This window comes from Ruegeria sp. AF1, assembly GCF_056542125.1.
In genome coordinates, this window is sequence record NZ_JBQFZG010000001.1 from 170,955 (window position 1) to 228,625 (window position 57,671).

Sequence of the window (57,671 nt, forward strand, 5' to 3'; positions counted from 1 at the left end):
CGCAGTGTTTACCGTCGAACTGGAACCCTATGGAAAAGAAGAGGCAGCATGATGCGCAGGGTTCTGTTGGTCGATGATGACGCAGCTGTTCGCGAGGCACTGGCGCAAACCATTGAACTGGCGGACTATGCACCGACAACAGCCGGATCTTTTGTGGCGGCCAAGGATCATATTCGGCGGGATTTCCCCGGTGTGATTATTTCGGACATCCGAATGCCCGGGCGGGATGGTTTCCATCTGCTGACCTATGCTCGGGATATCGACCCCGAGCTTCCGGTGATCCTTTTGACCGGAGAAGGCGATATCCCAATGGCCGTGGAAGCCATGGGAAAAGGCGCGTTCGATTTTCTGGAGAAACCATGCGCTGCGTCTGACCTGATGGACGTTCTTGAACGCGCATTCGCGGCCCGCACTCAGGTTTTGGAACAGCGCGCCCTGAAATCTGAACTTGAAAGGGGGGATCCGGCCGCACGTTTGCTGTTTGGTCTGTCGCCGCAAGCCGAGGCACTGCGGGATCGTGTGCGAACTGTTGCACCGACTGGGGCCGAAGTTCTTGTTACCGGCCCGCCGGGCAGCGGCATATCCAAAGTTGCCGAAGTGGTTCACCTGATGTCGCCCGCTGGTCAGGGGCCTTTTGTCAAACGTCCGGCTTCAAGCCTAAGCCCCGATGATCTTGCCCAAAGCTGCGGCGATGCAGTGGGTGGATCCCTGTTTCTGGACGAAGTGTCCGCCATGCCCCAAGCCACGCAGTTTGCGGCGTTGGAGATCATCGAGCGCGGTCCAGGGGGGCGTATTATTGCAGGGACAACCGCTGATCTGTCCGCTTTATGTTCGGAAGGGCGGTTTAACGCAGATCTGTTCTATCGTTTGGATGTGATGCGGGTGCGTGTTCCATCATTGGCGGAACGCCCCGACGACATTCCGGTGATTTTTCGCCACTATGTGGCGCAAGCGGCCGAACAGGCAGGCATCGCAATTCCCGAGATTTCGTCCGAACATCTGGCCGCCTTGATGGCCAGCGACTGGCCGGGCAACGCCCGTTCGCTGATGTCGGCAGCAATGCGGTTTGTTCTTGGAATGCCCGAGGAGGTTACACAAGCAACGGATCTGGGGTTGAGCGAACAGATGGCGCGTGTGGAACGATCTTTGTTGATTGCAGCTTTGGGCCGCCACAATGGAAAAGCGTCAGATGCGGCCAAGGCGCTGAAGCTGCCGCGCAAGACCTTTTACGACAAGCTGGCGCGCTATCAGATTCGTCCCGAGGATTACCGCAGATGAGCGGGAACTGGATTGGCACTTCTGATTCGAATGAAGTGATTCGGAATATGTGCGGAATTCCGCACAAGCCGCACTGAGGATGTGCGAGTTTTCGCACGGCTCGGGACTGTGAAGCGCAGAACCCGAACCAACAAAGCTGTAACACTTTGGTATTAAACATGTAATCAGACACTTTCCGCAATCGCAGTCAAAAGTTGTGTGCTTTACCCTGAGTCGCTTCACTGCACGCCATACGGCGCTTACCCGGCGTCGACTGCAAGTTTCAAGGAACTCTGGGAGGATATCAGATGAAGCTTCTGACAACGGCAGCAACTGCGCTTGCTCTGACTGTAACCGCAACGGCTGGTATGGCTGCATGCGACGAAGGTGAAATCGTCGTTAAGTTCGCGCATGTGACGAACACCGACAAACACCCCAAGGGCATCGCGGCATCGCTGCTGGAGCAGCGGGTCAACGACGAAATGAACGGCACGATGTGTGTCGAGGTCTACCCGAACTCGACGCTCTACAACGACGACAAAGTTCTCGAAGCGATGTTGCAGGGCGACGTGCAACTGGCAGCGCCCTCGCTGTCGAAGTTCGAGAAGTTCACCAAACAGTTCCGCCTGTTTGACCTGCCGTTCATGTTCAAGAACGTCGACGCTGTAGACGCGTTCCAGGCCTCGGCCGAGGGGCAGGCGATGAAAGACAGCATGCAGCGCCGCGGCCTGCAAGGGCTGGCGTTCTGGCACAACGGCATGAAGCAGATGTCGGCCAACAAGGCTTTGGTTGATCCGTCGGATGCAAACGGTTTGAAATTCCGCGTGCAGTCGTCAGATGTGCTGGTGGCTCAGATGGAGGCCATTGGTGGCAGCCCGCAAAAAATGGCGTTCTCGGAAGTGTATGGCGCGCTGCAACAGGGCGTGGTGGACGGGCAGGAGAACACCTGGTCGAACATCTACGGCAAGAAGTTCTTTGAGGTGCAGGACGGTATCACCGAAACCAACCACGGCATCATCGACTATCTGGTCGTGACATCGGTGGATTGGCTGGACAGTCTTGATCCGGCGGTGCGGAATCAGTTCCTGACCATTCTGGCCGAAGTTACCGAGACCCGGAACAAAGAAGCCTTTGCTGTGAACGAAGCGGCCAAAGCGTCGATCATCGATGCGGGCGGCGTCATCCGTGAACTGACCCCTGAACAGCGTCAGGCCTGGGTCGACGCGATGAAACCGGTTTGGGACAAATTCGCCGGTGACGTGGGTCAGGACAAGATCGACGCGGCACAGGCCATCAACGCCGGCTTCTGATCCGGTCAAAGACCGCGCGTCCGGGGACTGGGGAGTATTCGACGCGCAGGCCGGGCGGGCTGAAATGGCCCGCCCCATTCTCAACTCTCTCTTCAATAAAATGCGGGGACTGAAAGATGTCTGGTGCGAACTCCGGCCAGGGCGGGCTGATCGACCATATCGAAGAAACCCTGATCGCGTTGCTTTTGGGCCTTATGACGGTCGTTACATTTGCCAACGTGATCGCGCGGTTTGTCTTTAATTCCAATATCCTATGGGCGCTTGAGTTGACAGTGTTCACGTTTGGCTGGCTGGTGCTGCTGGGCGCGTCTTACGCGGTCAAGAAACATGCTCATCTGGGCGTGGATGCAATCCTAAACATGCTAGCGCCAGCACCGAGGCGTCTAATGGCGTTAGTCTCGGTCGGATGCTGTCTGGTGTTTTCGCTGCTGATGCTCAAGGGGGCATATGATTATTGGGCCGTCTTTGCAGATCTGCCGCCAACATCGGGCCGCTGGTTCCCGACTGGGTTTGATTTCGGCGCACGCAGCCAGAGTTTCTACGAGGTGGACGACATCCCCATGGTTGCGCCGCTGCGCTTTCTGGAAGACCTGATCAACTATGGCGAGGGGTATGAAAAACTGCCCAAGGTCGTACCTTACCTAGTTCTGCCTGTATCCATGCTGCTGCTGGTGATCCGGTTTACGCAGGTCGCCGTTCAAATCTGGCGTGGTGAGACCGATCGCCTTGTCGCCAGCCACGAAGTCGAGGACGAGATTGAGGAAGTCCGCGCACAACAAGGGGTGCATGACTGATGGACGTTATCCTTCTTTTCTCGATGGTCATCGGCCTGCTGCTGATCGGGGTTCCGATTGCGGTTGCACTTGGCCTCAGCTCGACCCTGTTCCTGCTGATCTATTCCGACAGTTCGCTGGCTTCTGTCGCAGGCACGCTGTTCGAGGCGTTCGAGGGGCATTTCACCCTTTTGGCGATCCCGTTCTTTATTCTCGCCTCGTCCTTCATGACGACAGGCGGCGTAGCGCGTCGGATCATCCGATTCTCGATTGCTTGCGTGGGGCATCTGCCCGGCGGTCTGGCGATTGCGGGTGTGTTTGCTTGTATGCTGTTTGCCGCGCTTTCAGGATCGTCCCCGGCCACGGTTGTAGCTATCGGTTCGATCGTCATCGCAGGTATGCGCCAGGTTGGGTATTCCAAAGAGTTTGCCGCCGGTGTGATCTGTAACGCGGGTACGCTGGGCATCCTGATCCCACCGTCCATCGTGATGGTTGTGTATGCCGCCGCCGTCGAAGTTTCAGTTGGGCGCATGTTCCTGGCTGGCGTTATTCCCGGTCTGATGGCTGGCTTCATGCTGATGATCACCATCTATGTCATGGCAAAGGTCAAGAACCTGCCCAAGGGTGAATGGAAGGGGTGGGGTGAGGTCTTTACCTCGGCCCGCGAGGCCGGTTGGGGCCTGTTCCTGATCGTTATCATTCTGGGTGGCATTTATGGGGGTATCTTTACCCCGACCGAGGCTGCCGCGGTTGCTGCCGTCTATGCCTTCTTCATCGCCAGTTTCGTCTACAAGGACATGGGTCCGCTGAGTACGGAAGGGGACGCACAGAACCTGCCACTGCTGAAAAAGCCCTACGCTTTGGTCACGGCGTTCTTTCACCCCGACACCAAGCATACTCTGTTCGAGGCAGGAAAGCTGACGGTGACGCTGTTGTTCGTGATCGCCAACGCGCTGATCCTCAAACATGTTCTAACGGACGAACAGGTGCCGCAGCACATTGCTAGCGCCATGCTTTCAGCGGGTCTTGGACCGGTAACCTTCCTGATCGTGGTCAACGTAATCCTGCTGATCGGTGGTCAGTTTATGGAGCCGTCGGGCCTGCTGGTGATCGTTGCACCGCTGGTGTTCCCGATTGCCATCGAGTTGGGTATCGATCCGATCCATCTGGGCATCATCATGGTGGTGAACATGGAGATCGGGATGATCACGCCCCCGGTCGGTTTGAACCTGTTCGTAACCTCGGGTGTTGCGGGTATGCCGATGATGAGCGTTGTGAGGGCGGCGCTGCCGTTCCTTGCTGTCCTGTTCGTCTTCCTGATTATGGTGACGTATATTCCGTGGATCTCGACCTTCCTGCCCAACACCTTCATGGGGCCGGAAATCATAACCAATTAGGTTGTTTGACGATGTACGTAGCCGGGCGGTTTCGACCGCCCGGCTTTTTCGTATCTTGAAACCGCGCACCGGGTTCATATCTCGGGTCCAGAGGACGACCTCCCCATATCGGGACATTATTCGGGACGACCCGAACGGATACGAGGTTGTCTTATGCCCTGGGTATTCCTTCTATTTGCTGGCCTGTTGGAAATCGTCTGGGCCGTAGCGATGAAGCAATCGGCTGGTTTCACCCGATTGTTGCCTACGGCCTTGATGGGGCTTTCGATGATCGGGTCTTTCGGTCTTCTGGCGCTGGCGATGCGCGACCTGCCGTTGGGCACGGCTTATACCATCTGGACCGGTATCGGGGCTGTGGGGGCGTTCTGTGTAGGTATCCTGTTTCTGGGCGAAGCCCTTAGCCCTGCGCGGATTCTGGCGGCTCTTCTGATCGTGTCAGGTCTCATCCTGATGAAGCTGGCGTGAGCGTTTTATTGACCAAGCCATTTTGCTTGGGCAGGGTTCGGAAAACACGGGAATTGGAGACTGGAATGCTGACCGAGACCGACAAGCGCCTGCTGCGCGTGGCTTATGACGAGGCAAAAGCCGGGTTTGATGAAGGTGGATGCCCTATCGGATCAGTTCTGGCGCGGGGTGGCGAAATTGTTTCACAAGGGCGCAATCAACGTGTACAGGGCGGGGATCCGATCGCACATGGGGAAATGGATGCTTTGCGCAAAGCCGGGCGTCAGAAAACCTATCGCGACACGGTTCTTTACACGTCTTTGTCACCTTGCATGATGTGTTCCGGCACTATCGTTCAGTTTGGTATCCCGCGCGTGGTGGTCGGCGATACCCAGAACTTTGGTGGCAACGAAGACTTCCTGCGCGACCGCGGCGTCGAGGTGGTGATAGCCAACGATCCCGACTGCATCGCACTGATGCAGCGGTTCATCGAAGAAAAGCCAGAGCTTTGGGCGGAAGATATTGCCGAGTAAAGGCGAAACCTAGACGCTCTCCAGCACCTGAATAATGCCCGTGAAATCCCCGGCCTTCAGGCTGGCGCCGCCCACAAGCGCACCATCGACATTTGAAACCGCAAAGATCTCCGCCGCGTTGGAGGGTTTTACCGACCCGCCATAAAGCAAACGGACAGAGCGACCCACACCTTCGCCAAAACGACGCTCTAACCGGGCGCGGATGAAGTCGTGAACCTCTCCGATCTCATCAAGCGTTGGAACCTTGCCAGTGCCGATGGCCCAGATCGGTTCATATGCAATGATCAGGTTCTCGCCGGTTGCCTGATCCGGGATCGACCCCGACATCTGACCGCCGATAATGTCGAGTGTATTGGCCGCCTCTCGTTGCTCCAGACTTTCGCCTACGCAAATGATCGCTTTTAACCCCGCGTCCATCGCTGCACGGGCCTTGGCGCGTATATCCTCGTCATGCTCTTCATGGTCCACGCGCCGTTCGGAATGACCCAGGATGACTGATGTCGCGCCCGCGTCCAGCAGCATCTCAGCGCTGATATCGCCTGTATACGCGCCTGCGCTTGCCGCGTGGCAATCCTGCCCGCCAACAGTAACTGCTGACCCGCGTACGGTGTCAGCCGCGCGGCTGAGCAATGTTGCCGGAGGGCAGATCAGGATATCGACAGAAGCGTCTGGGTGGGACTTGCACAGTGCTTCAAGCTCGCTCAGCGCAGCACCGGTTCCGTTCATTTTCCAGTTTCCTGCCGCAAGCTTGCGCCGCATACCCGTATCTCCCTGATCATTCGATGATTTAAGATGCGGATAGCATTGTCGGCACGATCTTACAATTCCACTGATCGGGTGGGTTCGCGCGCTTTGATCGACGCACGGCGTTCGGTCGGGCCCGAGTCACAGGATTACCCGGCGCAAACTAGGATTTCTGCACGATGCTCTCATCGAATTTGATGGATTCACCGCAACCGCAAGCGTCGACGACATTCGGGTTCCTGAACTTGAAACCTGATTCCAGCAACGACACCTCGTAATCGATTTCAGTCCCGAACAGAAACATCTGCGCCATTGGTGCGATCATGACGCGTGCACCATCCTGTTCAACGACTTCGTCGTGTGGATCGGCCTGATCGACATATTCCATGGTATATTCCATGCCCGCACAGCCGCCTTTCTTTACGCCAATGCGCAAGCCGACGTGGCCACCCGAGTTCATCAGGCGGGTAATTTGCTCTGCGGCTTTGGGCGTCATGGTCACAGCCTGTTTGCCGGGAATGCCGAACATGTAAGTCTCCGTTGTCGCGCGTTGCATTTAATCTAGGGCTCAGGGGGCCAAGGCTCAAGACGGTGTGTTATAAAGAGTTTTATCAGGATGAAACAACCCGGCATACAGTATGGGTTCGCTGAAAACACCCGACCGTTAAACCGTGGAGCTGAATAGGTTTAAGCTGGTTGATCGCCAAAACGGTTCGCATTGTGAAATCATCGGAAAGGATAATATTGTGAAGAGATTAAATGCAATTTTTAATCCAGTCTTGTTGGGAGCGGTACTTACCATTGCAGTTCTTTTGTTTGTTCCGGATGATGCGGTGGCCGCCAATGATGGAGAGAGGCATCCGGTAAACTGCGCGACCGCCGAGGGCGATCTGCGCGCCATCGCGACTGAGAAAAAGCACGCGCAGGACCAACAGTTGGAAAGTGTTGCCGCCATTACTCCTGCCGGGGCACTTTTGGGGCTGGTCACAGGAACGGAACACAAAAGGCTGCAAATGCTATCGGGGGACTACATCAATCAACTGGATGCCAGATCTGCGGAAATCAAAAAGACCTGCAATTTGAACTGATCACCCGTCGTTAGGTGATCTGGATATGAAAAGGACCGTTCTCGGGCAAGAACGGTCCGTGTTTCTGGGCCGGAATTCGGGGGGCGGTCAAATCATGTCTGGCCCGAGGTACGATACCGATTGGTGCCGTCCGCAGGTCTTTTCCCGTATCATTGTGACAGGGACAGCACGAACAGGTAACAAAAACACCAATGTTTTGTGACAAATAGCCGGGAAACTGTGGTCGGTGCCTACATAAATCCCAGTTCCAGACGTGCTTCGTCTGACATCATCTCCATACCCCAGGGTGGCTCCCAGGTCAGTTCCACGTCGACCTCTTTGACGCCTGCAACAGGCTCGATCGCTTCCATGATCCATCCGGGCATGTCGCCGGCAACCGGGCATCCGGGGGCTGTCAGCGTCATGATCACCTTCACCGCGTTGTCCGTGGAAATGTCGATCGTGTAGATCAGGCCGAGGTCATAGATATTCACGGGGATTTCCGGGTCATAGACCGTGCGGCACGCCTCGACCACGGGCTCGTACAGGGGGTGCTCAATGGTTGACGGCGCAATCAGCGGTGTGCCTTCAAACTGTTCGCTCGGGTGGGTCATCTTTGCCTCGGGTCTGTTGCCTGAGTGATTATATAGGGAATAGCCGCAACAGCGTCCAGTAGGGCGGCGGCGCCGATAGGGGCGCCGCGGCAATTTAGTCGTTGATGTCGTGGTTGAAGGTTTTGACCTGACCTTGCGGCAATGCAAACAGATTCCGCAAAACAAGCCACGCAATCAGTGACATCACTGCGAAGATCAACACCAACACGTTCAAAGACAGAGCCATTCCGGATACGGCAAGGATAAGGCCCGTGACTGCGGCTCCGATTGCAAAGCCCAGAAAAATGAACCCTGGCAAGACAATCTCAAGGATACCCAGCGCCAATGCGGCGGCGAGCCAGATCCACCAGGTCAACCAGAAGGGGTCTGCCATCATTTTCCTCCTTTTAGCATTTTGAATGCATCACCAAAGGCTTCCAGTGCGTTGGCAGGCACAACAATAGTTTGCTTGCCAGTACCGTTTCCAAGCGCATTCAGGGCTTCAACCTGCTTCAAGGCAACCTGATACTGGGCCGCTTCAATGCCGTTATCCTGAATGGCCTTGGCGACCACACCTGTGGCATAAGCTTCGGCTTCGGCCTGAATGCGCCGCGCCTTGGCGGTTTGTTCCGCCGCATAAAGCTCGGCGTCGGCATGCAGCTCGACTGCGCGCTTCTTGCCCTCGGCTTCTGTCACCTGCGCACGACGGGCGCGTTCGGCGTTCAGCTGTTGCAGCATGGCGTCACGGGTGGCCTGATCCAGATTTACGTCCAGAATCTCGGCGCGGGTGACTTCGATGCCCCAGTCATCGACAGCGGTTTCAACGCTTTCCTGAATACGCGTGATCAATTGGGACCGGTTCGACTGGACCTCATCCAAATCCATTTTACCAATCTCGGCGCGAACGATCCCGGCGACAGTGGTAGCAATCGCGCCATCAACGTCGCGGATTCGGTAGACCGTCTTTTCAGGTTCGAGAATACGGTAGAAGACCGATGTATCGATCTGCACCAAAACGTTGTCCTTGGTGATTGCGTCCTGCGTCGCGTTTGGCAGTTGGCGTTCCAGGATCGAGATCTTGTGGCGCGCAATGTCCAGCAGCGGAACGATAAAGTTGATGCCGGGGCCAAGCACGGAATGCAGGCGCCCAAACCGTTCAACCACATATTTTTCGGACTGAGGCACAATCTTGATGCCCTTGAAAATGATAACAATTACCAGCACCGCGGCCAGCAGGTAAATGATGTTTGACGAAAGCAATCCGATGATTTGGTCTTCGGTCATACTGTCCTCTTGTTTTTGTGTACTATAGTATACATGTGGCGATTGAGTCGCTCGATTTCAACTCTGGTATGAGGGGAAAGCAGTCCCATGCAAATGCCTCGATAATGAAACGCTGTATCGAAAAATCGTGCTGTGACCGCTTTGCATCCCTAGTTGTTTGCGGTATCGGGCGGGGATGAAACTGATAATCGATACAGATCCTGGCATCGATGATGCCATGGCAATCGCCTATGCCGCTGCAGCACCCGAGATCGAGCTGATCGGCCTGACCACGGTGTTTGGAAACACGCATGTACATCAATCCAGCCGCAATGCCCGGTTCCTGCTTGATAAACTGGGTCTGGATCTGCCTGTCGCGGAAGGGGCTGCCGTTGCATTGGGTGCCGATAAACATTCGCCATCCGAACATGTGCATGGTCCCGAAGGATTCGGTGACCTGACTGACATTCCCGAGATTGGAAGTAACCACGCCCTGTCAGCTGCTGAATTTCTGGTCGACATGGCACGAACCCACAAGAAAGAGCTGGTGGTTTGCGCCGTGGGCCCTCTAACCAACATCGCCAACGCCATTCGTCTGGATCCGGAATTCGCCGACAATCTGGGGCGTTTGGTTATAATGGGCGGGGCGGTGTACTGCCCGGGTAATATTACGGTACATGCTGAGGCCAACATCTATCATGATGCGATTGCCGCTGAAGAGGTCTTTGCCACGCCGCCGGAAACCGTTCTTGTCGGTTTGGATGTCACGCTGAAAACGCTCTACGAGACTGCGGATTTCGAAAGCCTGGCAATGCGATCACCTGATATGGGGTCCTTTCTGCGCGATATCTCTCGCTTTTACCTGAAGTTCTACAAGGACGTCGGTGGTCTGGAAGGCTGCGGCCTGCACGATTCGACGGCTGTGATCGCTTGTTCTCATGGTGCCATGTTTGACATGGTCGAAACGGGTCTGCGGGTTGTCACCGAAGGCGACCAGAAGGGGGCAACGCGACCTGATCCGGAACGTCCCGTAGTTCGGGTCTGCCGCGACGTGGACGGGGCAGGGGTTGTTCAACTGTTTACAGACCGTGTTGCCTCGCTACCCTGACGGGTTGCAAAGACCAAACGGATCGGGCAAAGCCTGCCCGGTTCGGCGACCCGAGGGATGACATGACCCAACAGTTTTCTTTTGATCTGAAGGCAACAGACGGCAAAGCCAGGACCGGAGTGATCAGCACACCGCGCGGCGACGTGAGAACGCCTGCCTTTATGCCGGTTGGCACTGCGGCAACGGTCAAAGCGATGATGCCGGAAAGCGTTCGGGCGACCGGGGCAGACATCCTGCTGGGGAACACTTATCACCTGATGCTGCGCCCGACCGCTGAGCGTATTGATCGACTGGGTGGACTGCATAAGTTCATGAACTGGGATCGGCCCATTCTGACAGATTCCGGCGGATTTCAGGTCATGTCGCTGGCCGGTTTGCGCAAGCTGACTGAAAAGGGCGTGACCTTCAAATCTCATATCGACGGATCAAAGCACGAATTGACGCCGGAACGGTCGATGGAGATCCAGCGCCTGTTGGGCTCGGACATTGTCATGTGTTTCGATGAATGCCCTGCGCTGCCAGCGGATCGTGACCGCATTGCCGAGTCAATGCGCCTGTCGATGCGTTGGGCCGAACGGTCGCGCGATGCATTTGGCGATCGTCCGGGGCATGCGCTTTTTGGCATCATGCAAGGTGGGCTGGAAAAAGACCTGCGCGAAGAAAGCGCCGAGGCGTTGAAATCTATCGGTTTCGAAGGCTACGCAGTTGGTGGCCTGGCGGTCGGCGAAGGGCAGGAGGCCATGTTCTCTTGTCTCGATTATGCCCCCGATTTCCTGCCATCGGACAAGCCGCGCTATCTGATGGGCGTCGGCAAGCCCGACGATATCGTCGGTGCTGTTGCCCGCGGGATCGACATGATGGACTGCGTGTTGCCCTCGCGGTCTGGGCGTACAGGGCAGGTTTTCACCCGCTACGGCGTGGTGAACATCAAGAATGCCCGTCACGCAGACGATCCGCGGCCGCTGGACGAACACTGCACTTGCCCGGCTTGTTCGAATTATTCCCGCGCCTACCTGCACCACGTGTTCCGCGCGAATGAGATGATCTCTGGCATGTTGCTGACATGGCATAACCTGCATTATTTTCAGGAGATCATGGCCGGCATGCGCGACGCGATTGCGGATGGTGCGTTCGAAGCCTGGCAGGCCGATTTCCACGCGCAACGCGCGCAGGGGGATATCGAACCGCTGTGATATTTTGCCCTCTCCAGGAAGAAATCTGCCAGTTCTGCGCAGCCGGGCTGTTTTCTGGCGACTGATCGCGCAAGACCGGGGCGTATCCTACTATTTTGGTGGATATGTTCCCGGCACGCCTTGCAGTCCGCCAAACCTCGGTTCATTCTGATTGGTGATACATGGCGGTAAGGTTGAAAATGGGCGATGAGGCCCCACCTTTATCGTCCAAGACAGGAGACGGACAAATGTTGCCTCGATGAGGGACGGGTTCCGTCTTGCCAACGATAAGGATAGAGCATGCAAGAGCCTCTGAATTCCTCCTACCCCGTCCTGCCGCTGCGCGATATTGTGGTGTTCCCACATATGATCGTGCCGCTTTTCGTAGGCCGTGACAAATCGGTCCGCGCGCTGGAAGAGGTGATGCAGGATGACAAGCAAATTCTGTTGTCCAGCCAGATCGATCCCGGCGTTGACGATCCGGATGAAGAAGGCATCTACCGCACCGGCGTTTTGGCCAATGTGCTGCAACTTCTGAAGCTGCCCGATGGCACGGTGAAAGTGCTGGTCGAGGGGCAGGCGCGCGTTCAGATCACCGAGTTTCTGGAAAACGAAGAGTTTTTCGAAGCCCGCGCGGAATACCTGACCGAAATTCCCGGCGACGTCACCACGACCGAAGCGCTGTTGCGCACTGTCGCGGATGAGTTCGAGCGTTACGCCAAAGTGCGCAAGAACATCCCCGAAGAGGCACTGACCGCAGTAGGCGATACCACCGAGCCTGCGAAGCTGGCCGACCTTGTGTCCGGGCATCTGGGCATAGAAGTCGAACAAAAGCAGGAGCTTCTGGAAACCCTCAGCGTCAGCGAGCGGCTTGAGAAGGTCTATGGCCTGATGCAGGGCGAGATGTCTGTTCTGCAGGTCGAGAAGAAGATCAAGACCCGTGTCAAATCCCAGATGGAGAAGACGCAGCGTGAGTATTATCTGAATGAGCAGATGAAGGCCATTCAGAGGGAACTTGGCGATGGCGAGGACGGCAGCAACGAAGTTGCTGAACTGGAAGCCAAAATCGCCGAAACCAAGCTGTCGAAAGAAGCGCGGGAAAAGGCCGAGGGTGAGCTTAAGAAGCTCAAGAACATGTCACCTATGTCGGCCGAAGCCACAGTTGTGCGCAACTATCTGGATTGGATTCTTGCTCTGCCTTGGGGCACTAAATCCCGTGTCAAAAAGGATCTGGGCCGCGCGCAGGAGATTCTGGACGCGGACCATTATGGGCTTGAGAAGGTCAAGGAACGGATCGTTGAATACCTCGCGGTTCAGCAGCGCTCGAAAAAGCTGAAAGGGCCGATTCTTTGCCTTGTCGGCCCTCCGGGCGTGGGCAAGACCTCGCTGGGTAAGTCGGTTGCCAAAGCTACCGGGCGTGAGTTCATTCGCATCTCACTGGGTGGTGTTCGAGACGAATCCGAGATCCGGGGCCATCGTCGGACCTATATCGGCTCCATGCCCGGCAAAATCATTCAGGCGTTGAAAAAGGCGAAGACCACGAACCCGCTGATTTTGTTGGATGAAATCGACAAGATGGGACAGGATTTCCGGGGCGACCCAGCATCCGCGATGCTTGAGGTGCTGGACCCGGAACAGAACAACACGTTCATGGACCATTATCTTGAGGTTGAATATGACCTGTCCAACGTGATGTTCCTGACCACGTCGAACAGCTACAACATGCCCGGGCCTTTGCTTGACCGGATGGAGATCATCCCGTTGGCCGGTTACACAGAGGACGAAAAGCGTGAGATCGCCAAGCAGCACCTGATCAGCAAACAGGTCAAGAACCATGGTTTGAAAGCCAAGGAATTCGAACTGACCGATGAGGCGCTGCAAAAGATCATCCGCACCTATACCCGCGAGGCGGGTGTACGGAACCTTGAACGTGAAATCGCCAAGGTCGCGCGCAAGTCGCTGACCAAGATCATCAAGAAGGATGCAGAAACCGTTAAGGTTACACCCGAAAACCTGCAAGATTTCCTGGGCGTGCCGAAATTCCGTTACGGTCTGGCCGAGCAGGACGATCAGGTTGGTGTTGTCACCGGTCTTGCCTGGACGTCAGTGGGTGGCGACCTGCTGCATATCGAAGCGTTGAAACTGCCCGGCAAAGGGCGGATGAAGACGACCGGTAAGCTGGGCGATGTGATGAAGGAATCCATCGACGCCGCTTCGTCCTATGTGCGTTCGATTTCACCTCAGATCGGGGTAAAGCCGCCGCAGTTTGACAAGATCGACATTCACGTTCACGTGCCGGATGGCGCGACACCCAAGGATGGCCCATCGGCAGGTCTGGCCATGGTCACGTCGATTGTCTCGGTTCTGACCGGTATTCCGGTTCGGAAAGACATCGCGATGACCGGCGAAGTCTCACTGCGCGGGAATGCGATGCCGATTGGTGGATTGAAAGAAAAGCTACTGGCCGCGCTGCGTGGTGGGATAAAGACCGTTCTGATCCCGGAAGAGAATGAAAAGGATCTCGCGGATATCCCGGACAACGTCAAAGAAGGGCTGAAGATCATCCCGGTCAAACATGTCTCGGAAGTTCTGGAACACGCATTGGTGCGCAAACCTGAACCGATCGAGTGGGATGAAGCCGCGGAAGAGGCCGCAGCAGCGGCGGCGCAAGCTTCTGGAAACACTGAGTCTTTAGCAACTGCGCATTGAACTCCAAGGCGGCGGGGGTACCCCCGCCGTCTTTCGGTCTCAAGGGCCAAAGATCGACACTGATCAAGACGTGATGAACAGGCTCAGGTTTTTATTGAATAAGTACAAGTATTGCGTGAGGCTGGCTTGTTGCATTTCTTTTCGTCGTATTGAGGCTGTTGCTCAAAGCGACACAGGGGATTCGTATTTGGACTGACCAGCGTCAATATATTGGCAACAGCAGCCCTCTGATTGCCGGAGAATTTGCACTTTCAAGCAAGCCCCAGAGACGCACGACGCGCATTTTGAGCGAGAACAAATCAACGCGCTGGTCAGGCAATGAACAGGTTATTTGAAGGAGAGGCTTAGTTCTTGATCCAATAGGCTCCAGTCCAATCAACTTCGATAATTGGCTCGGTAATCCCATGCGCATTGCGATAATCTTCCACGGCCTTCTTGCATGGTGGCCATGAGTTGTAGTCGTCGATAATGACGTGCCCACCCGAGACCACTTTGGGATACAGGTTTTCAAGAATTTGAATGGTCGATTCATATAGATCGCCGTCTGCACGCAGAAGGGCAATCTGTTCAATCTCAGCGCTTGGAAGTGTGTCTTTGAACCATCCAGGCAAGAACTTTACCCGTTCATCCAGCAAGTCAAAGCGTTCAAAATTGGCCTTAACTGTGTCAACGGGAACAGCAAGAATCTCTTCTTCTGACAGATCGTAGCCTGTGTCGTCCGGAAAATCCGTACTATTGGGTTTAGGCAATCCTGCAAAGCTGTCTGCCAACCAGACCTTACGATCTCGGTCACCATGTAGCTCTAGGACGGCTTTCATAACCATCGCGCAACCACCGCGCCAAACACCGCATTCAATCAGGTCGCCGGGAATGCCCTTGTCCAGAATGCTCTCAACGGCCTCCTGAATGTTATCAAGGCGTTTGTGGCCAACCATCGTATAACCAAACATGGGCCAATCACGGCCTTCGATCCGGTCAGAATGAATGTAGTCTTTCTTTTCAACCAGAAGCAGGTTTTGCTTGGCCAGCGTGCGTATCAACGAATTCTTCTGCATGACACTGGGATCTTGACTGTTTCTGACTTGCTCAACCCTGTAGGCAGATTCGGGATAAACCGATGCAGTCATCAATTGTTTAAAAAGCTTCAAAGGGTCCATTTCATGCTCCAAAAATGCGCAGAAGATCAATACTTCATACGTGTTTTTGTGCAATCAAATTTTCTTCTTTGTGTTGAGGCCAATCGAAGAACCTAAGCTGAGGCAGTGGATTGTACACGGTGTAGTTGCGTAATAATGGTGGAAAGCTATGCGGGAAAATGGTGGGTGATAACGGATTTGAACCGCTGACATCTTCGATGTGAACGAAGCGCTCTACCACTGAGCTAATCACCCATGGGACGGGGTGATATCTTTCCCGAAGGTTGGCTGCAAGGGAAATAGAACCCGCGGCATCCGCAAAAAATCGCGCCGTATACAAAAATTTGGAATCTGACAAAAAACTTGAAAACGCCGCTTGACGCTGCCCGAGCGTAGCCATAATACACCCAAACGTTCAGCAATGAACTTGCAGCGGGCGGTTGTAGCTCAGTTGGTTAGAGTACCGGCCTGTCACGCCGGGGGTCGCGGGTTCGAGCCCCGTCAACCGCGCCATCGCTGCCATCCTTGGTCCAGGTTAAAGGCCACGAAAATAGATGCGCGGTTGTAGCTCAGTTGGTTAGAGTACCGGCCTGTCACGCCGGGGGTCGCGGGTTCGAGCCCCGTCAACCGCGCCATTTTCCTCCTCTAACAGATCAAGGGTTGCGCCTTTTTAGGCACCTTTAGTCAATCCTGTGTTCATTGCAGGTTTTGATCGGCGAAAATTCGACTGTTCACTAAATGTTCTAACTTTTCTGTTGGAGTCTTGGTCTGGCTCGCCTATCTCTTAACCACTTGTTTGTTGGGGGCCGCATATGGCTGAGCTGAAGAATATCGAGGTGCGCGGCGCGCGCGAACATAACCTCAAAGGTATAGACGTTGATATCCCTCGGGATCAGTTGGTGGTCATAACTGGATTGTCGGGTTCGGGGAAGTCCTCATTGGCGTTTGACACCATCTATGCAGAAGGCCAGCGCCGGTATGTCGAAAGCCTTTCGGCCTATGCCCGGCAGTTCCTGGATATGATGGAAAAACCGGATGTCGATCATATCAGCGGCCTGTCTCCGGCAATTTCGATTGAACAAAAGACGACGTCCAAGAATCCGCGTTCAACTGTGGGCACGGTGACCGAGATCTATGACTATCTGCGTCTGCTGTTTGCCCGCGCCGGAACGCCCTACAGCCCAGCCACCGGGCAACCGATTGAGGCGCAGCAGGTGCAGGACATGGTCGACCGGATCATGACAATGGAAGACGGTACGCGCGGTTATCTTCTGGCCCCCATCGTGCGCGATCGGAAGGGTGAGTACAAAAAAGAATTCCTGGAGCTGCGCAAACAGGGTTTCCAGCGCGTCAAGGTGGACGGAGAGTTCTACGAACTGGATCAACCGCCTGTATTGGATAAGAAATTCCGTCACGATATCGATGTGGTTGTTGATCGACTGGTTGTGCGGGAAGGTATGGAAACGCGCTTGGCCGACAGCCTGCGCACCGCTCTGGATCTGGCGGACGGGATTGCCATATTGGAAACTGCCCCGCGTGTGGACGATCCGGAACGCATCACATTCAGCGAGAATTTTGCCTGCCCGGTCAGCGGTTTCACCATTCCCGAAATCGAACCACGCCTGTTTTCATTCAACGCGCCGTTCGGTGCCTGCCCGGATTGTGACGGTCTTGGAGTTGAGTTGTTTTTCGATGAACGCCTGGTGGTGCCGGACCAGACGCTGAAACTCTACGATGGTGCTTTGGCCCCATGGCGCAAGGGTAAATCCCCTTATTTCCTACAAACAATCGAGGCCATTGCGCGCCATTACGAGTTTGACAAGAACACGCCCTGGAAAGACCTGCCTTATAATGTGCAGGAGGTCTTTCTGCGTGGGTCCGGGGATGATGAAATTCAGTTCCGGTACGATGAAGGTGGGCGCGTCTATCAGGTGACCCGCAGTTTTGAAGGCGTGATCCCGAATATGGAACGCCGGTATCGCGAAACCGACAGCGCATGGATTCGTGAGGAATTTGAACGATATCAAAACAATCGTCCCTGCGGCGCCTGCGAAGGTTACAGGCTTCGGGCCGAAGCGCTGGCGGTAAAGATCGCCGGGCTGCATGTGGGGCAGGTGGTGCAGATGTCGATCCGTGAGGCTTTGGCGTGGATCGAAGACGCGCCCAACCACCTGAGCGCCCAGAAAAACGAAATTGCCCGCGCCATTCTCAAGGAGATTCGCGAGAGACTCGGTTTCCTGAATAACGTTGGTTTGGAATATCTTACGCTGTCCCGTTCAAGCGGAACACTGTCAGGTGGCGAGAGCCAGCGTATTCGTCTGGCCAGTCAGATCGGCTCGGGGCTGACCGGGGTTCTCTATGTTTTGGATGAGCCTTCGATCGGGCTGCATCAGCGAGACAATGACCGGCTTCTGGGTACGCTCAAGAACCTGAGGGATCAGGGCAATACGGTGATCGTTGTAGAACATGACGAGGAAGCCATCCGTGAAGCTGACTATGTTTTCGATATCGGTCCGGGAGCAGGTGTACATGGCGGGCAGGTGGTCAGTCATGGAACGCCTGCGCAAATCGCGGCGGATGCGGCCTCCATTACCGGGCAGTACCTTGCAGGAACGCGTGAAATCGCAGTTCCGGTACAGCGCCGTAAAGGCAAGAAGCAGAAAGTCACGGTGGTCAAGGCCACAGGCAACAACCTGAAGAATGTCACAGCCGAATTCCCCTTGGGCAAATTCGTTTGTGTCACCGGAGTGTCTGGCGGGGGTAAATCCACCCTCACCATCGAGACATTGTTCAAAACCGCGTCAATGCGGCTGAACGGAGCACGTCAGACACCAGCACCCTGTGAAACCATCAAGGGGCTGGAACACCTCGATAAGGTCATCGACATCGACCAGCGACCCATTGGGCGAACGCCGCGTTCAAACCCGGCGACTTATACTGGCGCCTTCACCCCGATCCGAGATTGGTTTGCCGGTCTGCCCGAGGCTAAGGCACGCGGATACAAACCGGGTCGCTTCAGCTTTAACGTCAAAGGCGGGCGGTGCGAGGCATGTCAGGGTGACGGTGTCATCAAGATCGAGATGCACTTTCTGCCGGATGTCTACGTGACTTGCGAAACCTGCAAAGGCGCGCGGTATAACCGCGAGACGCTTGAGATCAAGTTCAAGGGCAAATCCATCGCGGATGTGCTTGATATGACAGTGGAAGATGCGCAGGAGTTCTTCAAGGCCGTGCCGTCAATCCGGGACAAGATGGACGCCCTTGCTCGTGTGGGTCTTGGCTATATCAAGGTGGGTCAACAAGCCACAACGTTGTCAGGTGGCGAGGCGCAGCGGGTAAAGCTGTCTAAGGAACTGTCGAAGCGTTCAACCGGGCGAACGCTCTATATTCTCGACGAACCGACAACAGGTCTGCATTTCGAAGATGTGCGCAAGCTGTTGGAAGTGCTGCACGAACTTGTCGATCAGGGCAATACTGTGGTGGTGATTGAACATAATCTGGATGTGGTCAAAACTGCGGATCATATCATCGACATTGGACCTGAAGGTGGTGATGGCGGTGGCGAAATCGTCGCCACCGGAACACCAGAAGACATAGCCGATGTTGAACGCAGCCACACCGGGCGATACCTGAAGCCGATGCTGAAAGGGGCGCGCGTCGCGGCAGAATAAGTGCCTAGACGCGGCCTCAGTTCAGGATATCTGCGATCGCGCCGATCAGGTTCAGGACTTTGCGTGTCTCGGGGTCGACCCGGTACACGTAATCACCCGCACGGACATATGAGTAGTTTCGGTTCAACCCATAGCGATAGGGGTCATTGATCCAACGGTAGTCATTGGTAATGAAGTCACCATCGCGATAGATTTTCTTTGCCTGACCAGGCGGCACGCAGGGAACGGATTTCTTGGCCAGACCCGGAGGGCAATGCCCGGCCTTATTCTTTGCAACCGCGGCAACCGGGGAAAGGGCCAAAGCCGCCAGAGTTGCCGTCGTCACCAAAAATCTCGTCATGTCGCCGTCCTTTGCGATTTGGCCAGCCGGGCCTTTTGTTCATGACTGCCTAGATGGTCGCTTGCCCAACATCTGTCAAATCGTTGGGCAAGATGCCGCCAGTTGTCTTATTCACGCCCGCGCTTTTCGAACCGTGGCAGCATGGCACTGAAATCGCGTCCCTTGCCATCTTCATTCTCGACAAATTGCTCATAAAGCGCGGTGGCAACCTGACCCATCGGTGTATCTGCATCTGCACTCTCTGCCGCCTGCTGGCTGAGGCGCAGGTCCTTCAACATCAGCTCGGCCGCGAATCCGGGGGCGTACCCATTGTCCGCCGGGCTTTGCGGACCGACACCGGGGGCAGGGCAATAGGCGTTCATCGTCCAACTGTATCCGGACGACGTACTTACCACGTCAAACATCTTCTGCCGGTCCAGACCAAGCTTGTCGGCTAGGGCGAAGGCTTCACAGGTTGCGATCATGGTGACACCAAGGATCATGTTATTGCAGATTTTGGCGGCCTGGCCGGCACCGGCCTCACCACAGTGAACAGCTTTCTGCCCCATGATGTCGAACAGGGGGGATGCCTTGGCAAACGCGGCCTCTGATCCGCCAGCCATGAAGGTCAGCGTGCCAGCCGCAGCACCACCGATGCCGCCTGAAACCGGCGCGTCTACGGACAACAGTCCGGCGTTGATGGCCTGATCCGCAACTGCCCGCGCGCTTTCCACATCAACCGTCGAGCAATCGATTAACACGCCACCTTGTGCCATTGCGGGAATGATTTGATCGGCAACGGCCCTCAGAATCGCACCGTTTGGCAGCATCGTGATGACAGCATCGGCCGCTGCGACGGCTTCCGAAGCGGTTTCGGCCGGAGTAACTCCGTCAACCGTCACGCCCGCTGTGTCAAAGCCAAGTACCTTATGACCGGCTTTTGCCAGATTGGCCGCCATTGGCGCGCCCATGTTTCCCAGTCCGATGAAACCGATTTGCATCTCTTAATCCTCTTCGAAAGTCAGGGCGTCCGCACCCAGGGGCTGAAGCATTTTCGACACGGCAACCAGAGGGACGTTCATGTCAGGAAACTGCCAGTTCGGATTGCGATCCTTGTCGATGATCTGCGCGCGGATACCTTCCAGAAAATCTCCATGCTCCATCGCGCGGTAGGTGAAACGATACTCCATCTCCAGAGCTCGGCGTATGGTCAGAGAAGGGGTACGCAGGCGGTGAAGAATCTCGATCGTGCAGGCCACGGAAAGCGGCGCGTTCTTCCTCAGTATGCCCAGAGTTTTTTCCGAAAACTCACTGTCGTCGCTGTGCAGACTGTTCAGAACGTCGCCAAGGGTTTCACCGGAAAAATGCTGATCGATCTGGGCCTGCAAGTTCGCCAATTCACCAACAGGCGGTGTATCAGCATGGTCAGCCAATAGTTCAGCGTTTCCAGAGGCTTCGAGCAGCTCGATCAGATCGGACCATTGTGATTGTGGGATGAAAAGATCGGCAAACCCTGCATAGATCGCATCCGCAGGCCCCATCCGATAGCCCGTTGTCCCCAGAAACTCACCCGTGCGTCCGGGTGCAAGGGCCAGCATCAAAGAGCCGCCGACATCCGGCACCAGTCCGATGGAGCATTCTGGCATGGCTATCTTTGCACTTTCACCTACAACGCGATGGCTGCCATGGCATCCGATGCCAACACCGCCGCCCATCGCGAACCCCTGAAGAAAGCTGATGACCGGCTTTGGATATTCGAAGATCAGGGCATTCAGACGGTATTCGTCACGCCAGAATTTCTGACCGTAAGAGAAATCGCCCTTGGTGCCGGTTTCATAAAGTTCAGCAATATCACCGCCCGAGCAGAAGGCTTTTTCCCCTTCGGCGTCCAGGATGATCAGGTCAATCTCATCGTCCTCGCGCCAGTTGCGCAGCGCTGTGTCGATGGCCATGCACATGTCATAGGTCATCGCGTTCAGCGCATGAGGACGGGTCAGGGTGATACGCCCGGCACGGCCTGTGGTGCGGATATCGATATCTGACATGGATGCCTCAGCGATTGGCAAGCAACTGGCGCGATACGATCACACGCATGATCTCATTCGTGCCTTCCAATATCTGGTGCACACGAAGATCACGCACAAGCTTTTCGATGCCGTAATCAGCAAGGTAGCCATAACCACCATGCAATTGCAGGCACTGATCCACCACTTTCGATCCGGTCTCAGTGACGAATTTCTTGGCCATAGCGCAGAACTTCGTGGCATCGGATGCGCCCTGATCCAGCTTCCAGGCTGCCTGCCGAAGGAACGTACGCGCGGCCTGCAATTCGATCTCCATATCCGCCAGACGGAACTGAAGGGCCTGAAACTGGTCGATGGATTGGCCAAAAGCCTTACGTTCAGACATGTATTGCAGCGTCATGTCCAGCCCCGCCTGAGCGGCCCCAAGGGAACAGGCCGAAATGTTAAGCCGCCCGCCATCCAGCCCCATCATCGCATATTTGAACCCGTCTCCTTCCGTGCCCACAAGGTTTCCGGCCGGTATCTTGCAATCGTCGAACTGAACTTGCGCGGTGGGTTGGCTTTTCCAGCCCATCTTCTGCTCGAGCGCGCCGAAGCTGAGTCCGGGCGTGCCGTCTTCAACGTAAACGGTCGATATCCCTTTGGGTCCATCCTGACCGGTACGCACCATGCAGACGTAAGCGTCGGAATATCCGCCGCCTGAAATGAAGGCTTTTGTTCCGTTCAGCGTATAGCCTTCATTGGTTCGTTCGGCACGTGTTTTCAGCGCCGCCGCATCCGATCCAGAGCCGGGCTCGGTCAAGCAATAACTCAGCACAGTTTTCAAGCTCAGAACATCGGGCATAATGCGCGCCTTGAGGTCATCGTCGGCAAAATTGTCGAGCATCTTGGCGCACATGTTATGGATCGACAGGAAGGCTGCGACCGACGGGCAGGCCATCGATAAGGCCTCAAAAACCAGGGTTGCATCCAGACGGGTCAGGTTTGACCCACCGCTAGCCTCTGACACGTAAAGGGCACCGAAGCCAAGCTCTCCGATTTGGGGCCACAAGGTTTTGGGGATCGTTCCATCAGCCTCCCATTGCCGGGCAAAAGGGGCGATATGTTCCTGCCCAAAGGCATGTGCCATATCGAAAATGGCTGTTTGTTCCTCGCTGAGTGCGAAATCCATGGCGCTCCCTCCCATCGGCAATGAATTGAACAGTTGTTTATTTCTGAATTCTTACAGAAATTTTGCAGGTTCAACAATGGCTCTGGGCACGGGGCTGTTGTCGTTAGTGCCTAAAGATCCGCATGGAACTCTTCGATCAGGTGGCGTACGACGGCCTTGCCGGGATCTTCTCCTCGTGCGGCAGCCTCGGCGTGAACGCGGCGCTGGCGTGTGGCCGAGGTGCCGTTTTCGGCAATCTGCCGCAGGCGGGCCAGTTCCGACATTGTGCCCAGTGCCTCGGCATCTTCGGCCAGCAATCCCATCAGATCACCGATCAAATCGGACATGGGTTTGATCGAGCGATCGCCGAAGTCGATCAATCCTTCGCCCACACCATATCGCTGTGCGCGCCAGCGGTTTTCACCTATAAGAAAGCGATCATATTGCCGCCAGCGCAAGTTGCGATCTTTCAAGCGGCACAACATTCTGGTCAACGCCTGAATAAGGGCGGCAAGTGAAAGCGTGTGCTCCAACCTTGGCTGGACATCCATAATCCGCGTTTCAAGCGTTGGAAAGCGATGCGAGGGGCGCAGGTCCCACCAGATCTTAGTGGTATCTTCAATGACCCCCAGTTCAATCAAAATACCTGTCGTGCGTTCATATTCGCCCCAGCTTGCAAAGACCGGCGGCAGACCAGTGCGCGGCAAATTGTCAAAGACAGTCAGGCGGTACGAAGACAGGCCCGTATCCTCGCCATTCCAGAAAGGCGAGGACGTGGACAACGCCAGAAGATGCGGCAGGAAGTAAGACAATTGCGGCATCAGATCAGAACGCAATGCTTGGCTTTCAACCCCGACATGAACATGCATTCCGCAGATCAGCATCCGGCGGGCCACGCCCCCCAGCGCATGTTGCAGCGCATCATAGCGTTCTTTGCGGGTGTGATGCTGATCCTTCCAGTTTGCGAAAGGGTGGCACGACACGGCAATTGGCGACAGATTATAATCCGCTGCCCGTTCTGATACACAGGACCGCAGGCGTTTCAGGTCCTCGCGCGCCGAAGCAACGGTTGCATGCGGGCGGGTGCCGACTTCAATCTGGCATTGCAGGAATTCGGGGCTGACCTGACCTTCGAAATCATTCTGACAGGCTTCCATCAGCGCTTCGGGGGCTTCGGACAATTGGAGGCTGTCGCGGTCTACAAGAAGGTATTCTTCTTCGATCCCGATCGTGAATTCCTGCTGCATGGCGGCCCTCGCGGTAGTTATTTCGATCAGTGAATACGGAAATTTTCTTTTTGCCAAGGGTTTGCCCGGCTTGTCCTTGCAGAGGAACGACTAGCAAAGGTAAGGAACATCGCAGCAAAGACTACGGAGCCAGCGACTTGAAACCCAGAAAATTCCCGCAGATCAACGCCGCCCTGGATGAGCTGGGTGTGAAACTGGTCGACAAGGTCACCGAACAGGATGAGCGCACACGGTTGGAAGCTTTTGAGGCTGCCGGAGGTCTGACGCGCCCCGTCTATGCTTTGTCCCCGGGGATGGATGGGTTTGATATTTCGCAGCTGGCCAGTGAATACGCCATGCACAAGAATGCGCTAGAGGCGCTGAAGGATCCAGAGCGCAATCAGACTGGCTATCGTACCGGAAACGGCTATTACGACAGCCCGGACGCGGATGCCTTGTATCTGATGATCCGCCGCTTTCAGCCCCGGCGGGTGATCGAGGTTGGATGCGGTAACTCGACCCGAGTAACCCGGCAGGCGGTCATCGATGGCGGGTTTAACACCACAATTACGGCAATCGATCCGTATCCCCGCGCTGACATTGCCCATGTTGTTGATCGGTTCGAACAAAAACGGCTGGAGGAGGCCGACCCGGCGCTGTTTTCAGAGCTGGAAGCCGGCGACATCCTGTTTATTGATTCCAGCCACGTCGTGCGGATGAGCAACGACGTAGCTCATCTTTTTTGCCGCATCATTCCAACACTGAAGCCCGGAGTGGTGATCCATGTGCACGATGTTTTTCTGCCCTACGAATACCCCAAGCGGTTCTTCTATGATTGCCCGGGTTGGGGTGAGCAGTACATGCTGCACGCTTTGCTGCAATCTGGCGCGTATTCAATGCTTTGGCCGGGATATTACTTGCAACAGGATCGACCCGATGCCGTCGCCGATTTGCCCTTTTTGGCTGAAGGTCGCGCGCAAAGCATGTGGGTGCAGCTAAAAGAAAAATGATCTCAGACTGATCCGGCGTGACGAAAGCCCCGTATCCCTTTCCATAACAAGCTGGAGAGGAGAAGACAGCCATGTTTCGTCGTACTTTTATGGGTGCCGCCGCCGCATTTGCATTTGCCATGCCGCTCAAAGCGCAGGCTGCAGATATCGTTGATACCGCTGTAGCAGCCGGATCGTTCAACACGTTGGTGGCCGCAGTTCAAGCCGCAGGTTTGGTAGATACCTTGAAAGGAAAAGGTCCATTCACCGTCTTTGCCCCAACAGACGAAGCCTTTGCCGCACTACCCGAAGGCACGGTGGAAACGTTGTTGTTGCCGGAGAACAAGGATCAACTCGTATCGATCCTGACATACCATGTAGTACCAGCCAAAGTGATGTCCGGCGACATTGCTGGCAAGCGCGCCAAGGTTCTGACTGTTCAGGGTGATCGGCTTAGCGTGAATGCCAAAAACGGCGTCAAAGTGAATGACGCCAAGGTCATACAGGCAGATATTGAAGCCAGCAATGGCGTGATCCACGTGGTCGACGCTGTTATCCTGCCGGAATGACGCTCTGTTCCTAAAGAGATCAAAGCCCCGGCGTATGACCGCCAGCCCCTGCCATAAATGTTGATAATCCGAAACCCCGTCAGTATGCTGGCGGGGTTTCGTTCAATGTTGCAGGGCTTCTATGCCAAATCCCACGACTCCTGACAGTAAAGTGTCCCCGAAGAAATCGTCGAGAGTTGTGCGGAGAAGGCTTCCCTCCACCCCCGGTGGATTCTCAATTAACTTCTGCCGAAACAGTACATGCGAGAGATTTGGCATCTTTCCAGACCCATTAGATGGACGAGGAAGACCCGGTCTAGGGCAAGCAAGGGGGAAAATCTCAGGCGCCGGCGAAGACCGAACGTACATCTGCCCTGCCTGCAACAGATCCAGCATTGTAAAGTCGAACCAAGCAGTGATGGAAGAGTACGCACGTCTGCGACAGCTAATCAGGCGAACAAATCAAGTACATTGCTCCAATCCACGTTGCGATAATTTCGCAGCCTCCATGAGCTTGATGCCAAACCGGTATCAGAAATTTGGAAAAACTGCCAAGGGGGATCCACGCTATCGTTGCAAGAGCTGCAAGAAAACTGTGTCTGTTGGATCCCCCACCAGACGCCACAAACAGACGAGCGATACAGCCTCAATCCTACGATGTCTTGTAAACAAAGTACCACTGAGCCGGATTTGCGAGATGCACGACGTAAGCTTAAAGCAAGTCCACGGCAAAATTGACTTCTTGTATCGCCAAGTTACTGCTTTCGCGAGAGATCGGGAGAACTACCTGCATCTCTGTTTTGAGGACCAAGATCCCTATTTCGCAACAGACATCCAAACAATCCTCGTCAACTGGCCGGTCAAGAAGCGCCGAGGCACTATCCCCTTGCTGCACATGGCGACGGTTCACAAGTACTCCCAATTCGTTGTGGCGTCGACAGTTGACTACGACCCAGCCGTCGACCCAAGGGATTTGCAAGAAGCGATGGAGCAATGCGGAGACTTTGAAATCAACCGCTCCATGCGAAGACACGCAAGGCTCTGGTCGTACAGGGAATATTCACAGTCACTAGCGAGGCAAATGCCTCCAAGCCACTCCATTGATGACCTCGCAGTTGGTGGAGAGTTGAAGCTACCGGGTCACGGAACCAGAGTGCGTGGCGATGCCTTTCAGTACGCACATATGATGTTAGTGAAAAAGCTGATCGGACAGCAATTCAATGTTGCCAACTACTGCTTGGATGCGGAGTCAGGCCTTGCGGCAGCGATTTGCGCGTTGAATGTAGATCTTGTCAAATCAGAACGCGTAAACGTGTTTGAGATTAGATTCGTGAAGGGCCTGACAAATGACGAACGCCTGAGTTATGTGAACGAGGGGAGGCGCATGTTTCGGTACATGGAAGCAGGTTATCGTAGCTTGATCCCATTAGTGCAGGAAAAGTATCCAGAGCTAACGGATATGCAGGCCGGCATGGCAATTCACCTGAACAATATGTTCGAGTCAAAGACGTCGGAGGAGCGCATTCAAGCCTTTAATCGGGAAGGCGTGATGTGGCCATTCCACACGAAAGCTGAACCTTTAAAGATTGTTAGGTGGGCAACCCTTGCGGACAGAATGAGATGGGTCGACTTGGGCCAAATGCTTTCGTTGGCTTCCCTTCACCCAGTCGACTCCTATTTCAATTTTGCACGCAGGCGCGTCGCTGGTTTTGAGCGCGGGATTCCAACTGCGTCCAACCAACAGAGAATTTGGCACGCATACTCTTACTACAATCCTGAGATGGTTCCCAAGATGGCCGCTATCCTCAGATTTTACTACAATTATATGCTTGCGCCTCCCGAAAACGATAATCAGACACCGGCTATGCGGCTCGGATTGACGAAAGGCAAAATCTACCCGAGAGACCTTTTGTCATACAACTAGATGTTGTGTTCGCTCAATCTTTCCGGTTCACTCAGCGCAGTGTCGGCGATTCAGTAGTAAGTTCTGGCATAAAATCAATAATATGTGGCGGCAGCGGCCAACCAAGGAGCTTCAATAGCTCCTATGTGAAGTGAAACTGCTAGTCGTCAACGAGGGAACGCAATGAGTATTGAAAAGACCGTCTTCGCGTCCGCTAACAAAATGCGCGGGGCAATGGATGCAGGCGAGTACAAACATATCGTTCTGGGGCTTCTGTTTCTGCGCTACGTGTCGGTTTCTTTCGAGCGCTTGCACGAGAAACTTTCAGCAGACGAGTACAGCGACCCGGAAGATCGGGACGAGTATTTGGCCGAAAATATCTTCTGGGTTCCAGAAAAAGCACGTTGGTCTTACCTCTCCAAGAATTCCAAGAACCCTGAGATCGGCATTAGGCTGGATCAGGCAATGCGCGACATTGAGACCGAAAACGAAAGCCTAAAAGGCGCTCTGCCTAAAGTATTCGGGCGCGATACGCTGGACAAACTTATCCTTTCCGGTCTCATTGATCTTTTTACAAACTTAAAGCTCGACGGAACTTCTGCCGACTTCGATTTGATCGGCCGCATCTACGAGTACTGTATTGGTGAATTCGCGTCCTCCGAGGGCAAACGGGGTGGAGAGTTCTACACGCCCAAATCCGTAGTTAACACGCTTATCGAGATGATTGAGCCCACCAAGGGGCGCGTCTATGATCCTTGCTGCGGCACGGGTGGTTTCTTTGTTCAGTCAGAGAAGTTCATTGAAGCCCACCAAGGCCAGAAGTCGGATGTCGCGATCTACGGCCAGGAACGAAATCATACAACTTTTAGCTTGGCGCGGATGAACCTGGCGATCCGCGGCATTTTCGGCGATCTGCGTTGGAATTCGGAGGGCACGCTGCTCAGAGATGAGTTTGCGGATGAGCGATTTGACTACATCTTGGCCAATCCGCCATTTAACATCGCGGACTGGTCCGGTGACTTGCTTAGAGAGGACGGTCGTTGGTCATACGGTGCACCACCCGTGGGCAATGCAAACTTCGCCTGGATTCAGCATATCTATGCCCGCCTGTCGTCCACCGGAATTGGTGGCGTCGTTATGGCGAACGGATCAATGTCATCCATGCAAAGCGGGGAAGGTGAAATCCGTCGTGCTTTGGTCGAGGCTGATGCTGTTGATGCTATGGTGTCTCTGCCAGGGCAGCTCTTTTATGGTACACAGATTCCAGCCTGCCTCTGGATCCTCGCAAAAGACAAATCAAACGGCATTGCTAAGGACGCGACCCTTCGGGATCGGCGTGGCGAAGTGCTGTTCATTGATGCGCGGAAGATGGGTGCACTCGTCGAAGGCAGCCGCAAGCAGAAGGAGCTGTCGGAAGAGGAGATGGCACAAATTGCCTCTGCCTATCACGCGTGGCGCGGTGAGCCGGACGCTGGCGGATACGAGGATGTAGCCGGGTTCTGCAAGTCGGTCGCAATGGATGAGATCGCCAAAAACAACTTCGTCCTAACGCCGGGCCGCTATGTCGGCGCTGGGGCGGCCGAGGAGGACAGCGAGCCTTTCGAGGAGAAGTTCGAACGTCTGATTCAGGAACTGCAAAGCCAATTTGCTGAGGGCCGCCGCTTGGAGGAGGAGATCGAAGCGCGGCTAGGGGCATTGGCATGACTATTCGACTTGGAGATGTCTGCCAGAAGATCGGAAGCGGTGCTACACCCAAAGGTGGGAAATCATCCTATCTGGATGCGGGACCTTTCGCCTTGGTCCGCAGCCAAAATGTCCACAACCACGGGTTTGAAAGTTCCGGTTTGGCCTTTATTTCAAAGGAGCAAGCAGCGAAACTGGACGGTGTCGCAGTTTCGTCGGGAGACATCCTGCTCAATATCACCGGCGATTCCGTAGCTAGAGTGTGCCAGGCTCCAGAGCACCTTGGACCCGCACGTGTAAACCAACATGTAGCGATCATTCGCCCAGATGCCCAACAGCTAGATGCGCGTTTCTTGCGCTACTACTTGGTCAACGTCCCATTCCAAGAGCATATGCTCGCACTCGCTTCCGTTGGCGCGACACGGCCTGCTTTAACAAAAGGAATGATTGAGGGCTTTACAATCGACGCACCTGAAATCGTCGACCAACGCGATATCGCGGCGGTGTTGGGCTCACTAGACGACAAAATCGAACTAAACCACAAAACAGCGGTCACCTTGGAGGAGATGGCGCGGGCGCTCTATCGGTCGTGGTTCGTCGATTTCGACCCCGTTTGGGCCAAGGTTGAAGGGCGCGAGCCTGCCCATATGGACGCCGAAACTGTTGCGCTGTTTCCGGATAGCTTTGGAGAAGATGGGCTACCTGAGGGATGGGATTGGCACAGCTTTGAAGACCTTTACACGGTTCTTGAAACTGGTCGCCGGCCCAAGGGTGGGGTGTCTGAAGTAACCGAAGGAGTGCCCAGCATCGGTGCCGAAAGTATCAAACGAATTGGAGTCTTTGATTTCGGCAAAACGAAGTTTGTGCCACGTGAGTTCTTTGCTTCGATGAAAAAAGGGAAACTCTCGAACGGAGATGTTTTGGTCTACAAAGATGGAGGCAAGCCTGGCGAACTCAGGCCCGCTGTCTCATATACTTCAGAAGGTTTTCCCTTCGCAGAGGCTTGTATCAACGAGCACGTATTTAGGGTGCGCGTCAAAGAAAGTATTGGCCAGCATTTCGCATATCTTGCTTTGTCTAGCGACAACTGCATGTGGCAAATGCGCGAATTAGCGACAGGCGTTGCGCAACCTGGGCTTAACCAATCAGCCATGAAGTCTCTGACGACTATTTTGCCTAGCGACGAGCGGGTTGTGAAAACCTTCGCAAAAATGGTCCAGCCACTTCTCGATGGATGTAACGAGAAAGCGGCTGAATCTCAAACACTTGCGGCTCTACGCGACACCCTCCTTCCGCGCCTGATGTCTGGAGAATTGCGCGTGGGTGAAGCGAAGGAACGGGTGGAGGATGTTGCTTGACCAGCGTCATTCGGGACTATCTCCGTCAGCGTGCAGGCTGGGTTTGGAATGAGCAAGGCCAAGCATTTCGACGCGGCCTCAGTCTGCAAGAAGAAACTCTGACCGAAATGCTCCTTCTGCGGATGGCAAAGGACAAGGCAAGACATGGCTTGCGCGTTCGTATGTTCTCCAAAGCCGAAGAGAAACTTAATGGTGCAGACTGGGAGTGGTTCATACGAACTCCTTCCTGCTCACTTGGCCTTCGCGTCCAGGCCAAACGCTTGTACCTTCGCTCAACCAAAAAGGACTATGGCGGACTCGACCCCAAATCCGGGCAGGTCAACAACCTGATTTCCATGGCGGGTCGCAACCATCCTGTCTACGTGTTTTTCAACCATGAGCACGGCATGAGTTCCGCTTCTTTCACGTCGGGTGGCGAGCCAGGGTATAGAGGACGAAGCTTCTGGGGTTGCACTATTGCGAGCGCTCATAAAGTGAAAGCCGCGAACAGCAACAGCGTGAAGAAGTTAAAGTCGGTCATGAGGCCATGGCATCATTTGGTCCAACCTTCTGGTGCGTGCGGCGCTAGTGCCATTCTGGGTAGCCCTCGCTCTAAAACTAAATTTGCGGCCGATGATCCCGACCCACAATGGCTACAATTGTTTCAACAAACCGACTTTTTACAAGGGTATCTTGAGAAACATGAATTGGCAGGTGTCGCCCATTTAGACTTCTCTGATTTTTCGAGGTGAATGAATGTTTCAGGTGAACCGTTCTGAAAACAGATTGAAAAAGCTGGAGGAAAAACGCTTCTCTGATTTAAATCTTCGTGAGCGAGAACATTTGCAAGAATGGCTTGCAAATCAGCCCGACGCGCTCGGTGAAGAACTGTTGATCATCCAAAAAGAGTTTGATGGCTTTGCCGACACTCGGGAGCGACTTGATCTTCTTGCATTGGACAAAGACGGTCAGCTTGTTGTTGTCGAAAACAAACTCGACGACTCTGGGCGCGACGTTACCTGGCAAGCGTTAAAATACACGGCCTATGTTTCCAGCCTGACCAAGGCGCAGATTGTCGACATCTATCAAAAGTACCTTGATCGCTACTGCGGTGGCGGCAACGCCACTCAGGGGATCTGCGAGTTCTTGGAGGTTGAGGAACTCGACGAGGTAGTGCTGAACCCCGGAAATGATCAGCGCCTTTTCTTTATTGCCGCCAATTTCCGTAAGGAGGTTACTGCAACTGTGCTCTGGCTGCGCGAGCATGGCGTCGATGCTCGCTGCTTCAAAGTTGTCCCGTACGTGTTTGCAGATGAGCTTTTTGTCGACATTCAGCCGGTGATACCAACGCCGGAAGCCGCTGACTTCATGATTGGAATGGCGGAGAAAGAAACGGAAGCCCGCACTGCTCAAGGTACAAGGCGCAAGAGTCACAAGTTGCGCAAAGACTATTGGGCGATTGCGCTCGAAAAGATGCGCGAAGATGGCGTTTCCCTGTATCAAAATATCAGCCCATCCGACGATCATTGGCTCAGCGCAGGATCTGGTTTGGCTTCCTGTCCATACAGGCTGATTTTCTTGAAGAAGGAAATTCGCGTAGAGTTTGCGTTCACCCGGTCGAACAAGGACGAAAACAAATGGCTGTTTGATGAACTCCTGAAGCAAAAGAATGAAGTAGAAACTGCCTTTGGGAATGAGTTGGTGTGGTTGAGACTAGACGACTACAAAGAGTCGCGTCTGTATTTTGCGCTTCCGTGCGAAGGTTATCACAAGGAAGACTGGCCGGACTACGTGAAATGGCACTCCCAACACATCAGGAAACTAGAAAGCGCGCTTAGTAGATCAATTGCGGACCTAAGTTCAGCGTTCAAAAATCGAGGCGATAGTCACTGATGGCGTTCTTGAGCGAAGCAGATCTTGAAGATGTCTTGATGGAAGAGCTCGGTGAACTGGGCTTTGATCTGATGCATGGCGCGCAGCTCAGTCCGGACGTCAAACCTGCCCTGCGCTCTAGCAATCGGGAAACGATACTAGAATCTGTCCTCGTAGAAAGCCTGAGGCGCATCAACCCAGAGCTGCCGTCGCCTGCTATCGAAGAAGCCTCCAAACGTGTTCTGGATGCCGTGTTCACAACCGACCTCATTCAAGAAAACAGGCGGCTGCACAGACTTTTAGTAGACGGGATCAAAATCACCTACTTCGCAGAAGGCGAAGAGCGAAATGCCGTTGTGAAACTGATTGATTGGAGTGATGAACTCAACGATTGGAGAGCCATCAACCAGGTTGATGTGGTTGGTGTATCAGTGCGGCGACCTGACATCGTTGTTTTTCTAAACGGTATGCCGCTTGTGATCCTCGAGCTTAAGGGCACTGAAGGCGCCGATATCGAGGCGGCATTCAACCAAATCCAAACCTACAAGTCCGATATCCCCGACTTGTTCCGCACCTCTCTGCTGAATGTGATAAGCGACGGTTTCAACGCGCGCTATGGTTCCCTGTCGGCTGGCTTAGACCGCTTTATGGCGTGGCGCACCATCGATGGGCAGACGTTGATCCCGCCACACTCCGAGATGGCGATTACGACGCTAGCTCGCGGCCTATTGAACCGCTCTACATTGTTGGACATGCTCCGATGGTATGTCGTCTTCGAAGATGAGGGCAAAGGCCCGATCAAAAAGATTGCTGGCTATCACCAGTTCCATGCCGTCAAAAAGGCCATGGACACAGTCCAGACGGCTCGTGAAGGCGACGGTAAGGCGGGTGTCATCTGGCACACACAAGGATCAGGCAAATCGCTTCTAATGACCTTCCTAGCGGGCCGAGTGATGCATCATCCGGGTCTGGAGAACCCAACGCTTCTCGTGCTCACAGACAGAAACGATCTCGACAACCAGCTGTTCGCTACCTTTGGTCGCTGCAAAGACCTTCTTGGCGAAGATCCGGTACAAGCTGAGAGCATAGAGGATCTGCAAGAGAGGCTAGACCGGGAGGTTGGTGGGGTTGTGTTCTCGACCATTCAAAAGTTCCGCCCGTCTGGAGGCGGGGAATTCCCCGAGATAACCGCACGATCAAATGTGATCGTTTTGGTGGATGAAGCGCACCGCACGCAGTATGGGTTTGATGCAAAGCTCACCAAAGAGGGCGAGATCAAGTTCGGCTTGGCGCATCAACTCAGAAAAGCTCTTCCAAACGCGGTTTATGTTGCGTTCACGGGGACACCAGTGGAACTCGTGGGCGCGAACACGCGGGGTGTATTTGGCGACTACATCGATGTTTATGATATCGCGCAGGCCGTCGAAGACGGAGCGACCGTTCCTATCTACTACGAAGCTCGAGTCGCGAAAATCGAGTTGGATGACGACATTGCTTCCCAGATAGACGAAGAGTTCGATGAGGCAACTGAAGGGCTCGAAGACGACGAAGCTAACTCTGTTGCGCGAAAATGGTCCCAGGTCGAAGCTCTTGTGGGCGCTGACAATCGGTTGGATGCAGTAGTAGCTGACATTCTGGAGCACTTCGATGCTCGGATTGAAGCCATCGATGGCAAAGCAATGATCGTTTGCATGAGCAGACGGATTTGTGTGGATGTCTACAATAGGATCGTCTCAGCTCGGCCGGATTGGCATGGTGAAACGGACGATACTGGCGCTGTCAAAGTCATAATGACCGGAAATGCTAGCGATCCAGCAGACATGCAGCCACACATAAGGTCGAAAAACCGCCAAGAGGCGATCAGGAACCGCTACAAATCTCTAGATGACCCCTTAAAGCTCGTCATTGTTCGTGATATGTGGCTGACCGGTTTTGATGCCCCCTGTATGCACACACTGTACGTAGATAAGCCAATGAGGGGCCATGGCTTGATGCAGGCCATTGCAAGGGTAAACCGAGTGTTTCAAGGCAAACCAGCAGGGTTGGTTGTCGACTACATCGGTATTGCTGCGGAACTAAAGAACGCCTTGGCGCACTATTCCCAATCGGACCAAGCCCAAACTGGCATTGATGAAGGTGAAGCTATTTCTGCCTTTCTGGATTGCCTCGATGTTGTTCGACAGCAGTTCCACGGGTTTGACTATTCGGTGGCGATTGGCGGTACACCGAAAGAGCGACTGTCCGTGCTACCATCGGCCATCGAGCACATATTGAAGGATTTTGACGCCTCTGACGACACGCAGAAAGGCGTAAAGCGCTTTCAAGATGCGATGGCCGCCCTAGTTCGCGCCTTCAAACTCGCAGCCGGCAGTACTGAGGCCAAGAGCCACGCTGAAGAAATTGCGTTCTTCATGGCCGTCCGGGCTGGGCTGGAAAAACTCGATGTAGGATCAAAGAAGGCGAAGTCAGCCACTACAGATCTTGCTGTCCAACAACTTTTGAATAGCGCGGTCGCATCTACAGAAGTAGTCGATATTCTTGAAGCTTGTGGTTTTGATCGGCCGGACATCAGCGTCCTATCAGAAGAGTTTATGTTAGAAATTCAGAACGCTCAGCATAAGAACCTAGCAGTTGAGGCTTTGAAAAAACTACTGAACGGTCAGATATCTGCAAAAACACGCAGCAATATCGTAAAGAAAGAGGAGTTCTCTACACGGCTAGAGCAGGCCATCGCCCGTTACCATAACCGTAGTGTAGATGCACTCCAGATACTCCAAGAGCTCATACAGATTGCGAGAGATTTGCAAGATCAACCAGATGATGGATTGAGCGATCAGGAAAGGGCTTTTTACGACGCGTTGGCTCGAAATGAGAGCGCTGTCGAAATCATGTCGAACGAGGAGTTGCAGGTGATTGCAGCCGAACTCGTTAAGACAGTCAGAAACAACTCAGGCACGGACTGGTGGCGTAGAGAGAACGTGCGGGCAAAGATGCGAGTAGCAGTTAGGAAGATACTTCAAAGACATGGGTATCCACCTGATCTCACGACGGAAGCGGTTAAAACGGTTCTCAAGCAGGCTGAAGCTCTCGCGACCGAGCTTAGTACGAGAGTTGTTAGCGCATGAAATTCACGCCAGATGTCGACGTCCTTTGTAAATTATCATGCCGTCGGCAAATCAGTTCGCCGAAGTATTGCCAATGCGATTGTTCATACCTGGAACTTTCAGCGACTACAGAAATAAAGAAATATTTGATGCGCCATTGTAGATAATCCTACTAAAACGACCCTAATAAATGCAACGCCTATGAAACTGAACAACTGGAAGGAATAAGATGTCTTCTGCCCGAACTCGGTTGGTTTTGTACGCACTCTTGTCATCGATGGAAAAGGACTTGAGACGAGCAATATCCGACTTCATTCTTCCTTATGCAAAACTGCAAGAAGCTTTTGGCGAAGACGTGGTAGGGTTATTGATTGACCGCTGTCGACGAGACGGTGCGGACGCGACGGACGCTAATGTTCTTATCGATTACTCAAATTTATCGGATGCGCTACATGTGGTATCCAGACACTCATCGTTTCTGGGGGAAAAGGGCAAGAAACACTATAAGTCGCTGTCAAAGAACTTGGACCAGCTCGTTCCAGTTCGAAATAGAGTGATGCACACGCGACCGCTCCAGTTCGATGATTATTCATTAGTTTTCGAAACTTGCAAACGCGCAATAAAGGGGCATCCAGTACTATGGAGAGAACTGTCAGAAACAATTCACAGAGTAGAAGACGACCCTGCATACCTACTAAACCTGTCGATTTCTTCACCTGAAGGTGATGATGAGGCCGTTCTGCATAACTTACCAACGCCAGACTTTGATGACACTGGCTTTATAGGTAGAGAAACCGAACTGGCCACAATAACCAAAGCGATCAAAGGGCCATATCCTGTTATTACAATAACCGGCGAAGGTGGGCTCGGAAAGACAGCTCTTGCACTAAAAGCTTGCTATGATCTTATCGATAGTGACGACTGCGAGTTTGATGCCGTCATTTGGACATCTGCCAAGACCACAAGGCTTACTCCCAACGAAATTCAAGAGATCACTTCAGCTGTGAACTCATCTATTGGTATCTTCGATGCCGCTACGGAAGCTCTTGGCCTCGATCAAGGCGGTGCGTCTATTGAAAGATTATTGGAGCAGTTAAGTGATTTCAGGATACTCCTGATTATTGACAATTTGGAAACCGTTCTTGATGAGAATGTTCGCCAAGTTGTCAGAGATGTGCCTACAGGTAGCAAAATATTATTTACCTCACGCGTTAGCATTGGAGCCTTCGACTATCCTGTTCCCCTTACACCGTTAGGTGATGCCGAGGCCTTAACTTACTTCAGAAGCTGCGCTCGTTACTGGGGGCTTTCAGATTTCGTTAAAAAAGGTAATTCTGAAATTAGTGCGTATCTGAAGAAACTATATAACAACCCTCTATTCATAAAATGGTTCTTGCAATCAATCTCCCAAGGGCAGAGCGCAAACAGAATACTGGCCAATCCAAAAATTATCCTTCAGTTTTGCTTATCGAACGTTCTGGAGAATCTCACCGAAGATGCGGTGAAAGTACTTGAAACATTAGTTTTTCTTGCCGACGCAAGAACGGTGTCCATTTTGACACTTATGACGGAGTTACAACCTATTGTCGTAGAGCGTGCCGTAAACGAACTCGCTTCTTCAAACCTTGTAGATATTGTCGACTACGCCAGCAGCGATAAAGATCCAAAATTTCAGGCAACTAGCCTGGCTAAGTTCTATGTGCGCAACTACGTTGATAACCCAACTGTTGATCAAGCAGAGATTGTACAGCGAAAGAAAGATCTTGCGGTTACTCGGGAGCAATTGCTGCGAGTGAACAAGCAGAACCAATTCGATATGAACCAGATTATGGTTAGAGGTGAGGAGGATATTCCGGCCGCAAAGATTTTGAAGGAGGCGATTTCGAAAATAAAATTGAAGGACTTCAGTGCGGCGAGAGCGGTTGCTGAAAAAGCGATTAGCATAAGCCCGAACTACTTCGAGGCATACCGCGTTTTAGCTGGTGCTTGCACACTGTCCGGCTCATTCATGAAGGCACAAGACTCTTATGAAACGGCGGTGGCGCTGTTTCCAGACTATGCTCCACTGCGGCTTTGGTTTGGTGACTTCCTCGTGCGGCATCTTGACGATCTAGCCGCTGCAAAAGAACAGTACGACCACGCGATTGCCTCACAGCCGGAGTCACCAGAGGTCTTAACCGCGATAGCAAGACTGCTGCAAATACAAGGCGGCATCGATGAGAGCCGAGAGATACTGAACACAGTGCGCTCAAAGGTGGACCTCGGGCGTCGTCTTCGTCGTCGTACTGCTACACTTCTACTTCAAAGCTATGTCAGAGAGATTGAGCGGCTTGCTCAGATCGATCAAATGGAAATGGTCATCAAAGAGCTTTCTGAGTTAAAAGAGGTGTATTTAACAATCCCCACAAACGATATCGATTACAAGACCCGTCAGAAAGTCAGATACGCAAGAGATGCGCTTCGCCAGGCGGAAGATTTCTTTGCAGGTACAGCCGACGAACCGTTTTGCCGCAGCCTAACAGAGTGGTTCTTCATTGAGTTTGGTGTTGGAAGTCTGCCTGCTCATGATCAGAAAACGGTATCGAATGACATCCGAGAGAGTCAGCGCAAAAACCTAACAGAAGGGCAATCTGGCGAGGGTGTCTTGATGAAATTGTGCGAAAGGTTTGGGTTCATCGATTACAACGATCAGTCGTTATTTTTTGCTTTTTCCGGGTGGATTTCTGATCATCCAGTTGTGAACGAAATGATTGGGGAAAAGGTGAGTTTCGTAGTTGGAAGGAACCACATTGGCTTCTGTGCCGAAAACGTTGATTTGGTATCAGCACCGTACCCTGGAAAGCCAAAAGATAGCACACCAGTCTTGATGAGCGGGGAGATAGAAACCTGCAAGAATGGATATGCCTTTGTGAAAGGAGATGATGGTTCGACATATTTTCTCCCAGGGGCAGAGCTTTTGAACCAATCTTTGAGCATACACAGTTTACTGGGGTCCAGAGTTTCTTTCGAGGCAATTCCTCAAGTCACGGGAAGATACCCTCGCGCGACAAAAGCTTCCGTAGTGTTCTGATTTTTTTCTGGATCGCAACCAAGCCACCCGGCCAAGATTACGACCGTTAATAGGTGCGATCCCAGAAAAGCTGGTGTTTTCAACACAAGACTTGTGACTGTTAGCTCAGCGATGGCCATAGATGCGGTGAAAGACATAGGAACGACGTCACAATAAATCGGGCGTAACATCTCCATCCGAAGTGGTAGGAGGCCCCGGACTCGAACCGGGTCAAGAACGCTAATCTGGCGCTAAAGGGAGTATAAGACCCTCCTGCATACCCATGCTACCTCCCAAAAATTGTGCGGGTTATCGGCGTTAGGCCGATATTCGGTGGCAGATTGTATGCAACTTGGTCATGAACTATACGTGGGAAAACTGTGCGCACGTGTCAAGCGGCTGAAATGCAGTGTTTGGCGGTTGAACGTCTACCAATTATCCCGCGATTTCCTGATTCTAAAGCCACTTACAGAAAAAAAACGCGAGCGCTCGGAGACGCTCGCGTTTATCAACATTTACCGCATGGGCTGGCGTATGACCGGGGCTTTTGCTTTTCTGAGCTGGTAGATTAGATCAAACGAACCTGTGTGCCGACCTTAACCAGCGGATACAGTTCTTCGACATGCTGGTTGTAAAGGCCGATACAGCCAGACGAACTCTGCCGGCCGATCTTGCGGGTGTCATGCGTGCCATGAACCAGGTAAGCGGGCCAGTCCAAATACATTGCACGGGTGCCCAGCGGGTTTCCGGGATCACCGCCATCGATCCGAATAGGCAGGCTGGGGTCACGCTCGCGCATCGAGGCAGTCGGTGTCCAGCTTGGAAACTCGGTCTTGCGCACAACTTTTGTGTAGCCGCGTTTTGTAAGCTCTTCGCTCATGGGCACAGAGCTGGGGTACAGCTTATAGGTGCCATCCGGCGCCCAATAGTGAACCGCGCGGCTGGTAATGTCGGCCAACAGGCAGCCTACGCCCAGCTCATCAAAATGGTCCTGCCAGTTTTGCTGCGAGAAGGACGACACATTGCGCCGTACCGGCAACTGTGTGCTGATCGCGTCTTCGGTTTGCGGGAAAGCATCAGTGCTTTGTGCCCGAACAAGGGCGGGGGTCGCCATCAGAGATGCAACACCCAGTAGGGCGGAACGACGGGTTATTCGGGATTGGGACAAGGTTGCCTCCGGTAAGTTCACTGCTCGCTGTGTATTTGGCGGCAAGATATTTCCATTGGACGCAATTTTCCAGAGCGACGCACCTGAATTTCTTGTGAGCGTGGGGAATTTGAACGCTGGTCGGCGGAAAGATGCGAAAACCCGGCCCTGAATGGGGCCGGGTTCCATGGTCGTGCAGGCTGAAATCAGTCCATGGCTTTGAAGTTGAACTCGCCACCTTCCTTGATGCCGGACGGCCAACGTGCGGTCACTGTTTTAGTGCGGGTGTAGAACTTGAAGCTGTCCGGGCCATGCTGGTTCAGATCACCAAACATGGATTTTTTCCAACCACCAAAAGTGTGATAAGCCAGCGGAACGGGGATCGGAACGTTGATGCCCACCATGCCGATATTGATCCGGCTTGCAAAGTCGCGCGCTGTGTCACCGTCGCGGGTAAAGATCGCTGTGCCGTTGCCGTATTCGTGGTCCATCGCCAGGCCAATCGCCTCTTCGTAGGAACCAGCACGGACGGTCGACAGAACCGGGCCAAAGATCTCTTGTTTGTAGATGTCCATGTCCGGAGTGACATGGTCAAACAGGTGCGGGCCGACAAAGAAACCGTCCTCATAACCTTGCAGGCTGAAGTCGCGGTTATCGACAACCAGCTTTGCGCCTTGCTCGACACCCGAATTGATCAGGCCAAGGATACGTTCTTTCGCGGCGGCGGTTACAACAGGGCCCATGTCGACATCGTCACCAGCGGTGTAGGGGCCTACTTTCAGCTTTTCGACGCGTGGGATCAGCTTTTCGATCAGCTTGTCCGCGGTTTCTTCACCAACGGGAACCGCAACAGAGATTGCCATGCAGCGTTCGCCAGCTGCGCCAAACCCGGCACCGACCAGCGCGTCGGCGGCCTGATCCAGATCGGCGTCCGGCATGACGATCATGTGGTTCTTGGCACCACCAAAACACTGGGCGCGTTTGCCGTTTGCTGTGGCGCGGCTATAGATATACTGCGCGATTGGGGTAGACCCCACAAAGCTGACGCCCTGAATGATCTCGCTGTCGAGGATCGTATCAACGGCCTCTTTGTCGCCATTCACGACCTGGAACACGCCTTTGGGCAGACCGGCTTCGACAAACAGTTCGGCCAGCATCAGCGGAACCGAGGGGTCACGCTCGGACGGTTTCAGAACAACGGCGTTACCGCAGGCCAGTGCAGGACCGACATGCCACAGAGGCATCATCGCAGGGAAGTTGAAGGGCATGATCGACCCTACGACACCTAGCGGTTGGCGCATGGAATACATGTCGATGCCGGGGCCTGCGCTGTCTGTAAACTCACCCTTCAGCATCTGCGGTGCACCGATGCAGTATTCGATCACTTCCAGACCACGCTGCAAGTCGCCCTTGGCATCGGGGATGGTTTTGCCGTGCTCGCGGCTTAGTGCCTCGGCCAGTTTGTCCATGTCGCGGTTCATCAGGCCGACCATTGCCATCATGACACGTGCACGTTTCTGAGGGTTGGTTGCGCCCCATTCCGGCTGGGCAGCGGCTGCGGCCTCAATCGCCGCCGTGGTTTCCGCAGCACTTGCCATCGGGCACTTGTATTGAACCTCGCCCGTTGCCGGGTTGTAGACGTTGTCGAAACGACCGGATGTACCGGCGACCATTTCGCCGTTCAGGAAATGGGTCAGATCTTGCATCAATAACTCCTCCGATAGATTTATGCGCACAATAGGCTTGCAGAAATCCCGCGAACAGAGGCAATGTCTCAAAAGAGTTTTGCAAAAATGCAAAAGGAAGCGGTGTGACTCCAAACTGGGACGATATGCGGATCTTTCTGGCCGTGGCGCGCGAGGAAAGTCTTTCCTCCGCTGGTCGTATCCTGAAAATCGACCCCGCCACCGTGGGGCGACGTGTTGCGCGATTGGAAACGACGCTGGATTCTGCGTTGTTCACCAAGTCGCAGCAGGGCTATGTCCTGACACCGGCAGGGCAGCGCCTGTTGGAGCATGGGTTGCATGCCGAAGAGGCGATGCGCGCAGCGGCCGGAGCCGTGGCAGGATCCACGAAATCACTCAGCGGGCAAATCCGGATCGGCGCGCCAGATGGCAGCGCAAATTACCTGTTGCCCCAAGTCTGTGCCAGGATCAGTGATTCAAACCCGGAACTGGATATTCAGATTCTGGCTCTGCCGAGGGTGATCAACCTGTCCCGTCGCGAGGCCGATATGGCCGTGACCGTCAGCGCGCCAACCGCAGGGCAGCTTTTGGTCAAGAAAGTCAGTGACTACAAACTACACATGGTCGCGACCGATGAATATTTGAAACGTCACGAACCAATCCACTCGGTCGCTGACCTCAAGGGGCACCGGTTGATCGGTTACATCCCTGACATGATCTTTGACCGCGAACTGGATTACCTGAACGATATTGGGGTTGACCGTGTCGCGCTTGCATCGAACTCGGTCTCGGTGCAATTGCGGCAGGTCAGTTTGGGAACAGGCGTTTGCGTGGCACATGACTTTACGTTGCCGTTCCATCTGGGGCTACGGAAAATCCTGACGGATCAAGTGAGTCTGACACGAAGTTTCTATCTGGTCCGGCATGAAGGAGATCAGCGCAATGAACGGCTGAACCGCTTTGCCGATGCCCTAACGCGCGGCATTCGCGAGGAAGTGCTTCGATTGGAAGCAGATGCCGGTGCTTGACAGGTCGCCACAATCGCGCAACTCTTTGGAAAAAGTGTTATTATTCCGGAGGAATTCTTCATGTTGGTACAGGCTATCCTGACGTCCAAAGCGACAAACGGCGTTGTAACGGTGGCGCCAACGGCGACAGTTTCAGAAGCCTCGAAAATTCTTGCGGAAAAGCGGATCGGGACGGTTGTTATTTCGGACGATGGCGGAGAAACCGCTATTGGAATTCTGTCTGAACGCGACATCGTCCGCGAGCTTGCCGCCAGCGGTAGTGGCTGTCTCGACCAGCCTGTAAAATCCTACATGACGCAAGATCTTATCACGACGACGCGTCAGGCCTCTGTTCAGGATATCATGGCCCGCATGACAGAAGGGCGCTTTCGCCATATGCCGGTTGTCGAAGACGGTAAATTGATCGGCATCGTCACACTTGGTGACGTGGTAAAGGCCCAGCTGGCCGAACTGGCGATGGAAAAAGACGCTCTGGAAGGCATGATAATGGGGCACTGACAGCAAGGGGTGCCAAAGCAATCACTTGCACCTGCAGCAAAGTTGTGTTTGCTTGCGCAGAAATTTTGTTGCGCAGGAGGGCGCGATGCGGGTTGGTTTGTATCCGGGAACCTTTGACCCTATCACCATAGGGCACATCGATATCATTCGCCGGGCGGCGGCATTGGTGGATAAACTGGTCATTGGCGTCGCCATCAACCGGGACAAAGGCCCGTTGTTCTCGCTGGAAGAGCGCGTCGCGATGATCGAGGCCGAATGTGCCGAACTGACCGAACAAACCGGCACGGAAATCATCGCTCATCCCTTCGAAAATCTATTGATCGATTGTGCAAGGGATGTCGGTGCGCAGATCATTGTACGCGGTTTGCGCGCTGTCGCGGATTTCGAGTATGAATTCCAGATGGTTGGTATGAACCGCGCACTGGACGACTCGATCGAGACTGTCTTTTTGATGGCCGAAGCACGCCATCAGGCGATTGCTTCAAAACTGGTGAAAGAAATTGCCCGCTTGAACGGGGACGTGTCAAAGTTTGTCACGCCCCGTGTCAATGCTGCACTGCGCGAGCGGTTAGGCTAGGGCGCCCATCGCGGCGGCTGTATCCAGCATCCGGTTCGAAAAGCCCCATTCGTTGTCATACCAGGCCAGCACGCGAACCAGCGTGCCGTCGGTGACTTTGGTTTCTGCCAGTGACACCGTCGAGCTGTGAGAGTCGTGGTTGAAATCGACCGAGACCAGAGGACGGCTTTCCGCCGCCAGAACACCGGGAATCTTTGCTGCGGCGTCAATGAAAAGTTGATTGACCTCATCTTCGGTCGTTGGGCGCGAAACCTCGGCAACCAGATCAACGACCGAAACGTTCGGGGTGGGTACCCGGATGGCCTGACCGGTCAATTTGCCCTTGAGTTGCGGCAGTACCAGCCCCACAGCGGCGGCTGCACCGGTTGTGGTGGGGATCATCGACAGGGCTGCGGCGCGCGACAGGTAGGGGTCTTTTCCAACTGTGTCATGCACCGGCTGGCTGGCGGTATAGGCGTGAACGGTGGTCATGTTGCCATGTTTGATGCCAAGACCAGCGTCCAAAGCTGCGGCAACCGGAGAAAGGCAATTCGTGGTGCAGGATGCGTTCGAAACGATCAGATCGTCGGCGGTCAGTTCGTTATCGTTGACACCAAAGACGATGGTTTTCACACCGCCGTCGTCCCGTGCAGGGGCTGAGATCAGGACTTTCCGCGATCCGTTCTTGAAGTGACGTTCCGCTGCTTCGCGGGTGCGGAAAACCCCGGTGCATTCCAGAACAACGTCGATATCAGACCAAGGCAGGTCTTCGGGATTACGCTCACTACTCAGGCGGATCGGGCCGCGCCCCACATCCATGCCGGCGTCTGTAAGGGTGACAGGGTTGGGATAACGGCCATGAACGCTGTCAAACTCGAATAGATGCGCGTTCATGTCGGGTTTGCCCAAGTCGTTGATTGCGACGATCTCAACGTCTGTACGTCCGCTTTCCATCACCGCGCGCAGAACCCCGCGCCCGATCCGTCCAAATCCGTTGATCGCTAGTTTCAGGGTCATGGTTCGCTCCGTACAAGTATCTCAGTTATATGAGTTAGCGCTAACAATTACAGATCAAGAGAAATGTCAAGAAAAACCTCTGTCATCGCCAAAAAGCGAGCCAGTCCAGAAAGTCGTAAAGCTTCTTACCGAGGAACAACATGTGCTCGGTACCATACAAGGCCACGTCCAGCATCATGCCCCCAAGCAATAGGACGCCAAGCCACATAGCAATTTGATTGTTCATGTCGGTTCCGAATGAAAATGCCCGCTCAGATAACCTGAGCGGGCACCAACGTACAAGCGAAGTCCGAAGGGTCAGTTAAGGCGGCCCATGGCGACGGCTACGTCTGCCATGCGAACCGAAAAGCCCCACTCGTTGTCATACCAGGCCAGCACGCGCACCATGCGATCATTGACGACGCGGGTCTGGTCGGGTGCGAAGATCGAGCTTTCTTCGGTGTGGTTGAAATCGGTTGATACCAGAGGCGCGGGCTCATATCCCAGAACACGCTGCATCGGGCCTTTGGCTGCTTCTTCGACGATAGCGTTGATTTCGGTCACCGAGGTGTCACGCGACGCGCGGAAGGTCAGGTCAACTGCAGAAACATTCGGGGTAGGAACCCGGATGGCGGACCCGTCCAGACGGCCTTTCAGGTTTGGCAGAACTTCACCCAAAGCTTTGGCAGCACCGGTTGAGGTCGGGATCATCGACATTGCGGCAGCGCGGGCACGATAGAGGTCGCTGTGGCGACGGTCCAGCGTGGGCTGGTCTCCGGTATAGGCGTGAATGGTGGTCATGATGCCATGTTCAATGCCGACACCCTCGTCCAGCACCTTGGCCAGCGGGGCCAGGCAGTTTGTTGTGCAGGAGCCGTTCGACACCATGTTGTCATTTGCGGTCAGGGTGTTGTGGTTCACACCAAAAACGATGGTCTTGTTCACGTTTTTGCCGGGGGCGGACAGCAGCACCTTGCCCGCACCGCGATCCAGATGTGTTTTGGCCTTGGTGCCATCATTGAATTTACCGGTGCACTCCAGAACGACGTCACAGCCTTCCCAGTCCAGTTCATTCATATCGTAGGTCGAAAACATCTGCATTGGGCCACGACCCAGATCCATCGTGTTGCCTTCGATTGAAACTTCGCGCGGGAAACGCCCATGAACGCTGTCATATTTCAGCAGATGCGCAGAGGTTTCCAATGGGCCGGTTGCGTTGACTTTGATCACTTCGATGTCGTTACGCCCCGACGCGGCGATGTGCGACAGGGTGCAGCGGCCAATACGGCCAAAACCATTGATACCGACCTTGATGGTCATGTGACGTCTCCTGATGCGCTTGCGTTGAGGGCCATATAGCGGCGAAATGGGAATCTCAAAAGGGCAAAAACGGCATATTTTTAAGGTGTTAGCGCAAACCTGCGACGGTTGCGCTAACGCTTGCGCTAGCCGTTGGATCAGGTAGGGTCCGGATGCGGCAGCGAACGGGAAAGGAAACGCGATGAGTGGTCTTTTGGCCTTGTTGGACGATGTGGCCGGGATCGCCAAGGTCGCGGCGACATCGGTGGATGATGTCGTGGCAGCGGCAGGCAAGGCAGGGGCCAAGACTGCAGGCGTAATCATTGACGACGCTGCGGTAACACCAAAATACGTTCAGGGCTTTGCCCCGGCGCGCGAATTGCCGATCATCTGGCGTATCGCGCGCGGTTCGGTTTTCAACAAAATCATACTCCTGTTGCCGGTGGCCTTGTTGCTGGCCAATTTCGCCCCGTGGCTGATCACCCCACTGTTGATGCTGGGTGGATCATATTTGTGTTTTGAAGGCGCCGAGAAGATTTTTCACGTCCTGTTTCCTCATGGTAGCCATGTAATTGAAGAGGATATGAAAAACCGGGACCCGGGCCATCTGGAAGAGCAGAAGGTCAAGGGCGCAATCAAGACCGATTTTATTCTGTCTGCCGAGATTATGACCATTGCACTGGCGGCGATCGAAGCCCCGAACCTATGGATGCAGGCCGCGACGCTGGCCGTTGTGGGGATCGGCGTGACGGTGGCCGTCTATGGGTCGGTGGCTCTGATCGTGAAAATGGATGATGTTGGGCTTTATCTGGCGCAGAACGCGCCGACACCTATCGGTCGCGGTCTGGGCCGAGGGTTGGTCAAGGCAATGCCCGGGGTGATGAAAACACTGTCCATTGTCGGAACAGCGGCGATGCTGTGGGTGGGGGGCTCGATCGTCATCCACGGGATGGAGGTGTTGGGCTTTGGATGGTTGGGCCATCATATCCATGAGTGGGCCTATACCATTGGGCATTCTGTCTCTGATCAATGGGTTGGTGTGGTTGAGTGGGTGTCCAAGGCCACGATGGATGGCGTATTTGGTTTAGCTTGGGGGTTGGTTTTGATCCCTGTTGCAACCCGGATCATAGCACCAATGTTAAGTAAGAATGCGAAACACTGAATTGACCCGTTACCGTCTAGGCACGACGATCGATGGCCCGCTTATTCGAAAAGTGGGCACGCGCGGATTAAACGGCAGATCCTCAATTCTATCGGCTTTGAGTGTTGCGGCCGACGAAGTCCCATTCGATGAATCCGAGCTGTACAGTTTCTTGCATTTTCGTGTTGATACCGCTTTCAGGGCGCAGGAGCGTAGCCGTTGGTTCGGGGGACGCTTTTACAACGCTTTAGTGGGTCAATCGGCTACTTATGTTCCGCTGTCTGGAACCCATCTTCGCCAAGCGTTGTATTGTCTCGGCCTGCAAGAACCTGAGAAAGTGGTGGTGCAAGGACGGTATGAGTTGCGATTGGATTACGCTCTGAAAGCCTATGAAGAACTTGCACTTCGGGTTAAGGCTGAACCCAAATGAAAAGGGCGGCCAAGGCCGCCCTTTGCTCGATCAGGTGGGACTGATTTACAGCCCTAACAATTCCTTGACCTTTGCAACGGTTGCTTCGGCGGTGATGCCGAAATGCTTGTACAGTTCTCCCGCAGGGGCCGAGGCACCAAAGCTGGACATGCCGATGAACCCGGCTTTGGCTTCGCGGCCACGTTCACCCAGCAACCAACGATCCCAGCCACCAGCGCGAACCGCGGCTTCGATACCAACGCGGACCGGACCCGCCGGAAGGACGCGCTTGCGGTAGGCTTCATCCTGCTGTGCGAACAGCTCCATGCACGGCATCGAGACGACGCGGGTGCCGATGCCCTCGGCCTCGAGCATCGCTTTGGCTTCCATGGCCAGCGACACTTCGGAACCTGTGGCGATCAGGATTGCCTGACGCTTACCTTCTGCTTCGGCCAGAACGTAAGCACCTTGTGCGGTCAGGTTCTTGGTCTTGTGCTCGGTACGTACCGTTGGAACACCCTGACGGGTCAGCGACAGGACAGAGGGGCTGTCCTTGAAGGTCAGCGCCAGTTCCCATGCCTCGGCCGTTTCAATGGTGTCAGCCGGGCGGAAGACAAAAGTGTTGGGGGTTGCACGCGAGATCGCCAGATGCTCGACAGGCTGGTGGGTCGGGCCGTCTTCGCCCAGACCGATCGAGTCATGGGTCATCACGAAAACCGAAGGGATCTTCATCAGCGCCGCCAGACGCATGGACGGGCGGGCATAATCGGTGAAGGCCATGAATGTACCGCCATAGGGGCGGATACCACCATGCAGCGCCATGCCGTTCATCGCCGCCGCCATGCCGTGTTCACGGATACCATAATGGATATAGCGACCCTTGCGGTTTTCCGGAAGGAACACGCCCATATCGGCCGATTTTGTGTTATTTGACCCGGTCAGGTCCGCCGAACCGCCAACGGTTTCGGTCATGATCGGGTTTACAACGTTCAGGACCTTCTCCGACGACGAACGGGTGGCCAGTTTCGGCTGGTCTTCGGACATCTGCTTTTTGAAGGCGCGAATGGCTCCGGCCAGACGCTTGGGGGCCTCGAACGCATAGGCGCGGGTGAACTCAGCCTGCTTACGCTCGGACAGTTGTGCGAAACGCGCTTCCCATTCCGAACGCTCGGCAGCGCCACGCGCACCGATAGCTTCCCATGCGGATTTGACATTGGCAGGCACGTCAAACGCGTCATGCACCCAGCCATAAGCCTTCTTGGCGGCCTTCAGCTGATCCGCATCGGTAAGCGCGCCGTGCCCTTTTGACGTGTCCTGCGCCGCGTGGCCCAGAGCAATGTGGGTTTTACACGCGATCATGGTCGGCTTTTTCGACTTCTTCGCCTGAACGATGGCCGCGTCGATGGCCTTGGGGTCATGACCGTCGATTTCGATCACATGCCAGCCCGAGGCCGCAAAGCGACGAACCTGATCGGTGCGGTCGGCGATGTCGACAGTGCCGTCGATGGTGATGTTGTTGTTGTCCCAGAAGACGATCAGCTTGCTCAGCTCGTGACGACCGGCCAGGGTGATTGCCTCCTGGCTTACGCCTTCCATAAGGCAGCCGTCGCCCGCGATGACATAGGTATAGTGGTCTACAACCTTCTTGCCATAATGCGCGCGCTGGATTTCCTCGGCCATCGCAAAGCCCACGGCGTTCGAGATACCCTGACCCAGCGGTCCGGTCGTGGTTTCAACACCAGCGACCAGAAAGTTTTCTGGGTGGCCTGCGGTTTTTGCGCCCAGCTGGCGGAAATTCTTGATCTCCTCCAGCGTTACATCTTCATATCCCGTAAGGTACAGCAACGAATAGACCAGCATCGAACCATGGCCTGCGGACAGGATGAAGCGGTCACGATCCGGCCAGTTCGGGGCCGAGGCGTCAAACTTCAGATGCTTTTCGAACAGGACGGTCGCGACATCCGCCATGCCCATGGGCATACCAGAATGTCCGGAGTTTGCAGCGGCGACGGCATCAAGGGTCAATGTGCGGATGGCCGCAGCTTTGTCCCAGTGTTCGGGGTTGGCATTGCGCAGCGCAGTCAGGTCCACGGGCGTTGTTCCTTTGGATAAAAAGCAGATTGCGGGCTCAATACCACTCAGCACTCAAAGTGCAAGCAGAACCAGGGTTTATCCGCTTGGATTGCGTGAACTGCGTGGTCCAAGTAGTTGAAAGCAAACAGTGGGTATTTTCTGTCGCATTCCGTTAGACTGGCGGCAGGCGGGATTCGATTTTGATTCGGATCGCTTCGCAACAGAATGAACCTTGATAAAGAGGTGACAGGGGCATGAGCCAACTTGAGGAATTACAGCACCGCATTATTGCGGCGATGGACCGTATCGGAGCGGGCGTCGACGCATTGGGCGGCGCGTCCGTAGATGCCCGGCCGGATGACGGCCTCCAGGCAGCGCTTGAAGATGAAAAAGTTGCGAACGCGCAGCTTCAGGAACGTCTGAGAACCCTAAAGGAACAGCACGAACAGGAAGTGGACGGGCTGAGAGCCGATCTTGAGGAGTTGCGAAGCGCTCCGACCAATACAGCCGAAACAGACGCTCTGCGATCCGAGCTGGAAGAAGCCCGTGCGAAAATCGCGACGGTCGAAGCCGCGCGCGCTGAATTGGCCGAAGCCAAGGCCGCATTGGACAACAGCACCGAGCTGGAGGCGCTGAAAGCGGAAAACAGCCGTCTAAAGGACGAACTGTCAGATACAGTCCGCGTCGACGACCTGAGCGCCGAGCTTGAGATGCTGCGCGCTGAACGGACCAGTCACGGCGCTGCAATGTCGCGACTGGACGACGATCTGCAACGGATGCGCAAGGCAAACGAGCAGTTGCGCACTGCGATAGAGGAATTGCGCGCCGCCGCCGCCGAAGGTGTCGCAGATGCCGAGCTGCTGAACCGGGCCACCGTCGCGGAACTGGAAGCAACGCGCGCAGCACAGGCGTCAGACGCCGCCGAAGCGCAGGCAGTTCTTGCAAGGTTGGAACCTCTGCTGTCGCAGGCGAAACTTGTTGAAGGTGAGGTAGAGTGATGCCCGAAGTGACCATTCATATCGGCGGGCGCGGTTTTGAGGTATCCTGCCGGGACGGGGAAGAGCCCTTTCTGCACGCTGCCGCCAAAGTGTTGGACGACGAGGCACAGGTGCTGTCCGATCAGATCGGTCGTATGCCGGAATCCCGCATGTTGCTGATGGCCGGCTTGATGCTGGCCGACAAGACTGCGGCAACAGAGGACAAGGTCAAATCGCTCGAAGGGAAACTGGCCGAAGCCGAAGCCGAGCTTCAGGCGCTGCGAAGCGCCCCGGCGCCCGAACCTGAGCGCATCGAAGTGGCTGTGGTTCCGCCATCTGTTACAGATACGCTGGCCGAACTGGCCGCACGAGCCGAAGCGCTGGCCGCGGTAGTTGAGGAGAAAAAGGCACGATGAAGGTCCTGCGCAAATTCATCTGTGTTGCGGCGCTGGTCATGCCCGCAACAACGGCACTGGCCGAAATCGATATTCTGTCTGTCACCTTCACCTGCGAAAACGGAATACCGCTGCCTGTCACCTATTTCAACGCACCGGATAGTACAGGGGCAGCGGCAACCTTGGTGGACAATTCTCTGGTTGTGATGCGTCAGGTCGAAAGCGGATCAGGTATCCGCTACGAGTCCTTTGGTGAAGGTGGAACCTACATCCTGCGCTCGAAAGGGTGGGACGCGTCGGTTAGCTATTTGGCGGCGGGCGCCGCCAATGAGCAGGAGATCTATCGGGGTTGTTCCAGCCGGTAGGCCGGATTACGCGTTTGCTTCGCGGATTTTGTCGGCTGCTTCCTTGTTGTAGCCGACATTATTTTCGTCGAACAACGCATCCAGTTCACCCGACAGGGTCATCTCGGTGATGATATCGCAACCGCCAACAAACTCGCCTTTGACATAAAGCTGGGGCACAGTTGGCCAGTCGGAATAATCCTTGATCCCCTGACGCACTTCTTCGTCGGCCAGAACATTCACATCCGTGTACTCGACGCCCATATAGTTCAGCACGCCAGCCACGCGCGAGGAGAACCCGCATTGCGGCATTTCCTTGGTGCCTTTCATATACAGCACCACATCGTTGGCTTTGACGGTTTCGTCGATCCGGGTCTTAACGTCGGTCATCTTGTTTTCCCTTTTCATCCGCATCTGCGGGGATTGTTCCATCACTGGGCAAACTGGGTGCCCATCCTTCCGTTTCAAGCTGCCGGTGTTCAGCCTGCGCCATTTTCACCGGATCAAGCCCATATCTCTCAAGGCCGCCCATTTTGCTGAGTTCACCCGGATCCGGACGCATATCGGACAGTTTTCTTTTTCGGTTGCGTTTGACATAGGCTTCGATCAGCGCGGCGGCAACTATCAATGCTGCAAATAAACCTATCCAGAACAACAAGCCATTCATAATTGGGCACTCTCAACCTTCGCGCTGTGTGAGTTTTCGCCGTCTCATATTCCTTGTGACGCGCCAATATCTGGGCCCATATTTCAGTAGCTTCGGTAGATCACAAAACAGGATCGCCAAGGAGCTGATAACGTCTAAGAACAGATAGGTTAGTCTCAGTAGAGCCCATCCTATCGGTTCGTCCACTATTCAGGCACTTTCGTGGTCAATGCCAGTGCGTGCAGCTCTCCATCCGGGCCATCCATCTTGCCCTTCAGGGCCGCATAGACGGCGCGCTGTTGTTGAACTCGGTTTTTGCCGCGAAAGCTTTCGTCCACCACCATGGCGGACATATGAACACCGTCGTTGCCACCGACCTGAATGACCGCATCAGGAAAGGCTTCTCGCAGCAGGTGTTCGATTTGATGGGCGCTCATCGGCATGTAGGTAACTCCTGAAGGTCTTTCCAAAGATGTAGAGCGCTTGAACCTGGCGCGCAAGGGCACATGAATGTGCCAAAACGACGAAACCTGCGCTTATTCAGGGCGCAGGTTTCGAGCGATATTTAAACAGCCTGATCAGGCGACGGCGTCGGCAAAGCTGTTGCGGAAAACGGCCGTCAGGTCTTCTAACGAGGCCTCCGAGCCGCCGATCCTGACGGTATCGCCAGTAAACCGACCTACCGAGACCAGCGGTACACCTGCCTGACCCGCCGCGATCATCAACGCCTCGGCCTGATCAAAGTTGCAAGCGACCAGATACCGTGCCTGATCTTCCCCGAACAGAAATTCCGTCGGTGCATCATCCAGACACACGCCAACCCCGGCGGCCTCGGCCAGTTCGAAGGCCGCAAGCGCAAGGCCCCCATCACTCAGGTCTGTGCAGGCCTTGATCATTCCACGATTGGCGCGAATGAAATCGCCGTTGCGTTTTTCAGCGTCCAGATTCACATGCGGCGCGTCGCCATCTTCTCGGTTGAAGACCTCGGCCAGAAGGGCGGACTGGCCCAGATGACCTTTGGTTTCGCCGATCACCAAAGCCACGTGGCCCTCGCGCACCTCGTTGCCGATGATTTCATCGCTGTGATTCAGCAGCCCGACAGCGCCGATTGTGGGCGTTGGCAGGATCGCCTGACCGTCGGTTTCATTATACAGCGACACGTTGCCGGATACGATCGGCATGTCCAGCGCGCCGACTGCGGCGCCGATGCCCTGAACGGCGCCGACAAACTGACCCATGATTTCGGGCTTTTCCGGGTTGCCGAAGTTCAGGTTGTCTGTTGTGGCCAGCGGTTTGGCCCCAACAGCCGTCAGGTTACGGTAGGCTTCGGCCACCGCCTGTTTGCCGCCTTCAACCGGGTTGGCGCGGACGTAGCGCGGGGTCACGTCAGAGGTGAACGCCAGCACCTTGTCGGTGCCGTGAACACGCACCATACCCGCACCCAGGCCCGGTGTCCGGTTTGTATCCGCCATCACCATCGTGTCGTACTGCTCATAAACCCACTGCTTGCCCGCGTAGTTGGGCGACGACAGCAGGGCACGCAGGCCGTCAATCGGGTCGATCTGAGGCACTTCGGCAAGGTCTTCGGCTTCGGGCGTCGGCACCCAAGGGCGATCATATTCGGGCGCGGTCGAAGACAGTTTGGACAGGACGAGATCGGCCTTGACCTCACCGTTATGCATGATCAGGAAGCGATCCTCGGCAATCGTTTCACCGACGATGGCAAAGTCCAGGTCCCATTTCTCGAACACGGCGCGGGCTTCGGCCTCAAGCTCGGGCTTGAGAACCATCAGCATGCGTTCCTGAGATTCGGACAGCATCATCTCATAGGCTGTCATATTCTCTTCGCGCTGGGGGACGTTTTCCAGATCCAGGCGCACGCCCAGACCACCCTTGTCGCCCATCTCAACGGCGGAACAGGTCAGGCCCGCAGCACCCATGTCTTGAATCGAGATCACGGCGCCGGTCTGCATCAGCTCCAGTGTTGCTTCCATCAGGCGCTTTTCGGTGAAGGGATCACCCACCTGAACAGTGGGGCGTTTTTCCTCGATGGTGTCGTCAAATTCGGCCGAGGCCATCGTTGCGCCACCAACACCGTCGCGACCAGTTTTTGCACCAAGATAGACCACCGGCATGCCCACGCCCGACGCGGCAGAGTAGAAGATCTTGTCACTGTCGGCCAAACCGGCGGCAAAGGCGTTCACAAGGCAGTTGCCGTTGTAAGCCGGGTGAAAGCGGACCTCGCCCCCAACGCAGGGAACACCGAAACAGTTGCCATAGCCGCCAATACCTTCGACCACGCCGTTGACCAGCTGGCGGGTTTTGTGGTGGCCGGGTTCACCGAAGGACAGCGCATTCATCGAAGCGATCGGGCGCGCGCCCATTGTGAACACGTCCCGAAGGATGCCGCCGACACCCGTTGCCGCACCTTGGTAGGGTTCGATGTAGGACGGGTGATTGTGGCTTTCCATCTTGAAAACCACGGCCTGACCGTCCCCGATATCCACGACACCGGCATTCTCGCCCGGGCCGCAAATGACTTGAGGCCCCGAGGTTGGAAGAGTGCGCAACCATTTCTTCGACGACTTGTAAGAACAATGTTCGTTCCACATCGCCGAGAAAATACCAAGCTCGGTAAAGGTCGGTTCACGCCCGATGATCTCGAGGATCATGTCATATTCCTCGGGCTTGAGCCCATGTGCTGCAATCAGATCGGGTGTGATAGCGGGCTCTTGCATCTTCTGTCCTGTGTCCAAGTGGGCCGAGATTGCGCGCCTTGTAGGGCAAGCGCGCGCGTGTGGAAAGGGTCAAGACGGCGCAGGTCGCGTCTTTCAAAGAAAAACGGAACCGGCATCACGGCCGGTTCCGTTAAACCGCACAGCAGTCCTGCTGCAAATCGCCGACGTAAACCCTGAAGATTACGCCGATCCCTGGTCTTTGTTGACCTCGGCAGCAGCTGCGGCGCCGACAGCAGTCTTCTGTTCGGGCGTCAGATGCTCGACCTCTTCCAGCCCGGGAATTGCAACGCGCACCTCGCGGCGGGCAAAGTCAATGCCGTTGGCCTTGAACTCGGCCTTGACCTTGTTGAAGATCTCCTTGCGCAAGGTGAACTGCTTGCCGGGCTTTGCCATGAATTTACCGCGAATGATCATGCCGACATCGTCGAAGTCGAACACGCCCTGCGATTTGAACGGTTGCAGAAAGCCTTCTTTGTGGGTTTCGTCCTCCATCATCTCGGCCCCGATCTTTTTGAAGATTTTCTTGACCTTGTTGGGATCGGTATCAAAGGGCACGGTGAATTTCAGCTTCATGATCACCCAGTCACGGCTATAATTCGTAAGCTTCTGGATTTCACCATAAGGGATTGTGTGCACAGGCCCCCTGTGATGGCGCAGTTGCATTGAACGGATCGAGATTTTTTCGACCGTTCCTGTGGTTCCGCCCACATCGACATATTCGCCGACGCGGAAGGCATCATCGATCAGGAAGAAAACACCACCGACGATATCCGCCACCAGTTTCTGAGCGCCAAAGCCGATGGCCAGACCCAGAACACCGGCACCGGCCAGAAGCGGTGTGATGTTGATACCCAGCGCACCCAGGGCCAGCAGACCGAAGATAACCGAGATGGTGATCTGGGCCGTAATCCGCATCAGCGGCAGAACCGTCGCCAGACGAGAGCCCCCGGCACCGCCGCCTTCACCGCTTGCTTCCTCGTCGACCGCTTCAGCCGCGGTCTGCTCTTTGGCCAGCCTGCGGTTGATCCATAGTGAGACGACCTCGTTCAGGATGTAGCCGACTGCGATGATCAGAAGGAATTCAATGACAGCACCGCCAACTTCGGCACTGACACCGGCCGAGGCGACATTGCGTAGGTCAAGATGCCAGGTGCGGGCGATCATGAAGACAATGATCAGCCCGGCAATGACCCGCCCAATCCGGATGTAGCTGCGCTTGGCCGCGCGATGAGCGCGTTCGGCCAGCGGGCCTTCGCCAGACATCGGCGGCTGCAAATGGCGTACCAGCCCGCGGATCAACGTGTCGAGAGCAGGGGCAATCAGCAACCAGAACATTGTTGTGAAATGCGCACCACGACCCAACAATCTCAGCGTCGATGGATCGCGTTGCGCGACCAGGAATTCGACCAGCAGCCAGATTGTCACCGAAACGCCAATGGCGAAGTAGGGATAATAATGCGCAACTTCTTCATCGAATTTCGTGTGATCCGGATCTGTTCCCAGCATTATCTGAGACAGCCCTTCGCGCGCGGTCCATGCGATGATAGCGATATAGACATGGGTTGCCGCGTTCAGCCAGAAGCCAATGCGTGTATCGTCGCCTGTCACGCCATTAAGAGCGTTGAAGCGCACAACAAACAGCGTGAACCCGATCAGGATCAACAGCCCGATCAGATTGCGATGCAGATACTTTGCCCAATGATCGTCAATACTCACCAACCGATATTTGGGCTTCTCCGGTGCCAGAACAAAACGTGAGGCCGCAGCCCCCAGGCGCGGGATCCAGATCAGATAGAACACAAACGGACCGGCATAGGTGATCTGTTCGGGTGTCAGAATCCCGCGACCAATCGCGCGAATGACGACATAGAACACGATCAGCCCGGCAATTTCGCGACAGAACCTGCGGAACAGATAACTGACAGCTCCCTTGAGATCAGCCTCCTCCCCAACTTCGGTCGCTTCATGCCAGCGACGGGTCAGGAAAATGAACAGCTTCTCGGCTATTAAACCAGCAATCAACACAGAAAGAATAAGCCCAAACAGGGTAAAGACACCGTTCGTTCCAAACGTGTCGCTGAAATTGCCAAACGCAGTTATCTGTGCTGTGACGATATTTGGAAGCGTGGTCAGAACGTGTGTCCAGGACGACACCATCTCGGCCCATATTTCGCTTATTTCGGTTAGCGGGTCTTCCACGTTCGCCTTCTCGGCAGCCTGTTTTTCGGCAACCGCATCTAGGCGTTCCAAAAGAATTGCGCGCACCTGATCATCTGACATGCGGGCAACAAGACCGTCGACCTGTTCAGGCGTCAAATCGTCTGGAATGGTCACTGTGGATGTTGAGCCGGTGTCTTGCGCATATAGCGGAACCGCCAAAAATAGAGCGGAGACAATCGCCAACACAAGGCGGAATGGGTGGAACATGGATTTTCCCTCGAACACGAAATTGTTTCGTTTTTTTGGGATCATATGCCTATGCGTGTATTTTTCCCAGAGCTTTCGCTGACTTGATGCAACACCTTGAGCAAAAAAAAGGCCGAGCAATAAGCTCGGCCATAGTCCAACAGGGAGGTATGAAGATGATGAGCGTTTCAGCATCACCGTCTTCGAGTGCTCATTTAGGGGTCAGTTTGTGAACGTTCAAGGAAATTAACCCTGAAATGACCTCATGCCCGCTATGCTGTGTGTGCATAGCTATAGTTTCCCCATCTTTTTCAGCTGTTTGCGCTGTGCGATAATCTCGTCCTGCACAAAGTCACGGAACGCCCCGACACGTTTTGAATGTCGAAGTTCTTCGGGATAGGCCAGATACACCGGCACGTCAGCGGTTTCGATATCTGACAGAACCGGCACAAGATGCGGGAAATCCTGTGTGACGTAATCTGGCAGAACCCCAATCCCGAGATTGTGCAACACACCCTGAAGAACGCCAAAGTAGTTGTTCACCGTCAACAGCGAAGCAGGATTGTAGGTCATAAGATGGCGTACCATGGCCGCGCTGGCGCCTACTTGGGGTGCCGCGGGTGTCTGACAGATCAGCCGGTGATTTTGGATATCCTCCAGCGATTTCAGCATTCCACCATGGGATTCGATATAGTTTTGCGTAGCGTAAAGCGCCATCTGAACCGTCATCAGTCGTTTGCGCACCAGATCTGCCTGACTGGGTTCCTTCATGCGAATGGCGACATCCGCTTCTCGCATGGGGAGGTCCAGAACACGTTCTTCCAGCATCAGGTCGATGTTGAGATCAGGGAATTGTTCATAAAGCTTGGGCAGGCGCGGGGCGAGCCAAAGTGTGCCAAATCCAAAGGTCGTCGTGACCCGAAGAACGCCAAAAACCTCTTCCTCACTGTCG

52 protein-coding genes and 3 tRNA genes (2 of these 55 cut by a window edge) are annotated in these 57,671 nt (G+C 54.7%); 31 read left to right on the top strand and 24 right to left on the bottom strand.

Annotation, left to right across the window (positions count from 1 at the left end; genetic code table 11):
* The 7 genes from ACR0BK_RS00805 to ACR0BK_RS00835 form a co-directional block, all read left to right on the top strand.
* Positions 1-52: the final stretch of a sensor histidine kinase gene (locus tag ACR0BK_RS00805; RefSeq protein WP_480553377.1), read on the top strand. It extends 1,682 nt beyond the left edge of the window; the window shows 52 of its 1,734 coding nt (coding positions 1,683-1,734); its start codon lies off the left edge, out of view; the stop codon is at positions 50-52.
* Positions 49-1,278 (top strand): sigma-54-dependent transcriptional regulator, encoded by a 1,230-nt coding sequence (locus ACR0BK_RS00810; protein WP_480553379.1) that lies wholly within the window; start codon positions 49-51, stop codon positions 1,276-1,278. The genes ACR0BK_RS00805 and ACR0BK_RS00810 overlap by 4 nt, the downstream gene beginning before the upstream one ends.
* Positions 1,279-1,565: 287 nt before the next feature.
* The gene (locus tag ACR0BK_RS00815) at positions 1,566-2,567 is read left to right on the top strand and encodes a DctP family TRAP transporter solute-binding subunit (protein WP_480553380.1); all 1,002 of its coding nucleotides are present in this window, start codon (positions 1,566-1,568) and stop codon (positions 2,565-2,567) included.
* A 116-nt stretch (positions 2,568-2,683) separates the two neighbouring features.
* Complete coding sequence (locus tag ACR0BK_RS00820; protein ID WP_209504065.1) at positions 2,684-3,361, top strand: TRAP transporter small permease; 678 nt, start codon at positions 2,684-2,686, stop codon at positions 3,359-3,361.
* On the top strand, positions 3,361-4,737 hold the full coding sequence (locus tag ACR0BK_RS00825) for a TRAP transporter large permease (RefSeq protein ID WP_480516868.1): 1,377 nt from the start codon (positions 3,361-3,363) through the stop codon (positions 4,735-4,737). The genes ACR0BK_RS00820 and ACR0BK_RS00825 overlap by 1 nt, the downstream gene beginning before the upstream one ends.
* 153 nt (positions 4,738-4,890) lie before the next feature.
* Positions 4,891-5,202, top strand: a complete 312-nt coding sequence (locus ACR0BK_RS00830; RefSeq protein WP_480516870.1) for a DMT family transporter — start codon at positions 4,891-4,893, stop codon at positions 5,200-5,202.
* A 65-nt stretch (positions 5,203-5,267) separates the two neighbouring features.
* Positions 5,268-5,714: a nucleoside deaminase gene (locus tag ACR0BK_RS00835; protein ID WP_480516872.1), complete on the top strand. Its 447-nt coding sequence runs from the start codon at positions 5,268-5,270 to the stop codon at positions 5,712-5,714.
* A gap of 9 nt (positions 5,715-5,723) precedes the next feature.
* On the opposite strand, the gene tpiA is transcribed toward ACR0BK_RS00835, so the two are convergent.
* Positions 5,724-6,473 (bottom strand): triose-phosphate isomerase, encoded by a 750-nt coding sequence (gene tpiA, locus ACR0BK_RS00840; protein ID WP_480553382.1) that lies wholly within the window; start codon positions 6,471-6,473, stop codon positions 5,724-5,726.
* A gap of 148 nt (positions 6,474-6,621) precedes the next feature.
* On the bottom strand, positions 6,622-6,987 hold the full coding sequence (locus ACR0BK_RS00845; RefSeq protein ID WP_480476725.1) for a HesB/IscA family protein: 366 nt from the start codon (positions 6,985-6,987) through the stop codon (positions 6,622-6,624).
* Between the two features lie 142 nt (positions 6,988-7,129).
* On the opposite strand from ACR0BK_RS00845, the gene ACR0BK_RS00850 reads away from it, so the two are divergent.
* Positions 7,130-7,546: a hypothetical protein gene (locus tag ACR0BK_RS00850; RefSeq protein WP_480516876.1), complete on the top strand. Its 417-nt coding sequence runs from the start codon at positions 7,130-7,132 to the stop codon at positions 7,544-7,546.
* Between the two features lie 230 nt (positions 7,547-7,776).
* Here the strand turns inward: ACR0BK_RS00850 and ACR0BK_RS00855 are convergent, their stop codons facing one another.
* The 3 genes from ACR0BK_RS00855 to ACR0BK_RS00865 form a co-directional block, all read right to left on the bottom strand.
* Entirely contained in the window at positions 7,777-8,139 is a 363-nt protein-coding gene (locus ACR0BK_RS00855; protein ID WP_209504059.1) for an SUF system Fe-S cluster assembly protein, read from the bottom strand.
* A 94-nt stretch (positions 8,140-8,233) separates the two neighbouring features.
* On the bottom strand, positions 8,234-8,512 hold the full coding sequence (locus ACR0BK_RS00860; protein ID WP_480553383.1) for an NfeD family protein: 279 nt from the start codon (positions 8,510-8,512) through the stop codon (positions 8,234-8,236).
* On the bottom strand, positions 8,512-9,402 hold the full coding sequence (locus ACR0BK_RS00865; RefSeq protein WP_480472533.1) for an SPFH domain-containing protein: 891 nt from the start codon (positions 9,400-9,402) through the stop codon (positions 8,512-8,514). The genes ACR0BK_RS00860 and ACR0BK_RS00865 overlap by 1 nt, the downstream gene beginning before the upstream one ends.
* 175 nt (positions 9,403-9,577) lie before the next feature.
* Here ACR0BK_RS00865 and ACR0BK_RS00870 point away from each other — a divergent pair, with 175 nt between their 5' ends.
* The 3 genes from ACR0BK_RS00870 (at position 9,578) to lon (ending at position 14,370) form a co-directional block, all read left to right on the top strand.
* Positions 9,578-10,489, top strand: a complete 912-nt coding sequence (locus ACR0BK_RS00870) for a nucleoside hydrolase (protein WP_480553385.1) — start codon at positions 9,578-9,580, stop codon at positions 10,487-10,489.
* 62 nt (positions 10,490-10,551) lie between these two features.
* Positions 10,552-11,682 (top strand): tRNA guanosine(34) transglycosylase Tgt, encoded by a 1,131-nt coding sequence (gene tgt, locus ACR0BK_RS00875; RefSeq protein WP_480516881.1) that lies wholly within the window; start codon positions 10,552-10,554, stop codon positions 11,680-11,682.
* 279 nt (positions 11,683-11,961) lie between these two features.
* Positions 11,962-14,370 (top strand): endopeptidase La, encoded by a 2,409-nt coding sequence (lon, locus tag ACR0BK_RS00880; protein WP_480516883.1) that lies wholly within the window; start codon positions 11,962-11,964, stop codon positions 14,368-14,370.
* A gap of 344 nt (positions 14,371-14,714) precedes the next feature.
* On the opposite strand, the gene ACR0BK_RS00885 is transcribed toward lon, so the two are convergent.
* Together ACR0BK_RS00885 and ACR0BK_RS00890 are read right to left on the bottom strand one after the other, a co-directional pair.
* Entirely contained in the window at positions 14,715-15,527 is an 813-nt protein-coding gene (locus ACR0BK_RS00885; protein WP_480516885.1) for a TylF/MycF/NovP-related O-methyltransferase, read from the bottom strand.
* A 159-nt stretch (positions 15,528-15,686) separates the two neighbouring features.
* A tRNA-Val gene (locus ACR0BK_RS00890) sits at positions 15,687-15,761 on the bottom strand.
* Positions 15,762-15,942: 181 nt separating this feature from the next.
* Between ACR0BK_RS00890 and ACR0BK_RS00895 the strand changes: the two genes are divergently transcribed.
* The 3 genes from ACR0BK_RS00895 to uvrA all read left to right on the top strand — a co-directional run bounded on the left by ACR0BK_RS00895 (position 15,943) and on the right by uvrA (position 19,177).
* Positions 15,943-16,019, top strand: a tRNA-Asp gene (locus ACR0BK_RS00895).
* 45 nt (positions 16,020-16,064) lie between these two features.
* Positions 16,065-16,141: transfer RNA gene (locus ACR0BK_RS00900), tRNA-Asp, on the top strand.
* Between the two features lie 177 nt (positions 16,142-16,318).
* A complete protein-coding gene (uvrA, locus tag ACR0BK_RS00905) occupies positions 16,319-19,177 on the top strand; it encodes an excinuclease ABC subunit UvrA (protein WP_480553386.1) in 2,859 nt (952 codons plus the stop codon).
* Positions 19,178-19,193: 16 nt separating this feature from the next.
* Here the strand turns inward: uvrA and ACR0BK_RS00910 are convergent, their stop codons facing one another.
* From ACR0BK_RS00910 to ACR0BK_RS00930, 5 genes are all read right to left on the bottom strand, one after another.
* Positions 19,194-19,517, bottom strand: a complete 324-nt coding sequence (locus ACR0BK_RS00910; protein WP_209504052.1) for a hypothetical protein — start codon at positions 19,515-19,517, stop codon at positions 19,194-19,196.
* Between the two features lie 107 nt (positions 19,518-19,624).
* Positions 19,625-20,497 (bottom strand): 3-hydroxyisobutyrate dehydrogenase, encoded by an 873-nt coding sequence (gene mmsB, locus ACR0BK_RS00915; RefSeq protein WP_480553387.1) that lies wholly within the window; start codon positions 20,495-20,497, stop codon positions 19,625-19,627.
* A gap of 3 nt (positions 20,498-20,500) precedes the next feature.
* Positions 20,501-21,541, bottom strand: a complete 1,041-nt coding sequence (locus tag ACR0BK_RS00920; RefSeq protein ID WP_480553388.1) for an enoyl-CoA hydratase/isomerase family protein — start codon at positions 21,539-21,541, stop codon at positions 20,501-20,503.
* Between the two features lie 7 nt (positions 21,542-21,548).
* A complete protein-coding gene (locus tag ACR0BK_RS00925; protein WP_480493274.1) occupies positions 21,549-22,691 on the bottom strand; it encodes an acyl-CoA dehydrogenase family protein in 1,143 nt (380 codons plus the stop codon).
* 110 nt (positions 22,692-22,801) lie between these two features.
* Positions 22,802-23,917, bottom strand: coding sequence for a carboxylate-amine ligase (locus ACR0BK_RS00930; RefSeq protein ID WP_480472551.1), 1,116 nt, complete (start codon positions 23,915-23,917; stop codon positions 22,802-22,804).
* A gap of 137 nt (positions 23,918-24,054) precedes the next feature.
* On the opposite strand from ACR0BK_RS00930, the gene ACR0BK_RS00935 reads away from it, so the two are divergent.
* The 9 genes from ACR0BK_RS00935 to ACR0BK_RS00975 all read left to right on the top strand — a co-directional run bounded on the left by ACR0BK_RS00935 (position 24,055) and on the right by ACR0BK_RS00975 (position 38,402).
* Positions 24,055-24,906 carry a class I SAM-dependent methyltransferase gene (locus ACR0BK_RS00935; protein WP_480553390.1) on the top strand — a complete coding sequence of 284 codons (852 nt, stop codon included), beginning with the start codon at positions 24,055-24,057 and terminating at the stop codon, positions 24,904-24,906.
* Positions 24,907-24,977: 71 nt separating this feature from the next.
* Positions 24,978-25,454: a fasciclin domain-containing protein gene (locus ACR0BK_RS00940; protein WP_480516897.1), complete on the top strand. Its 477-nt coding sequence runs from the start codon at positions 24,978-24,980 to the stop codon at positions 25,452-25,454.
* 676 nt (positions 25,455-26,130) lie between these two features.
* Complete coding sequence (locus ACR0BK_RS00945; protein ID WP_480553391.1) at positions 26,131-27,357, top strand: hypothetical protein; 1,227 nt, start codon at positions 26,131-26,133, stop codon at positions 27,355-27,357.
* Positions 27,358-27,519: 162 nt separating this feature from the next.
* Entirely contained in the window at positions 27,520-29,040 is a 1,521-nt protein-coding gene (locus tag ACR0BK_RS00950) for a type I restriction-modification system subunit M (protein WP_480553393.1), read from the top strand.
* Entirely contained in the window at positions 29,037-30,377 is a 1,341-nt protein-coding gene (locus ACR0BK_RS00955) for a restriction endonuclease subunit S (RefSeq protein ID WP_480553395.1), read from the top strand. Before ACR0BK_RS00950 ends, ACR0BK_RS00955 begins: the two co-directional genes overlap by 4 nt.
* Complete coding sequence (locus ACR0BK_RS00960) at positions 30,374-31,108, top strand: DUF6615 family protein (RefSeq protein WP_480553397.1); 735 nt, start codon at positions 30,374-30,376, stop codon at positions 31,106-31,108. The genes ACR0BK_RS00955 and ACR0BK_RS00960 overlap by 4 nt, the downstream gene beginning before the upstream one ends.
* 4 nt (positions 31,109-31,112) lie before the next feature.
* The gene (locus ACR0BK_RS00965; protein WP_480553398.1) at positions 31,113-32,249 is read left to right on the top strand and encodes a DUF4268 domain-containing protein; all 1,137 of its coding nucleotides are present in this window, start codon (positions 31,113-31,115) and stop codon (positions 32,247-32,249) included.
* Positions 32,249-35,353, top strand: coding sequence for a type I restriction endonuclease subunit R (locus tag ACR0BK_RS00970; protein WP_480553400.1), 3,105 nt, complete (start codon positions 32,249-32,251; stop codon positions 35,351-35,353). The genes ACR0BK_RS00965 and ACR0BK_RS00970 overlap by 1 nt, the downstream gene beginning before the upstream one ends.
* Before the next feature lie 256 nt (positions 35,354-35,609).
* A complete protein-coding gene (locus ACR0BK_RS00975) occupies positions 35,610-38,402 on the top strand; it encodes an NB-ARC domain-containing protein (RefSeq protein WP_480553401.1) in 2,793 nt (930 codons plus the stop codon).
* 547 nt (positions 38,403-38,949) lie between these two features.
* Here ACR0BK_RS00975 and ACR0BK_RS00980 read toward each other — a convergent pair.
* Both ACR0BK_RS00980 and ACR0BK_RS00985 read right to left on the bottom strand, forming a co-directional pair.
* Positions 38,950-39,495 carry a L,D-transpeptidase gene (locus ACR0BK_RS00980; RefSeq protein ID WP_480517736.1) on the bottom strand — a complete coding sequence of 182 codons (546 nt, stop codon included), beginning with the start codon at positions 39,493-39,495 and terminating at the stop codon, positions 38,950-38,952.
* A 239-nt stretch (positions 39,496-39,734) separates the two neighbouring features.
* Positions 39,735-41,234 carry a CoA-acylating methylmalonate-semialdehyde dehydrogenase gene (locus ACR0BK_RS00985; protein ID WP_209596112.1) on the bottom strand — a complete coding sequence of 500 codons (1,500 nt, stop codon included), beginning with the start codon at positions 41,232-41,234 and terminating at the stop codon, positions 39,735-39,737.
* 125 nt (positions 41,235-41,359) lie between these two features.
* Between ACR0BK_RS00985 and ACR0BK_RS00990 the strand changes: the two genes are divergently transcribed.
* The 3 genes from ACR0BK_RS00990 (at position 41,360) to coaD (ending at position 43,316) form a co-directional block, all read left to right on the top strand.
* Positions 41,360-42,241, top strand: a complete 882-nt coding sequence (locus ACR0BK_RS00990; RefSeq protein WP_480553878.1) for a LysR family transcriptional regulator — start codon at positions 41,360-41,362, stop codon at positions 42,239-42,241.
* Between the two features lie 60 nt (positions 42,242-42,301).
* Positions 42,302-42,739, top strand: coding sequence for a CBS domain-containing protein (locus ACR0BK_RS00995; protein ID WP_480472559.1), 438 nt, complete (start codon positions 42,302-42,304; stop codon positions 42,737-42,739).
* Between the two features lie 85 nt (positions 42,740-42,824).
* A complete protein-coding gene (gene coaD / locus ACR0BK_RS01000) occupies positions 42,825-43,316 on the top strand; it encodes a pantetheine-phosphate adenylyltransferase (protein ID WP_209596116.1) in 492 nt (163 codons plus the stop codon).
* Here the strand turns inward: coaD and gap (ACR0BK_RS01005) are convergent.
* From gap (ACR0BK_RS01005) to gap (ACR0BK_RS01015), 3 genes are all read right to left on the bottom strand, one after another.
* Positions 43,308-44,312, bottom strand: coding sequence for a type I glyceraldehyde-3-phosphate dehydrogenase (gene gap, locus ACR0BK_RS01005; RefSeq protein WP_480553403.1), 1,005 nt, complete (start codon positions 44,310-44,312; stop codon positions 43,308-43,310). The two genes, coaD and gap (ACR0BK_RS01005), sit on opposite strands and share 9 nt — an antisense overlap.
* Positions 44,313-44,394: 82 nt before the next feature.
* A complete protein-coding gene (locus tag ACR0BK_RS01010) occupies positions 44,395-44,538 on the bottom strand; it encodes a hypothetical protein (protein WP_480493268.1) in 144 nt (47 codons plus the stop codon).
* Between the two features lie 71 nt (positions 44,539-44,609).
* Positions 44,610-45,611 (bottom strand): type I glyceraldehyde-3-phosphate dehydrogenase, encoded by a 1,002-nt coding sequence (gene gap, locus ACR0BK_RS01015; RefSeq protein WP_480472565.1) that lies wholly within the window; start codon positions 45,609-45,611, stop codon positions 44,610-44,612.
* A 181-nt stretch (positions 45,612-45,792) separates the two neighbouring features.
* Here gap (ACR0BK_RS01015) and ACR0BK_RS01020 point away from each other — a divergent pair, with 181 nt between their 5' ends.
* On the top strand, positions 45,793-46,752 hold the full coding sequence (locus tag ACR0BK_RS01020; protein WP_480553404.1) for a DUF808 domain-containing protein: 960 nt from the start codon (positions 45,793-45,795) through the stop codon (positions 46,750-46,752).
* Positions 46,739-47,161: a hypothetical protein gene (locus ACR0BK_RS01025; protein WP_480516907.1), complete on the top strand. Its 423-nt coding sequence runs from the start codon at positions 46,739-46,741 to the stop codon at positions 47,159-47,161. The genes ACR0BK_RS01020 and ACR0BK_RS01025 overlap by 14 nt, the downstream gene beginning before the upstream one ends.
* Before the next feature lie 45 nt (positions 47,162-47,206).
* On the opposite strand, the gene tkt is transcribed toward ACR0BK_RS01025, so the two are convergent.
* Entirely contained in the window at positions 47,207-49,231 is a 2,025-nt protein-coding gene (tkt, locus tag ACR0BK_RS01030) for a transketolase (protein ID WP_480553405.1), read from the bottom strand.
* A 236-nt stretch (positions 49,232-49,467) separates the two neighbouring features.
* On the opposite strand from tkt, the gene ACR0BK_RS01035 reads away from it, so the two are divergent.
* Genes ACR0BK_RS01035 through ACR0BK_RS01045 form a run of 3 tightly spaced genes read left to right on the top strand, consistent with a single transcriptional unit; the run spans position 49,468 to position 50,950 of the window.
* A complete protein-coding gene (locus tag ACR0BK_RS01035) occupies positions 49,468-50,211 on the top strand; it encodes a hypothetical protein (protein ID WP_480553407.1) in 744 nt (247 codons plus the stop codon).
* Positions 50,211-50,606 (top strand): cell division protein ZapA, encoded by a 396-nt coding sequence (locus ACR0BK_RS01040; protein ID WP_480472573.1) that lies wholly within the window; start codon positions 50,211-50,213, stop codon positions 50,604-50,606. Before ACR0BK_RS01035 ends, ACR0BK_RS01040 begins: the two co-directional genes overlap by 1 nt.
* Positions 50,603-50,950: an MliC family protein gene (locus tag ACR0BK_RS01045; protein ID WP_480553408.1), complete on the top strand. Its 348-nt coding sequence runs from the start codon at positions 50,603-50,605 to the stop codon at positions 50,948-50,950. The genes ACR0BK_RS01040 and ACR0BK_RS01045 overlap by 4 nt, the downstream gene beginning before the upstream one ends.
* Before the next feature lie 6 nt (positions 50,951-50,956).
* Here the strand turns inward: ACR0BK_RS01045 and grxD are convergent, their stop codons facing one another.
* The 6 genes from grxD to ACR0BK_RS01075 all read right to left on the bottom strand — a co-directional run.
* On the bottom strand, positions 50,957-51,319 hold the full coding sequence (gene grxD / locus ACR0BK_RS01050) for a Grx4 family monothiol glutaredoxin (RefSeq protein ID WP_480472577.1): 363 nt from the start codon (positions 51,317-51,319) through the stop codon (positions 50,957-50,959).
* Positions 51,306-51,596, bottom strand: coding sequence for a hypothetical protein (locus ACR0BK_RS01055; RefSeq protein WP_480553410.1), 291 nt, complete (start codon positions 51,594-51,596; stop codon positions 51,306-51,308). The genes grxD and ACR0BK_RS01055 overlap by 14 nt, the downstream gene beginning before the upstream one ends.
* A gap of 185 nt (positions 51,597-51,781) precedes the next feature.
* The gene (locus tag ACR0BK_RS01060) at positions 51,782-52,018 is read right to left on the bottom strand and encodes a BolA/IbaG family iron-sulfur metabolism protein (protein WP_480472581.1); all 237 of its coding nucleotides are present in this window, start codon (positions 52,016-52,018) and stop codon (positions 51,782-51,784) included.
* Between the two features lie 135 nt (positions 52,019-52,153).
* A complete protein-coding gene (gene purL, locus ACR0BK_RS01065; protein WP_480493260.1) occupies positions 52,154-54,313 on the bottom strand; it encodes a phosphoribosylformylglycinamidine synthase subunit PurL in 2,160 nt (719 codons plus the stop codon).
* A gap of 180 nt (positions 54,314-54,493) precedes the next feature.
* Positions 54,494-56,740 (bottom strand): mechanosensitive ion channel family protein, encoded by a 2,247-nt coding sequence (locus ACR0BK_RS01070; protein ID WP_480553412.1) that lies wholly within the window; start codon positions 56,738-56,740, stop codon positions 54,494-54,496.
* A gap of 270 nt (positions 56,741-57,010) precedes the next feature.
* Positions 57,011-57,671 carry the 3' portion of a LysR family transcriptional regulator gene (locus ACR0BK_RS01075; protein WP_480553414.1) on the bottom strand. Its footprint extends 248 nt past the window's final position, so 661 of the gene's 909 nt are visible here — the last part of the coding sequence; its start codon lies beyond the right edge, outside the window — the gene reads right to left on this strand; its stop codon occupies positions 57,011-57,013.

Bases quoted from the DNA above. Each gene is read 5' to 3' on its own strand.
- ACR0BK_RS00870 (WP_480553385.1), top strand. From the start codon at position 9,578: ATGAAACTGATAATCGATACAGATCCTGGCATCGATGATGCCATGGCA.
- ACR0BK_RS00920 (WP_480553388.1), bottom strand. From the start codon at position 21,541: ATGTCAGATATCGATATCCGCACCACAGGCCGTGCCGGGCGTATCACC.
- ACR0BK_RS01045 (WP_480553408.1), top strand. From the start codon at position 50,603: ATGAAGGTCCTGCGCAAATTCATCTGTGTTGCGGCGCTGGTCATGCCC.
- purL (WP_480493260.1), bottom strand. From the start codon at position 54,313: ATGCAAGAGCCCGCTATCACACCCGATCTGATTGCAGCACATGGGCTC.
- ACR0BK_RS00985 (WP_209596112.1), bottom strand. From the start codon at position 41,234: ATGCAAGATCTGACCCATTTCCTGAACGGCGAAATGGTCGCCGGTACA.
- ACR0BK_RS01020 (WP_480553404.1), top strand. From the start codon at position 45,793: ATGAGTGGTCTTTTGGCCTTGTTGGACGATGTGGCCGGGATCGCCAAG.
- ACR0BK_RS01010 (WP_480493268.1), bottom strand. From the start codon at position 44,538: ATGAACAATCAAATTGCTATGTGGCTTGGCGTCCTATTGCTTGGGGGC.
- coaD (WP_209596116.1), top strand. From the start codon at position 42,825: ATGCGGGTTGGTTTGTATCCGGGAACCTTTGACCCTATCACCATAGGG.
- ACR0BK_RS00980 (WP_480517736.1), bottom strand. From the start codon at position 39,495: ATGGCGACCCCCGCCCTTGTTCGGGCACAAAGCACTGATGCTTTCCCG.
- ACR0BK_RS01070 (WP_480553412.1), bottom strand. From the start codon at position 56,740: ATGTTCCACCCATTCCGCCTTGTGTTGGCGATTGTCTCCGCTCTATTT.
- ACR0BK_RS00995 (WP_480472559.1), top strand. From the start codon at position 42,302: ATGTTGGTACAGGCTATCCTGACGTCCAAAGCGACAAACGGCGTTGTA.
- ACR0BK_RS00855 (WP_209504059.1), bottom strand. From the start codon at position 8,139: ATGACCCACCCGAGCGAACAGTTTGAAGGCACACCGCTGATTGCGCCG.
- ACR0BK_RS00885 (WP_480516885.1), bottom strand. From the start codon at position 15,527: ATGGACCCTTTGAAGCTTTTTAAACAATTGATGACTGCATCGGTTTAT.
- ACR0BK_RS00865 (WP_480472533.1), bottom strand. From the start codon at position 9,402: ATGACCGAAGACCAAATCATCGGATTGCTTTCGTCAAACATCATTTAC.
- ACR0BK_RS00950 (WP_480553393.1), top strand. From the start codon at position 27,520: ATGAGTATTGAAAAGACCGTCTTCGCGTCCGCTAACAAAATGCGCGGG.
- ACR0BK_RS01055 (WP_480553410.1), bottom strand. From the start codon at position 51,596: ATGAATGGCTTGTTGTTCTGGATAGGTTTATTTGCAGCATTGATAGTT.
- ACR0BK_RS00970 (WP_480553400.1), top strand. From the start codon at position 32,249: ATGGCGTTCTTGAGCGAAGCAGATCTTGAAGATGTCTTGATGGAAGAG.
- ACR0BK_RS01040 (WP_480472573.1), top strand. From the start codon at position 50,211: ATGCCCGAAGTGACCATTCATATCGGCGGGCGCGGTTTTGAGGTATCC.
- ACR0BK_RS00940 (WP_480516897.1), top strand. From the start codon at position 24,978: ATGTTTCGTCGTACTTTTATGGGTGCCGCCGCCGCATTTGCATTTGCC.
- uvrA (WP_480553386.1), top strand. From the start codon at position 16,319: ATGGCTGAGCTGAAGAATATCGAGGTGCGCGGCGCGCGCGAACATAAC.
- ACR0BK_RS00990 (WP_480553878.1), top strand. From the start codon at position 41,360: ATGCGGATCTTTCTGGCCGTGGCGCGCGAGGAAAGTCTTTCCTCCGCT.
- ACR0BK_RS01035 (WP_480553407.1), top strand. From the start codon at position 49,468: ATGAGCCAACTTGAGGAATTACAGCACCGCATTATTGCGGCGATGGAC.
- ACR0BK_RS00830 (WP_480516870.1), top strand. From the start codon at position 4,891: ATGCCCTGGGTATTCCTTCTATTTGCTGGCCTGTTGGAAATCGTCTGG.
- ACR0BK_RS00810 (WP_480553379.1), top strand. From the start codon at position 49: ATGATGCGCAGGGTTCTGTTGGTCGATGATGACGCAGCTGTTCGCGAG.
- ACR0BK_RS00845 (WP_480476725.1), bottom strand. From the start codon at position 6,987: ATGTTCGGCATTCCCGGCAAACAGGCTGTGACCATGACGCCCAAAGCC.
- ACR0BK_RS00945 (WP_480553391.1), top strand. From the start codon at position 26,131: ATGCACGACGTAAGCTTAAAGCAAGTCCACGGCAAAATTGACTTCTTG.
- gap (WP_480472565.1), bottom strand. From the start codon at position 45,611: ATGACCATCAAGGTCGGTATCAATGGTTTTGGCCGTATTGGCCGCTGC.
- ACR0BK_RS01025 (WP_480516907.1), top strand. From the start codon at position 46,739: ATGCGAAACACTGAATTGACCCGTTACCGTCTAGGCACGACGATCGAT.
- ACR0BK_RS00820 (WP_209504065.1), top strand. From the start codon at position 2,684: ATGTCTGGTGCGAACTCCGGCCAGGGCGGGCTGATCGACCATATCGAA.
- gap (WP_480553403.1), bottom strand. From the start codon at position 44,312: ATGACCCTGAAACTAGCGATCAACGGATTTGGACGGATCGGGCGCGGG.
- ACR0BK_RS00835 (WP_480516872.1), top strand. From the start codon at position 5,268: ATGCTGACCGAGACCGACAAGCGCCTGCTGCGCGTGGCTTATGACGAG.
- ACR0BK_RS00975 (WP_480553401.1), top strand. From the start codon at position 35,610: ATGGAAAAGGACTTGAGACGAGCAATATCCGACTTCATTCTTCCTTAT.
- tgt (WP_480516881.1), top strand. From the start codon at position 10,552: ATGACCCAACAGTTTTCTTTTGATCTGAAGGCAACAGACGGCAAAGCC.
- ACR0BK_RS01060 (WP_480472581.1), bottom strand. From the start codon at position 52,018: ATGCCGATGAGCGCCCATCAAATCGAACACCTGCTGCGAGAAGCCTTT.
- grxD (WP_480472577.1), bottom strand. From the start codon at position 51,319: ATGACCGACGTTAAGACCCGGATCGACGAAACCGTCAAAGCCAACGAT.
- ACR0BK_RS00965 (WP_480553398.1), top strand. From the start codon at position 31,113: ATGTTTCAGGTGAACCGTTCTGAAAACAGATTGAAAAAGCTGGAGGAA.
- lon (WP_480516883.1), top strand. From the start codon at position 11,962: ATGCAAGAGCCTCTGAATTCCTCCTACCCCGTCCTGCCGCTGCGCGAT.
- ACR0BK_RS00910 (WP_209504052.1), bottom strand. From the start codon at position 19,517: ATGACGAGATTTTTGGTGACGACGGCAACTCTGGCGGCTTTGGCCCTT.
- ACR0BK_RS00825 (WP_480516868.1), top strand. From the start codon at position 3,361: ATGGACGTTATCCTTCTTTTCTCGATGGTCATCGGCCTGCTGCTGATC.
- ACR0BK_RS00925 (WP_480493274.1), bottom strand. From the start codon at position 22,691: ATGGATTTCGCACTCAGCGAGGAACAAACAGCCATTTTCGATATGGCA.
- tpiA (WP_480553382.1), bottom strand. From the start codon at position 6,473: ATGCGGCGCAAGCTTGCGGCAGGAAACTGGAAAATGAACGGAACCGGT.
- ACR0BK_RS00930 (WP_480472551.1), bottom strand. From the start codon at position 23,917: ATGCAGCAGGAATTCACGATCGGGATCGAAGAAGAATACCTTCTTGTA.
- ACR0BK_RS00955 (WP_480553395.1), top strand. From the start codon at position 29,037: ATGACTATTCGACTTGGAGATGTCTGCCAGAAGATCGGAAGCGGTGCT.
- ACR0BK_RS00815 (WP_480553380.1), top strand. From the start codon at position 1,566: ATGAAGCTTCTGACAACGGCAGCAACTGCGCTTGCTCTGACTGTAACC.
- mmsB (WP_480553387.1), bottom strand. From the start codon at position 20,497: ATGCAAATCGGTTTCATCGGACTGGGAAACATGGGCGCGCCAATGGCG.
- ACR0BK_RS00860 (WP_480553383.1), bottom strand. From the start codon at position 8,512: ATGGCAGACCCCTTCTGGTTGACCTGGTGGATCTGGCTCGCCGCCGCA.